The following is a 57,671-nucleotide window of genomic DNA, read 5'->3' as shown; positions in this document are numbered from 1 at the left end:
CTGAAATTACTTGGCAGCTGCGAACAGCTCTGCAGCGTAATCCCAGTTGAAGACGTTCCAGACAGCCTTGACGTAGTCAGCCTTGACGTTCTTGTACTGCAGGTAGAAAGCGTGCTCCCACATATCCAGCAGTAGAACCGGCTTCAGGTTGATGGACAGGTTGCCCTGCTGATCCGTCATCTGCTCAATAACCAGGCGCTCTGCAATGGTGTCGTAACCCAGAACAGCCCAGCCGGAGCCCTGCAGGCCCAGAGCAGCAGCGTTGAAGTGAGCCTGGAACTTCTCGAAAGAGCCGAAGTCGCGCTCGATAGCCTCAGCCAGCTCACCGGTCGGCTGGCCGCCACCGTTCGGGGACAGCAGCTTCCAGAACAGGGAGTGGTTGGTGTAGCCACCCAGGTTAAAGGCCAGGTCCTTAGACAGGCCGGTAACAGCTGCGAAGTCGCCGGACTCGCGAGCAGCAGCGAGCTTCTCCAGAGCAGCGTTGGCGCCGTTGACGTAATTAGCGTGGTGCTTGCTGTGGTGCAGCTCCATAATCTCGCCGGAGATGTGCGGCTCCAGAGCGTCGTAAGCGTAATCCAGCTCAGGAAGTTCGTACTTAGTCATTAGGAAAATTCCTCCTCAACACGTTTTTAGGTTGTGCCGTCGATGGTACTCAAGATGAGTGGATGCGCAACCATTTAAGCAATACAATTAATGCGAAATTCATAAAAAATGCTGTTCAGGGATATCTGTCACAAGTTTATGAACGCGGCGGCTGAGTGCGGCGAATCCACTTACTCACGCGCTTGAAGCGCATTCCGGCTGCGCCACCCAGGTCGTCGTCAAGCGGAATGTCGAGGATGGAAGCCCACGTTGGCAACATTTCTTCCTCGTACCGGTGGCCGTGACCACCGGGGACGGTGACGGAGGCGAGGCCGTCGATAAGCACCTGCCAGAAGGTGACGAACGGATGCCAGCGCATGGAGGGGAGAACATCGCGGCCGACGCGCTCTGCAAGCCAGTCGGGGCGGCGCCAGGCCAGTGGGTAATCCCACCAAACGATGGGGTCAGAGGCATGCTGCAGGAATGCGACGCGCGGGAATTCCCACGGCCCGAACTTGGTGCCATAGAAGGAGTGGTACAGCTCGTCGGGGCGCGTAGCGAAGCGGATGTTTCGCCCCTCGTCGATGACTGGAGCGATTTCCGGAGACCCCTTTGTCCGACGGTGCGTCAGCTCTTTCCACATCGCGGAGAACTGTGGTGCGCCCGTCCAGACAGCACCGTCGACGCGTGCGAGCATGTCAGCGGAATTCTCGAATGCGCCGAGACCGCCAAACCCGCCGAGGGATTCACCGGCGACGTAGACCTTTGGCCGGTCGTTCTCCGGCATCTTGTCGACTTCCTGCAACACCCGATGGATAAGGGTGTGGCCAGCCGCGATTGGGGTTTCGTGGTCCGTTAGCCATGCCACTGGGGAGGGGAGGTCAGAGTACTGCAGAGCGACAGTGGCGCAGTTGCCAAGGGTCAAGAACTCTGCAGCCTGCGCCGACCACGGTGGCACCCAACCGGTGCCGGTGGTGGTGAAGACAACCAGATGATCGCGCCGAAACGCGCCGGTGCGGTGCATCTCGCGGATGATGAGCTCCGCCTGTTCCCGCAGAGAACGACCTGGCACCTTGCCCGCATAAATGCGGATGGGTTCCTGCAGTTCGGAGAGCGGCTTGCCAGTGACCACCGCCAAATCTCGGGCACGGGGGCCTTCGGCGACGAAGACGCGCCCCTCGGCGCCGAGTGCGTACCACGGCTCCAAAGACCATGGACTCCCGGAACGTTCCGGCTCCCAGGGCTGCATGCGGCCTGGAACTACCAGGGTATTCAGGTATCGGGACTTCTTGGCGATGGACTCCAAAGTCCGACGGATAAGCAGTCGATCAATGCTGGCGGCCACGGCACCACCGACGATGGCACCGCTGAGAACCGGGGCGAGACCGCGCGGCAGCCAGGGGCGGAGGTTGTCCCGCAGTAAGTCATAGCCGCGATTGGCCAGCGCGGAGAGCCCCCGAGTGGTCAGGTAGAGACCACTGGCAATCATTGTGGAGGCGAACTGGCTGCGTGCGGATTCCTGCTCATCCTTGCCCACCAGGCGGCCAATTTCGCGCTGCTGGGAAATGGAGCGCAGCCACAGCGCCGCGGTGGTGGCCGTGGTGGCAACATGCCAGGTCACGGCCAGTGCGCGCTCGTGTCGAGGTGCCGGCGCAAAGCGGCTGAGCGGAGTGCTGGCCAGACGCCGCATCGTCGTGTTGTAGCCATAGCCGATAGCCACTCCGGTGACATGGCCCGCCAGCTGTGCCAGGAAGGTCACAGTAACGGTGGCGATCCGAGTACGCGGCATCAGCGAGGGGCTAAAGGCAGCCCATGACGCAATTTCTGCACCAATTAGACCGGGGTTGGAGGGAATGCCCGCTCGCAGTGCGCTGCGGATAGTGCCAGGGCCGGTACCTAGGAGGCGTTCGCGAAAGACTTTGGTCGCCATCAGACTGCCGGTGCCGACTGCGCCCAGCGCTTTGGCCATGCCAGCTGTGCCAGCGACTCCTGTAATTCCCGTTCGCGCTGCTCGTGCAGCTCGCACTGTCCTGGTGGTTTCGATTGGCTGAGCTACAGGTGTGTTGCCCGTAGACGCAATCGAGGGCGCAATCGAAGTAAATGCGCGACGCAGGAATCCCATAACTCCCATCATGGCAAAATTTTTTCCACGGGGTTTATTCATCTCGCGCCAGTTTTCCGCACAAAGCGTAGCCTGTGGGGTGTCGCAACGTTTTCCGAATCGGTTGAGAAGGATCCGAGGGCTATGAAGCTATCCACAGGAAATAAGGTCGTGCTGATCGGCGCTGGCGACGTCGGCGTGGCATATGCGTACTCACTGGTCAACCAAGGCACTGTCGACCATTTGGCAATCATTGACATCGACGAAAAGAAGACGATGGGCAACGTCATGGACTTAAACCATGGCGTCGTGTGGGCGTCGTCGCGCACCAAAGTCACTCAGGGCACGTACGCCGACTGTGACGATGCCGCGCTGGTAGTCATCTGTGCAGGCGCAGCACAAAAGCCCGGCGAGACTCGCCTACAGCTGGTGGACAAGAACATGAAAATTATGAAGTCCATCGTCGATTCCGTCATGGCCAGCGGTTTTGATGGGCTCCTACTGATCGCCTCCAACCCCGTCGACGTACTCACATACGCCGCGTGGAAGTACTCCGGGCTGCCACACAACCGTGTCTTCGGCTCCGGCACCATCCTGGACACCGCACGTTTCCGTTACATGCTGGGTGAATACTACGATGTTTCCCCGATGAGCGTGCACGCATACATCATTGGTGAACACGGCGACTCCGAGCTGCCGGTGTTGTCCAGCGCCAACGTTGCAGGCGTCAGTCTGTCCAAGCGCCTCGCCGCCGACCCCGCGCTTCACGACGAGCTGGAGGACATCTTCATCCGAACCCGTGATGCCGCCTACGAGATTATCGATGCCAAGGGCTCCACTTCCTACGGAATCGGTATGGGGCTGGCCCGCATTACGCGCGCCATTTTCCAGAACCAAGAGGTAGCTCTGCCGGTCTCCGCATACTTGCAAGGTGAATACGGTCATGAGGACGTGTTCATCGGAACACCAGCCATTGTGAACCGTCGAGGAATTCGCCGCGTTATCGAGCTTGAGCTGGACGAATACGAAAAGAAGCAGCTGGACAAGTCCATTCAGACGCTCCGAGATGTGCAGGATCCATTCTGGAAGTAACTGCTGGTAGCGAGAGTAGATGTCTTCTCGACATGCGCTTTCGGCCGTCTCATTTGAGAATGAGAATGCCCACCTTCTATTGGCCCGCGTGGCCGACTCTGGCCAACGCTTCGTCTTCAACACAGGAGTGCCTTCTCTATGGCAGCGCAGAGCCCTCAAGACACAGCAACTGACAACACTGAAAGCGGCGCGGCCGTACCGCGTCTGGATGACCTCATCAGCAAGGTCACTGATCTGATCACAGAGTTGGACGACGTCTCGGTGGAGGCTTCTGCACTGCTCGCAGAGGTGCCGGAAGAGCGCCGTCGGCACGCGGAAAACCTGCTGCACTACGCACACCTGCGCACAATTGACATCCGTGAGCTGCAAAACAGCTTGCACGACCTCGGCGTGACCAGTCTGACCACGGTGGAGACTTTCACCCGGGGGCGCCTTGAGCTCGCTCTCAACGCGCTGTTGGCGCTGGCGGGGCGCACCTCAGACATCGATGTCGCCCGCATTATTGCCGACGATGAGCGCGCGGATATTGCCCTGGATAACAACGCCACCGAGCTGTTCGGTCAGGAGCGCGCGGATGTCACTTCGCACATTATGGTGACCCTGCCCGCCGAGGCCGCCGACGATGCAGAGTTGGTGGAGAGCTTCGCTGCCGCTGGCATGGATCTCGCTCGCATCAACTGCGCCCACGACGGACCTGAGCAGTGGAGCCGCATGATTGACAACGTCAATGCTGCAGCTGAGAAGGCCGGTCGCCGCATCTTCGTGTCCATGGATCTGGCTGGTCCGAAGCTGCGCACGGGCGATATCGAACCGGGGCCGCGTGTGGGGCGCGCCCGTGTTGTGCGTGACGACGCTGGCACGGTCATCTCCAAGTCCAAGATTTGGCTGACTCCGCGACTGGATGAGCACCCCAAGCCAGCTCCGAGCGATTTGCCGGGGCGTCCCGCACTGCCGTTGGAAGCAGATCAGGGGTGGTTGGAACAGCTGCAGCTTGACGATGTCATTACGCTGCATGACTCCCGCTCGGCGAAGCGTCACTTCACTGTTGTGCGCATCGACACCGACTCCGAGGGCGAGGTCGAGGCTGTCCTCGCCGAGGGCGAAAAGAACGCCTGGATTGCCGAGGGAACACACCTGCGCAGCAACTACGAGGTCACGCGCGCTGGTGGCGTGCCACCGACCGTGCAAAAGCTGCGCTTCCACACCGGTGATGAGTTTATTCTCACCAGCCGCGAGGAAATCACCACCATTCCACGCACTGACGATGAAATTCCACGCGTCTCCTGTTCGCTGCCGTCTGCCGTGGCGGCTCTGAAGCCGGGCAATCCGGTGCTTTTCGACGACGGTGCGCTCGGCGCTGAGGTGGTTGAGGTCTCCGAGACGTCGTCAAGCGAAGATAGTCACGTCGATGCCCGGCTGCGTGTCCTGCGTACGAAGCCGAATGGTCAGCCGCTGGCGGCGCATAAGGGCATCAATCTGCCGAACACCGACCTGCCACTCAATTCGCTTACCGACGAAGACATTGAGCACCTGCGCTTTGTGGTGGAGCATGCGGATATTGCTGCGGTGAGCTTTATTCGCACGCAGGGGGATGCTGAGTACGTTTACAAGGTGCTCGATGAGATTGCGGCGGAACATGAGGCTGCGGGCCGCGAGGACCTGGCGTCGAAGGCTCGGAACCTGGGTGTTGTGCTGAAGATTGAGACTATTCCGGCATTCCAGAATCTGCCGGGAATCATCATCGCCAGCATGAAGCGCGCCAAGTCCGGTCTGATGATTGCTCGTGGTGACCTGGCTGTGGAGCTGGGCTTCGACCGTATGGGTGAGGTCCCAGGCCAGATTCTGACGCTGGCGCAGGCAGCCGGTGTGCCGACCATTCTGGGTACTCAGGTGCTGGAGAACATGGCCAAGGCCGGCCTGCCGTCCCGCGCGGAGATTACCGATGCGGCCTTCGCCCTGCGTGCCGAGTGCGTGATGCTGAACAAGGGGCCGCACATTACCGAGGCCATCGCGATTTTGAACAACCTGGCCCGGAAGATGGGACGTTCGCAGCGTAAGAGCCGCATCATGCTGCGGAAGATTCGCAGCTGGTCGGACTAGTGGCTGGGTTAGGGGCCGGGCTAGTTTGGGTAGGTTAGGGGGAGCGCACCTAAAAACACCGTGGGAGAAAAGACTGCGGAAGAAGCCGGCCGCGCGTAAGAGAGGAGCCCTGCGGAAAATGTCTAATGAACAGGCAGAAAACGCGGGGTGGGCTGTGCCGCCGCAGTCTCCAAAACAGCAGCCACAGCAGTCCCCACCTCAGGTGGTGCTGCCACCGCAGCAGAGCTGGCAGCCGACTGTCTCGGATTCGGCCATCACAGGTGTGACGCCGCGCTGGAAGGCCGATGAGATTGTTCGCAAGCGTGCGGACAGCGTCTTTCGATGGGCAATGAGCGGCGCTGGAGTATTCGCCGCATTTACCGTATTCATCTGGATGAGCATTCTGAGTCCAGGTCAGGATCTGGTGGTTTCCCTCCTCGGCGAACTGGGAGCATGGGCTTTCGGTCTCTGCGGAATGGTTTCCCTCATTGGGCTGGGTTTTTCGGTCTACAAGACCCTCCAGGTGCTGCGTGACCGCGCAACGTATGCCCGCCCACTGCTGTCGCGCACGGCAACGGATGTGCGCACGATGCACATGTGGCCAGTGCGCAACATCACGGGACCCGTGGTCGCGTTGGCTGAAACAGGAGTCACTGCCGTAATGGGGCCAGGTCGCTTTATCTGGTATCTGGCCTGCGTTTTGTGGCCACTTGCAACGGGTTGGTTTATCGCTGCCGACGTGTCCAGGACGTACTTCCAGGCCGGAATCATCACTGTTTTAGCTTGTGTGACAACTGCCCTTACGGCTCGGCTACTCCGCTACGTGTTGGCTCCCGAGGAAGTGCATCGCAACATTCCCGTTGGGGCAGGTCGCGAGCGCACCCAGCCCGGTTTTTGGTCCAAGGGCTTCATCCCCAGCGAAGCTACCGATGAACAGGGGGAGGCGGGCGCAATGGCCGTCGACAAGCAGCTTTTCGAAGGAACGGCGAGCGAATTCGTCGACGATTTTTATAAGTAGCCCAGGCAGTCGCGAATTACGGACTGCGAATAGGTATTCTGTGGCCTTGTGGGAAAGAAATCTCGTAAGAAGAATAATCAGGCCCCGGAGGGCATGAGCCGCCGTCAGGCGAAGCTGGCAGCCCGCGCTGCTGAGCGTGCAGCGTTGCTGGGCAATCCGCGTCCGTTCAAGGACTTCGACGAAGAGGCTGACATCGTGGCTGTCCGCGAGTTCGCTCCGGCTGTGGTCATTCCGGTCACGGTCGCTGACGCTGAGCGTGACATCAAGCTCTGCACCGTGCTGCCGGGTGGCGTAGCCGCACTGACGCGTGCCGCTGACCAGGGCAATGAGGCTTTCGTCGCGCTGCAGACGCAGGCTCGCACCAATGACGGCGCTGCGGATCTCTCCCGTGCGCTGGCATGGGCTTGCGATGCAGAGCCGGGTCAGCAGCTCTCCGCCGCTACTGACGGCGAAGCTGCACCGCTTACCGACGTCCTGACCGCCGTGGATCTCGACAACATGGAGGTCCACCAGGACTTCGAGTGGTGGATTCCCAAGGGCATTGAACGCACCCCGATGATCGAGCAGAACCTGGCCGTGGCTAACGACGCGATTCTCCCGTCATACCGCCTGGATGCGAAGGTCGCTGGTGCTGTGTGGTGGATTGATCCGGGCGAGCGCGCCCACATCCGCTGGGTGCGTCGTGAAGATGAGAAGCCGCTGCTGGATGCCTTGGCACGCGTGCACGCTGCGGACAACCTCTCGCTGGGAGAGGGCACGAAGTTCGCCGGTGTCTTCCGTACCGATGGCGTGCTGGTGCCGGTCTGGGACCTGGATAACACCAAGCCGCACGACCACTGGATTGCTGCCGTGGAAGAGGCCGACAAGCGTATCGCTGAGGCGCTGGCCAGCGAAGAGCCGCTGACCGCCGAGGAGCGTAAGTCCCGTGAGACCATCGTGTCCCGTCAGGTGACCATTCGGAACTAGGTACCTAGACAGCCTGGCGGAACTGGTTTAAGAACTAACGCGTGTGGCTCAGCGAAAAACTGAGCCACACGCGTTAGTTGCCTCTAAGTTATCTGAAGCAGTTTTAGCTACTCTCTTGGCTATCTCAGCTCCGCAAAAAGTGTTGGCGCTTCGATTTCGTCCCAGAGCAGCACATTGCCCGCATAACCGGTATCCATGGCGCCTGAGGTGGGCACGGTAAGAGAATCGGAACCGAAGAGCATGCGCAACATCAGCCAGGTCAGATGCCAGACGTGGTCACCATCGCCGACGAGCACGGCCTTAGTGCCAGCATTGGCCAGGCGAATCCAGCGGTAGGGGTTGAGCCATACCGCAGGTGACTTCAGCCGTCCCATCAGCGCACTCATGAATTCACGCTGCCGCTCTACGCGGTCCAAGTCTCCCTGGGCGGTAGCACGCGTGCGCACGTAACCCAGGGCACTCGCGCCATCGAATTTCTGGCAACCGGCCTGAATATTCAGGCCTGCCAGCGGGTCGTCGATGGCTTCTTCAGGGCACATTTCGATGCCACCGACAGCGTCGACGACACCGGCGAAACCGCCAAAGCCAATTTCGGCGTAGTGGTCGATGTGAATTCCAGTGTTTTTCTCTACGGTGTCGATGAGCAACTGGGGGCCACCAAATGCGAATGCCGCATTGATCTTGTTTTTGTCATTGCCCGGGATATCCACGAAGGAGTCACGCGGGATACTGACCAACTTCGGCTTACCGAACACCGGAATGTGGGCAATCATGATGGTGTCTGTGCGCTGGCCGAAATCACCACTGCCCGTCGATAGCTTGGCGGCATCTTCCTCTGACAAGCCCGTACGAGAGTCCGAACCGACGAGCAACCAGTTGGAGGACATCGTATTGGCAGGGCGATTTGCCAGACCTGAGAACGCGTCGACCCTGGTCAGGCGGATGTCAACAAGTGCCATCGTGGCGACAAGGAAGATGACGACAACCAGGATGATGGATTTAAAGCGCAAGCGTGGCAGCCGCATGCGTGGCATGCGGAAGCTCGACCTGGCACCGGCTCCGCCACGACTGCTGCGGCGTCCACCACGGCCAGAACTCGCTGTTTGTGGGGCACTGTAGTAGTCCTGCGACGAACCCTGCGAGGAAGATTGGAAATCCGCATCCGGGTTATAGCCGGGTGGAGGAAACCGCGGATCGCTGCCAGCGCGTCCGCTACCGGTCCGGTTCATCGGTGGACGGGACTCAATGCGCGTTTCGTTCAGTGGCGCCTGCCGACGTTCTGGTTGCGGCCTAGACCTGCGTGGAGGCATAGGCGCTGGGCGGGCTGCCCCTGCCCGAGAAGGGCGGTTCGGGCGGGGAGGGATGGGGCGTCGTGAAGCGCCACGCGAATCGGCCGCACGGGAGCGAGCATGCTTCGGCGACGCCTCGTCCACACGGCGGTAGATGGGGCGACCATAGCGATCTTTGAGCGGCCTGCCGTATCGGTCGCGGGCAATGCGCGAGTCGTCGAAGTTGCCTTCCATACCAATTAAGAATAGGCAACGACAGTGCACTAAGAGAACCGAGACAGCAATACAAGTATTGGTAGCGCTGGCGTTACCCTGCGTGCGACGTGCTGAAAGGGTTTGGGACCGAAGAAGAATATGCTGGAAATATGTCCGCAATGAACCAGAACTACGAACGTGCAGTCAACGAGTCGGATGTTTATGTCAAGAGCCGACATGGTGTTCCTCGAGGGTTCTTCGCCTGTGAGGCGGCGGGGCTGGACTGGCTGCGCGAGGGCGAATCTGACGGTGGTGCGCGCGTCGTGGATGTGCTGGGCGTGAGCGGGCATGCGCTGAAATTGCGTCGAATTGAGTCGATGGCGCCGAATCCACAGGCAGCGTACGAGTTTGGAAAATCGTTGGCTATTACCCACAATCTGGGCGCCGCTGGCTGGGGTGCCGGCCCCGATGAGTGGGAGGGGCACGGCTACTTCGGTCCGCTGGATCAGCCACTACAGATGGACCTGACTCCACGGGAGAGCTTCGGTGAATACTGGGCGAAAGGACGTCTGCTGCCCACGCTTGGAAAGTTGGAAAACTCCTACAATAACCGTCAGCTAGATATCTTTGACCAGCTCATTGACCGACTCTTGGCTGGAGATTTCGACAACGAGCCAGACGCTGCGCGTGTCCACGGTGACCTGTGGTGGGGAAACCTCATGTGGGATGCAGACGGCGCGATTTTGATTGACCCCGCAGCGCACGGCGGAGCCCGCGAGGAAGATCTGGCACTGCTGGCGCTATTCGGGGCAACGCACTTCAACGAGATCTTGCGTGGCTACGAATCCGTACATCCCCTGCCGGATTTCGCCGAGAGCTGCGAACTCCATCAGCTCTACGCCGTGCTCATGCACGCGGTGCTTTTTGGTGGCGGATACGCCGGACAGGCGGCGGCAATGGCGGCGAAGTACGTGCGCTAGTTGGCGTTAGCAGCCTCCAGCACGCTAGCCATCTCCAGTAGCTCTGCCTCGCCGCAGCGCACCGCACCGATATTGACGCTGGTGGCGGGGTGCACTGTGTTGGCGCTGGCACCGCTCGTACCCGGCACAGCAATCGGCACCGACACACTCGCCCACCCAGTCAGATTCCACAGCGACAACCACGGTGTCCACCGGGTTTGCTCGTCAAAGTCCTCCGACGGCGCCAACGCAGAGAAATGCCCAATACGCGGCGGATCAAACGCCAGCGTTGGCGTAATCACCGCATCGACTTCCCAACGCGACCGAATCGCGCCGGGCAGAGCCATCCGCTGCTGATGTGTCGCCGTCGCCTCCGCTGCGGAAATCTCCTGGCCACAGGCTCGAATCCACTGCACAATCTCGGAGTAGTCCGCGCGCGGCAATTTCGTGGCCATTCGCGTGATGGTCCGTCGAAAAATCTCGAACACGTCCGGACCTGCCGGATCGTAGGGGCTGGGCACTTCCACCACGTCGTACCCGGCGTCGGCAAGACGGTCAGCCGCCGCCCACGCACCGTTTGCCCAGCGCTTATCGACGTCCACCTCAGCATGAAAAGGGCTGACAGTGACACCGATGCGAAGGGGACGCTGGGGCCGTCGGAAAGCATGCGAGGTTGCGGAAAAGGGCACTCCGGCCAGTAGCGCTGCGTCATCAACTGTGCGAGTGAGGAAGGCGGGCGTGGAGAGATTTCCACCCGCAATATCGTGTGCTGGCTTCAACCCAACGAGGCCACAGCAGGCGGCGGGCACACGGATAGAACCGCCGCCGTCAGAGCCCAGAGCTGCGGGAACGACACCAGTTGCGACAGCCACCGCGCTGCCGCCCGAGGAACCGCCGGGAGTGCGTGGCGTGGTATCCGGCTGATTGGACAGCTGATTGGGCGTGGCGAAGTAGGGGTTTTCTGGGGCCGGGTAGCCAATCGGCTCGGTGTAGGCCGTCATCCCGACCTCGGAGGTGTGCGTTGTCGCCGTGAGGACCGCGCCGCGAGCCAGCAGTTTCGCCACGGGTTCCGAGGTTTCGGTGGCGGTGAAAGCCAAGTTGGTCGAGCCCATCGTGCATTCGACACCAGCGATGGTGAATAGGTCCTTGATTGCCACTGGCAGACCTAGGAGGTCACGCGGGAGTCCGTGGCTAGCGCGCCGGGCGGGTTCGGATTCGGCAGTGAGGCTGCGCGCGCGGTCGACAGCGTGCTCGGCCAAGGACGTGGCAATACCGAAACGGGCGGGATTGGTCGCGGCGTCGTCGGCAAGCGTGGCGAATTCCGAAACGATCTCCGATACCGAGATTGCGCCACTGCGCACGGCTTCAGTGAGGGCGCGGGCGGGCATCTCGGAAGAAAAGGTCATGCAATAAGTGTAGAAGCCCTCTAATCTGAGCTTATGACGACGGTTACTTATTTGGGTCCTGCGGGCACATTCACCGAGCAGGCGCTGTGGGACATGGCGCGTGCTGGCGAGATTGATCCGGCAGGGGAATCCGCGGTCAATGCGGTGCCGGTGGATAGTCCCGCGGCCGCGCTTGGAGCCGTGCGCCGAGGGGAAGCGGACTTTGCCTGCGTGGCTATCGAAAGCAGCGTGGACGGTCCCGTCACACCAACTTTTGATGCCCTCGCTGCTGGGCCGGAGCTGCAGGTTTTCCGTGAAACCGAGGTCGGGGTGGTCTTCTCTATCCTGGTCCGTCCCGGTACGACGGCGGAACAGGTGCGTACTTTTACGACACATCCTGTGGCGTATCCGCAGGTCAAACAGTGGGTGGATGCCAACCTTCCGGGCGTGGAAGTTCATCAGGCCAGCTCCAATGCGGCGGCGGCTCACCAGGTCGCCGAGGGTACCCACGACGCTTGCGCTGCCCCGGCCCGCGCGGGTGAGCTGCTCGGACTTGAGGCGCTGGCCACTGAGGTCGCCGACGTGCGCGGTGCCCGAACCCGTTTCCTGCTGGTGGGGCGCCCTGGTGTGCCGACGCCGCGCACCGGTGCCGACCGGACCTCGGTCTCCTTCACGCTGCCGAACCAGCCCGGCACACTGATGCGCGCCATGAATGAGTTCGCAGTGCGACAGGTCAACCTCACCCGCATCGAGTCGCGGCCGACACGAGAGCTCTTCGGCCTCTACCGCTTCTACATTGACTGCAACGGCCACGTTGATGATGCACAGGTTGCGGCGGCTCTCGCGGCACTGCACGAATACGCCGAAGACCTGCGGTATCTGGGATCTTGGCCGGTCGCTGAGGGCGGTCGCCGCAGCATTATGACCCCGCCGCCGGATATCTCCCAGTCAATTGAATGGGTCGACGCGCTCAAGGAAGGACGAAGGTAAAACATGACACCCGCCGCGCCCGAAAATCCAGTTGGACAGCTGCCTTTCCTCGATGACCGCCCAGACCGCCCTGAATCTGTCATGCCGGTTGATTCCCAGCGCATCATTTTCATCCGCCACGGGCAGACCACCGGCAACATCAACCGCCGCCTGGATACCGCATTGCCGGGCGCACCGCTCACCGACCTCGGTGTGAGGCAGGCGCGCAGTCTGGGACGTCTTTTGCTTCCCGACGTCCACAGAATCGGTGACATCGTCACATCCCATGCCCTGCGTGCACGCCAAACTGGTGCAGGCGCGGTCGCGAGTCTGCACCGCCTGGGAGAGACTTCCGTTCGCATCCGCCATGAGGGTGGTCTCCACGAGATTCAGGCCGGCGACCTTGAGGGGCGCAATGATCGCGATGCGCACATGGAGTACATGCGCGCCTTCTACCAGTGGCTCAATGGGGAGCTGGAGTATCGTCTTCCCGGCGGTGAATCCGGTGCTGACGTGCTGAACCGATACCTGCCGACGCTACAGCAGCTGCTGGAGCAGGCAGGAGCGACAGGTGGTGAATCCAAGGAGTCCAGGGAGGGCAGCAGCAAGGATGTCGTCATTGTCAGCCACGGCGCGGCTATTCGTCTGATTGGGCAGTATCTGACCGGGGTGGATCCGGAATACGCACTGCGACACCGCATTGCCAATACCGAGCGAATTGAGCTGGTTCCGAACGCAGCGGCCGTCGGCAAGCGTGCTGGCATTGAACCGCGCGCGTGGGATGTGCGTCGCTGGGGCGACAGCGAGTTGCCCTAGAAGGGAGCGAAACGGCGACCGTTACTGCTGACCGTTACTGCTGGCCTTCCTGAATCTCGCGGCGCTTCTGCGCTGCCAGGCGTAGGCGTTCCGTGCGACGCTTGGATTCCTCTTCGTTGATTTCGTTGAGGAGCTCTTCTTCGTCATCATTGATGTTCAAGGCGGCGCGCCCGATAAGGGCAACGGCCGCAGCGACGATGAAGCCGAGCCACGCGTTATCGATATTGGTGAAAAACATCAGAACGATAGTGACACATACGATAACGCCTGCAGCAGAATCAACAATGTTGAGCTGGCGGCCCTTTTTCATCAGGTTTTGCAGCTCTTGATCGACACTTTGATGCTGCGGATTAGCCGGGGTGCCCTGTGAACTCTCGGGGGAGACCTCAGCGGGCAGGTCCGCGAAGAGAGTTTGCAGTTCTGCCCGAGTTTTAGCGGAAGCAGCACTTTCGGCGCGTTTGGAGAACTCATCGACATCCAAGTAGCCATCAGCGAAATGATTGCCGAGACGCTCCATGGCAGCGTTGCGCTCCCTGTCGCCGACCCTGATTTCTGGCTTCTCGCTCGAGTTGTCGCTCATGGTTATTAAGGCTACAGGGAAGAAGAGGGGAGGGGACAGCATCGCGAGAGGGACGAGACCGTGCACGGCGGGACAAACTTATCCGTAGCCGAGTCGGTCCAGATCCTCCTCCTCGAGGCCGAAATAATGCCCGATCTCATGCAGGAGAGTGACCCGAATCTGCTCCACCAGCTCCTCTTCGGTGCGGCTGATGCGGCAGAGCATGTCGCGATACAGGCTGATTTGGTCAGGCGGACCCCAGTGGTTGTTAGAACGCTCGGTCAGAGGTATGCCCTCGTAGAGGCCCAGCAGTGTGGGTTCGTCGAGGTTATACGGGTGGACCTGGATGATGACCTGATCGAGCTGGTCGAGAAACTGCGTGGGGATGCGGTCGATGGCCTCATCGACAAGTGCATCGAACCGCTCCGGGCTAACGTCAACCATTTATGGTGCTGCCTCGCAATGTCCTCTTGTTTTACTGGCCGATTGTTCTATTGTCCGGCGGGAGCGACTGCGTTATCCGCAGCGCCTGCTCCTGCGCCAGTACCGTCGGCACCGACCTCACCGACGTCACCTGTGCCAGCGCCAGCGCCAGCGTCACCCTGCTCCTCCCGCAGCGGATTGCGCGGTGGCGGAGCTACGGGCGGCTGGCCGTCGATAGTGAAGGACTCGTTAGCGTGGCCGTTGAGAGTGGAGAACCCGCCCTGGCCATTGTCCTTAATCAACCAGCAGTTCACACTGCGCGAGCCGGCATTGAGCGACTCCTGCGACAGTGATGTCCAAAATGGCAGCAGCGTGGAGTTATACAGCGGGTCGTCACCGCCGAGGTAATTCTGCGCGAGAGTCACACACTGTTCCGCGAGCACATCATTTTGCTCCTGGTCAGTGGGGACGTTGTCACCGAAATGGTCGCGGAGATTGACAACTCCCGTCGACTCCATCAGATGATCTTCCACGCACGGCACCTGGCGGATGGCGCCGTTTTCGTCCAATGTCACGCAGCGGCCGCCCTCGAACACGCGGGACTGGTCCTGCCCGGCCGCAGGACCGGACATGTGCGCCGTGTTGCCGTCTTCATCGACGACCTGGATACCGCACAGGAAGGTTCGGTCACCCTTTTCCCACTGGCTAGGTGAAGGAATGATCGGCGCCGTGATAAATCGACCGTCTGGATCGTACTGGCCGCCCAGGTATTCAGTCACAGTGTTGCGACACACGCCATTTTGCAGAGCCACCAAATTGTCCGCTGTCGGGTAGTTGGCAGTTTTGGCGTATTGCCCCGGATGTTCCTCGTAATCGGCGAGATTCAGTTTCTTGGCGACCTCATAAGCGTGCGGCTGCTCACAGGGCACGACGCGGAAGTCAGAAACATTCAAATCTTCTGCCAGATTCCAGTCCAGACAGTTGCCCGCGGTTGCGCTGGTGAACGCCGTCGTCTCCTTGTCGACGATGGTCGTCGTTGTCGACGATGACGCGCTTGCCGACGAACCCTTGCCCCCAAGTGGCCCACTCGGTGGCTCGATGACTCCCGCTTGCAGCGCGAATGCCATTCCCGCGGCGCCAACCAGCATTGCCGTCGACAAAGCGCGCATTCCCCAGCTTCCACGGGAGTTATTCGAAGCGTTGGCATCGTTGCCGGCTGCGGAGGATGCACCAGCGCTGGCATCTGCGCCAGTACCTGCACCGGAGTCAGTGTCTGTGGCGGCAGCGTGCTCGCGATCCTGGTTCATATTGTCATCAGCCATAGTGACCCCATTGTGCACCGCCAATGAGCCTGTGGACAAGGTAACGCTCTGTCCGAGTTTGCGGTCCGAGTTTGCTCAATAACTTCAGGCACTACAATAGTCCGGTATTTGTTCGCTACCCGAGGACACGAGTCTTGACCTGGACTGCACTACTCAGCCTGCTGGGCGTCCACATTATTGGTATGGCCTCACCAGGGCCTGACGTCTTCTTAATCCTGCGCCTTGCCACCAAATCCCGAAAGCACGCGATCGCAGCGGTTGCGGGTATCAGTACTGGCGCCACTATCTGGATGACCCTCACAGTTTTTGGGTTCGCAGCTGTCATCACCGCCAATCCTTTGCTGATGGGCGTAATCCAGCTTGTCGGTGGCTGTTATCTCATTTACATGGGTATCAGTATGGCCAAGGCAGGCATCAATACTCTCCGCGAACTGCGCGCCGGTGCCGCACCAGCCCTGGGAAGCGAGGCGCTCCGGTCGCCGAAGGCGACGTTCCGCCAGGGCTTTTTCACCAACATGTCGAACCCGAAGATTGTTCTCTTCCTCGCGGCAGTGCTTTCACAGTTCATTCCCGCAGGCGCATCCGTGGGGACGCTTGTGCTTTGTACGTTGGTGCTAATCGTCTCCCAAATCGCTTTCTTCCTATTTATCGCAATCGTGGTGTCGACGGATGCCGTCGTCAAGCGAATGGTGCTGGCAGGGCCGTGGATTGACACTGTCGCCGGCGTGATCTTCCTCGTCCTCGGCGCGCTGCTGGTCGCCTCAGGAGCGGAAGCGGCACTCTAGCAAGCCTTGTGCCTGCTTGCCGACGTAAACCAGGTACTCTAGGGGACGTGATTGATCTCAAATTTCTTCGCGAAAACCCTGAAGTAGCCCGCGAGTCCCAGCGCACCCGTGGTGAGGACCCGGCATTGGTCGATCAGCTGCTGGAAGCTGACGCTAAGCGCCGTGAGGTTATTGCCTCCACCGACGCGCTGCGTTCAGAGCAGAAGGGCTTCGGCAAGAAGATTGGTCAGGCGTCGAAGGAAGAGCGCCCGGCCATGCTGGAGAAGGCCAAGGAGCTTTCCGACGCCGTGAAGGCAGCCGAAGCGGAGCAGAAGGAAGCCGAGGCTGAGGTCGAGCGCCTGCAGTACCTGATTGGCAACATCGTTACGGGTGCGCCCGCCGGCGGCGAAGATGACTTTGTCGTGCTGGAGGAAATCGGTGAGATTCCACAGTTCGACTTTGAGCCCAAAGATCACCTGGACCTCGGTGAGTCGCTGGGTCTTATTGATATGGAGCGTGGCGTCAAGGTCTCCGGTTCCCGCTTCTACTTCCTGACCGGTTACGGTGCCATGCTGCAGTTGGCCATGATGAACCTGGCTGCTCAGAAGGCAACTCAGAATGGCTTCCAGCTGATGGTGCCGCCGGTGCTGGTTCGTCCGGAGACCATGTCGGGTACTGGCTTCCTCGGTGCGCACTCCGATGAGATCTACTACCTGCAGGAAGATGACCTCTACCTGGTCGGTACCTCGGAAGTCGCGCTGGCCGGCTACCACTCCAACGAGATTATTGACCTGTCGGAGGGGCCGCGTCGCTACGCTGGTTGGTCTTCCTGTTTCCGTCGTGAAGCGGGCTCTTACGGCAAGGACACCCGCGGTATCCTGCGCGTACACCAGTTCGACAAGCTGGAGATGTTCTCCTACTGTCCGCCGGAGCAGGCGGAGGCAGAGCACCAGAAGCTGCTGAACATGGAGCGCGAGATGCTGGCCGCGGTCGATGTTCCGTACCGCATCATCGATGTTGCTGGTGGTGACCTGGGTGCATCGGCTGCCCGCAAGTTCGATACCGAGGCATGGGTGCCGACGCAGAACACCTACCGCGAGTTGACCTCGACTTCGAACTGCACGACTTTCCAGGCTCGTCGTTTGAAGACCCGCTACCGCGATGCCGATGGCAAGTCTCAGTACTGCGCCACCCTAAATGGCACGCTGGCCACGACGCGTTGGCTGGTCGCCATTCTGGAAAACCACCAGCAGGCCGATGGTTCTGTGGTGATTCCGGAGGCGCTGCGCCCGTTCATGATGGGCAAGGAAGTTCTCGAGCCGGTTAAGCGAGCCGGTTAAGCGAGCCGGTTAAGCAGGTGCGGCCCCGCCCCAGTTCATCCGCGACTTCACGACACCTATGTCACCTCATGCCACCTCCACAGCTGGCATGAGGTGACGCCTGTGTCGTGAAGTGGCTTTTTTCAGGCGTGACTTGTTTAGCTGCGCTAAAAAATTAATTGGGGGATTGAGAAGGTAAAAACACCAGGAAGGTTGAGAGTAGAAACACAACCGAAAACACAACTGAACCAGGGGGATAGCCTCACTCGAGGTGGTAGAGGTTGTGTACAACATTCGGGATTACAGCAATTTTGCTGATGTGTCTTTCACCTGCTGATGTATCCTGCACCGTGATTTAAGCTGCTCCAGCTTTCTTCCACGCAGCCTTCAGCCCAGCTCGGAGGGGCAGGACGAGGCAGGCAGACGAAGCCACGGCCGAAGTGAGGGCAACGCCAGCTCGCACAAATGCTGGATTGAGCTTGGAGTTTTCTTCCGTGAGAATGCCGATCAGCTGAGATGGCGCAATTGTGCTTGCGAGCGCGCCTAGGGACGCAACGCGCAGCGCGTCTTCACGGTCATCTGCCTTGAGCAGCGAAGCAGCTGAAAATCCAGCTCCGACCGTAGAAACCACGAAGGGAAGAAGCAGAGTTTCCTTCGGTGCTGTCTTCTGAACTGCCTCGCCGTTTAGCTTCCATTTGGTGTGGACTTCTGCAGGCAACTGCTTCCAGGACATAGCCAGTGCGACTCCGTGCGCAACCGTCACGGCCGCGGGGAGAAGAGCGGTCGCCTGCAGTGTGCGAGCTGGAATTTCAGAGATAACCTCACCGTCAATATCGTCCGGTCGGACAATCCCCAGCTTGGTCGCTACTGCGGCCCAGTTGATAGACCAGCCAAAACCCAACAGGTGAGGTTGGAGGATCCGCGGGTCGTCCATGTTCCACAGGGAAGCGCGACCGCTTTTGGTAAATACCCGAAGCGGTTTGGAGAGGTACCTGCGCAAGGTGTTTGGTTCGCCAACTTGTTCGGCTACGCAATTTGCGTAGTCGGTCGCCGTTCCCAGCTCTTCGGTCAGGTCCGCGTGGACGTCGTTAAGCTCTTGCAGAAGACTCTCCTGCTCGGCGATGATCGCCTTGCGTTGTGCGTGCGATATGCCGATTTCGCGCAGTTTGTGGTCAATGGCAGTGAGGTAGGTGTTCATTGGGGCTCCTCGGAAAATAGTGCGGTCATGTCGGCGGATAGGTCGATGAAGTCCTGATGCAGTTGCGTGAGTGTTTGCTTTCCTTTGGCTGTCAGTGAGTAGTACTTGCGCGGCGGCCCTTTGGGGGATTCCTCCCAGCGATTGCTAATCAAGCCGTTGGTGGTCAGCCGCGAGAGTAGGGGGTAGACGGTTCCCGCGGGCGCGCTGAGGTGGGGGTAGGCGTTGAGCTTTGCGACGAGTGCCGCGCCATAGAGCTCTTCGCGAGAAATCAGCTTGAGAATGGCGAGCTCAAGTACCCCTTTCTTCAGTTGTGTCTGTGGACGTTTGGGCATAGCGTTGTGCTTTCTTTCCGGCGGTATGGAGGAATCTGCCCAGGCAGAATACTTTTCATACCTAGTACCTTGTAATACCAACTATACGCACAGTAGTTTGTATTGCCAAGTACTGCATGCTTTATACGGCGCGGAGAGGGCAGGGCAAAGAAAATGAGGGGCAATTGCCAGAAGGCAATCGCCCCTCATTCCACCGGGTTAGCTCTATGGAGAACTCGTAACTGCTAGGAAGCGGTTCGGTTCCTATTTAGCGTTCAATTAGATACGCGCATCAAGCCAGGCAATAGCCGTCGCAATGGCCTCGTGCTGTGCCGGCTCGTTGAAGGTCTCGTGGAACTGGCCTTCGAACTCGATCAGCTGCTTGTCGGTGGACGAGATGCCGTTGTACCAGTCGCGCGAGAAGAACGGCGGCACAATCTCATCCTGGCCGCCCATCATGACCAGGGTCGGCTCAACAAAGTCGACAGAGTTGGTGCCGTTGTAGGTGGCGGCAAAAGCCATCTGCTGAGCCATGCCGAGCGAGAGCTTGGAGTTGTTGTACGGATCAGTTTCGTACTCATCACGCACTGCCTGCGAAGAAGAGGTCTTCGAACCCAGCGGGTTGCCAAGCTGAATCAAGTCGCTGCCGGGTAGTGATGGCACGCGCATCTCGGTGCGGTTCGGCACTTCCTTGAGCATGCGAGTGTTGAATGTGGTCATGTCCTGGAATGGCAGGCGCTGGTAAATCGTCGGCTGCGCCTCGCGCTGGACATCGGTCATGGCCTCTGGGGTGATGGTCTCGCCCTCGTCTGTGCCACCGTAGGGGTTGAAAAGAGCGCCACCACCGTTGGCGACAATGCCATCGACACTGCCCGGGTACTTGATGCCGTGGAAGTCCACGGCAAGGCCGCCCATGGAGTGGCCGAGCAGGAAGGTCTTCGTGCTCGGGTTCTCCGCCTTGGCCTTTTCGACGAGCATGTGCAGGTCATCGACAAGCGAGTGGAAATCATCAATATGGCCACGGGCAACTGGGGTTCCTTCGACCTGGCCCGAGTGGCCGTGCCCACGGTGGTCAATGCGGTACACGTTGTAGCCGGCGTTCAGCAGCTTGCCGGTTACCCACTCGTAGCGACCCAGGTGTTCTGCAGCGCCATGCACGACGACGACAGTGGCTTTGGCATTCGGGATGGTGTTGGACTTCCAGTAAATCTGGGTGCCCTTGCCATCCTGTGAGGTCATGTAGCCGTCGGTGACCGTCACGTGGCGTCCGTCAACCGTAGTGGTTGGTGCCGGGGTGGTGGGCAGCTCGACCATCGCAGTGGACTGCGGGTCAGGAGTTGGCTCCAGTGGGTTCTTGATGAAGTCCGTTGGGGCTGCTGATGCTGCCGGGGTGGCCAGGGCCAAAGTCAGGGCGGTGGTCACACTCGCAGTGAAAATTGATGCGTGACGCATGATTGCTCTTTTCTGTTTTCAATCGAGGAGTGGATGATAGTTATAATAATTTTATTATAACAAACAAGCCCTGAATTTATAATAAAAATAGCCCGGAAAACCGAATAGGTTTTCCGGGCTATTTTTCGGCTCTTACGAGCACTTACTCAGGCTTCGGTGCCTCCTCAGCATCCGTATCCTCGACCCAACCGTAGGTGCGTTCAACGGCACGGTTCCACTGGTGGAACAGGCGATCGCGCTCTTCGGCCTCCATCTTCGGACGCCACTTCTTGTCAATCGTGATGTGAGCCTTGACCTCATCCAGGTTCGACCAGAAGCCAATGCCAAGGCCCGCAGCGTATGCCGCACCAAGGGCCGTGGTTTCAATGTTGTTCGGGCGTGTGACAGCGACATTCAGGATGTCGGACTGGAACTGCATGAGGAACTCGTTCATGGTCATGCCACCATCAACGCTCAGCGTTGTGATGTCCGTGTCGGATTCTGCGACCATGGCGTCGAGGACCTCGCGGGTCTGGTACGCAGCAGCCTCCAGCACAGCACGGGCAATGTGGTTTCGGTTGACGAAACGGGTCAGACCGACGATGACGCCACGAGCGTCCGGCTGCCAACGAGGAGCAAAAAGACCGGAGAAGGCCGGCACGATGTACACGCCGCCGTTATCCTTGACGCTCTTTGCCTTGTTCTCAATGGATGCCGCATTCGGAATCATCTGCAGCTCGTCGCGCAACCACTGAACAAGTGCACCGCCCATGGAGACGGAGCCCTCGAGCGCGTAGACCGGCTTCTCTCCCTCGACCTGGTAGCAGACGGTGGAGATGAGTCCGTGGTCAGACCACTTCGGCTTCTCACCAGTATTCATTAGCATGAACAGCCCAGTGCCGTAGGTGTTCTTGGTGTCGCCCTCGCCGAAGCAGCCCTGGCCGAACATGGCGGCCTGCTGGTCGCCGAGGATGCCAGTAATCGGTCGCTCCGCAAGAGAACCGCGGGCGCGGATACGGCCGAAGTCGCCTACCGACGGTCGGATGTCAGGCAGCATCGACATCGGAATGCCAATTTCACGGCAAATGTCCTCATCCCACTCGAGGGTCTTGAGGTCCATCAGGAGAGTACGGGAGGCGTTGGTGACGTCGGTTGCGTGAACTGCGTCTTCGCCGTTGTCGCCCTCTGCACCACCGGTGAGATTCCACAGCAGCCAAGTATCGATGGTGCCGAAGAGTAGATCGCCAGCCTCAGCCTTTTCGCGAGCTCCCTCGACGTTGTCGAGAATCCAGCGCACCTTCGGGCCAGCTGGGTAGGAGTTGATACGTAGGCCCGTGGTCTCACGCCAGCGGTCAGCGCCTTCATCCCCCATGAGTTCCTTGCAGATCTCATTCGTGCGGGTGTCCTGCCAGACGATGGCATTGTAGACCGGTTCACCAGTGTTCTTGTCCCAGACGACAGTGGTTTCACGCTGGTTGGTGATACCGATGGCATCAATATCCTGGGAAGCAATGTCGACATCGGCGAGAGCTTCGCTGACTACTCGACGAGTGTTGGTCCAAATCTCCTGAGCGTCGTGCTCGACCCAGCCCTCTTCCGGGAAAATCTGCTTGTGTTCCATCTGTGCAACAGTGACGATTTCTGCGTCATGGTTGAAGATGATGCAGCGGGTGGAAGTAGTTCCCTGGTCAATGGCGAGGACGTATTTGCTGTGCGTCATGGGGGATACTCCTAGCGAAATTGTGTGTAAATGTGAGTGTTCAGGCTTGCGATATTTTATTGTGCGATATCTCTCATATTCCCGTTATCCGATGGCAAAGGCAAGAGCGCCTGCAGCCACGGCTGCCAGCATCGGTGCGACAATCGGAACCCATGCATAGGCCCAGTTCGCATCGCCCTTGCCCTTAATCGGGAGCACGAAAGCGTAGGCCAAACGCGGGCCGAGGTCACGAACAGGGTTGATGGCGTATCCGGTCGGGGAACCAAGGGAAAGACCAATCGACACAATGATGAACGAGACACCGAAGTAGGTCAGCGGGCCAAGTTCGCCGCCGGCTGGGCCGAACAGGATGAATGCGAGCAGAACGAAGGTCGCGATGAACTCGGTGACGGCATTCCAAAAGTTATTTGGGTGAACCGGCGCGGTGAAGAAGTTGCCGCCAGTTTCGGCATTCGCATTGGTTGGGTTGCCGTTTTCGTCGACACCATTGGCGTCGAACAGCTGCTTAAAAGCGGCCCATGCCAGGATTGCACCTACGAATGCGCCCAACAGCTGACCTGCAACATAGTACGGAACCAGGTCCCATCCCAGGCTGCCCTTGATGGCCAGGGCAACGGTTACCGCAGGGTTCAAGTGCCCACCGGATACGTCGGCAATAGATGCACCAGCGAAAACTGCCATACCCCAACCGAAGGCGATGCCCATCCAGCCAGCGTTTGCTGCGCGAGTAGTCCGGAGGTTGATAGAGGCACAGACTCCGTTACCGAGCAGAATTAGAATGGCGGTTCCGAAAAACTCCCAGAGGAATGCCTGGGATCCTGTGATTGTCTCCATGAGATGTGAAACTCTCTGTGCGTCGTGACCGGGAAAGGCCACGAGGAATCGTGCAACGTAAATTCTTTGGGTATAAGAAATGCCGGCGAGAACTGATTCTTTTCGCCGGCACTTTTATTTCGAGCCCATTAGCCCCTTGAAGTGCGAAGCCGTTTTCCCAAGAGGGAAAGCTATTTCGTTGTGGCTACAGCGTTGGTGGCCATCTAAGAACTAGCTCGTACGGCCACCGGGGGGGGGGGGGGGGGAGGGGAGGGGGCAAACTAGCGGTCGAGGCTGACGTCGACGTCCGCGCGAGTCTCCACTGCATGAGCAGCAATCTCGTTAGCGGCCTTGTCAGTCAGCTCACGTTCAGCTGCCAGGGTTGCTTCGACACGCTCGATGAAGACCTTGATCTCCTTCTCCATCGTGTCCTTGTCCCAACCCAGAGCTGGGGCAACCAGTTCAGCGGTGGCCCGGGCGCTGTCGACACCGCGGTGTGCGTACTCCATGGAGACACGCAGGCGGCGCTCCAGGATGTCGTCGAGGTGCATTGCGCCTTCGTGAGTCACTGCGTAGAGAACCTCAGCGCGCATGTACTGCTCAGCAGCCTCCAGTGGCTCGAGCAGGGACTTGTCCTCGGCCGTCGGGGCTAGAACCTCGTAGATGAGGGAGCCGTAACGGTTGAGCAGGTGCTCGACCTGCTTCTCGGTGATACCGAACTGCTTGGCCAGGGCTGGCTTCTGGTTGTTCAGTGCGTGGTAGCCGTCAGCGCCGAGCAGCGGGACATCTGCAGTGACGGACTCCGGTACCTTGCGGGGGACGTCCTGGACTGCAGCGTCGATGGTGTCAGCACCGATGACGCGGTAGGTGGTGTACTTACCGCCTGCGACGGAAACCATGCCCGGGGCAACGTGGGCAACAGCGTGGTTGCGGGAGAGGTTGGTGGTGGAGTCGGAGTCGCCTTCCACCAGTGGACGCAGACCCGAGTAGACACCGACGATGTCGTCGTAAGTAATTGGACGGCGAACCTTGGCGTTGACGTGATCGAGGATGTAGTCGATGTCAGCGCGGGTAGCTGCCGGGTTGGCCAAATTCATGGTCCAGTCGGTGTCGGTGGTACCGATAATCCAGTATTCACCCCACGGGATAACGAACAGGACGGACTTCTCGGTCACGAAGGTCATTGCCACCGAGCCCTCAAGAGCGGACTTCGGAATAACAATGTGGACACCCTTGGAGGTGTGGACGCGGAACTTGCCCGTGACGCCAGCCAGCTTCTCAATCTCATCGGACCAAATACCGGTGGCATTGACGAAAACGCTGCCGCGGATGGTGGTGGTGGCGCCGGTGTCGGTGTCAAGGAGCTTCGCGCCGACGATGCGCTCGCCTTCCTTCACGAAGTCGACAACCTGAGTGGAGGTGCGGACGTCAGCGCCGAAGTGAGCAGCGGTGCGCAGGACAGTCATGGTGTGACGGGCATCGTCAACCAGGGTGTCGTAGTAGCGAACGCCGCCGACCACGGCATCTTCCTTCAGGCCCGGAGCCTGCTTCAGGGTGCCCTTGCGGGAGTAGTGCTTCTGCATCGGAACCTGCTTGGCGCCACCCATGACGTCGTAAAGGAAGAAGCCCGATGCCATGAACGGGCGCTCCCACACGCGGTGGGTCAGCGGGAAGACGAAGCGCAGTGGCTTAACCAGGTGCGGTGCTAGGTGCGACATGGACAGTTCGCGCTCGCGCAGGGATTCAGCTACCAGGCGGAAGTCCAACATCTGCAGGTAGCGCAGACCGCCGTGGAACATCTTGGAGGAGCGGCTGGAGGTGCCGCCTGCGAAGTCACGAGTTTCAATGACCGCAGTCTTCAAACCACGGGTTGCGGCATCGAGCGCAGCGCCAGCGCCTACAGAACCGCCGCCGATAATGACGACGTCGTATTGCTCGGTGCCGAATTTCTCCCAGGTCTTTTCATGCTGTTCCTTATTTAGAACTGCAGATGGGGCGAGAGATGAAGAGGACGACATTTTCCAATCCTTCCCGGTGGGGGCGTTGATTTTTCGTCGAAGAGAATTTCTCGGCTCACGGCTCAGGTTACCAAAAATCGGCTTACTTGTAAGCGGTAACTTACGGTTACGTAGATATAAACAATGGGTCAAAAAGCCAAGAAAACCCGCCCCAAAATGTTGTCTGGTTTTCCGCAGGTAGATAGGTATGTTAATAGAGGTTTACTACTTTTAGAATGAATGCCCACCAGCGGAGCCCACCCCATAACGGGGGTGGTAAGAGCGACTATGGGGTGTACCGGGACTGTATGACAGGTGCGCAGTACGCGCAAGGGGGATGTACCTGGTTTTACACATGGATATGGGCCTGTAACGACATTTATTCATGGGTCTCAGATACCAGTACATATCGCCCCGCTAAGGGGTGCGAAAGATTGTAGAGTAAAGGCCATGTTCAAGGATCCTGTGTACTTAACGATTATCGGATTGGCGCGCACCGTCTTCTTTGCCCAAGGTTTGAAGTTCACCGTTAAGGGCTGGGAAAACGTGCCGAAAGACTCTGGCGCCGTTCTCGTTACTAACCACACCGGATACATGGACTTCACCTATGTCGGTCTTCCATTCCGCAAGCACCGCCGTTTTGTCCGTTTTATGGCGAAGAAGGAAGTCTTCGACCATTCGATCGCAGGACCAATCATGCGTGCTTGTAAGCACATTCCGGTCGACCGCACCGACGGCTCCAAGTCTTTCGAAGAGGCCTGCGCAAAGTTGGAAAACGACGAGTTGGTAGGCATCTTTCCGGAGTCGACTATCTCGCGCAGCTTTGAAGTCAAGAATCTGAAGTCGGGTGCGGTGCGTATGGCGCAGCGCACCGGCAAGCCCATCATCCCAGTGCTGATTGTGGGATCCCAGCGCGTGTGGACGAAGGGGCACCCCAAGCATCTCGGCCGCAGCAATACTCCGATTCATATTACGGTTTTGCCGCCGTGGACCCCGGAGGGCGATCCGGCAGAAGCCACCGAAAAGCTACACGAAATCATGGATCAGGGTGTCCGTCAGCTCTGGGACGAGTACGCAGCTGAAGAAGGTCCCCTGCCGAAGGGCGCCTACTGGGTACCGGCTCGCCTTGGCGGCGGCGCACCGACTTTCGAAGAGGCCCAGGCAGAGGACCTGAAAGTCGAAGAAGAGCGTCAGCGTATCCGTCATTTGCGCGGTGATCTGGCCGCATTCAAGGAAAAGCTAGCTGAGTCGGCACGTGAATTCGGCGATAGCGCTCGTGAGTTCGGCGATCAGACCAGGCAGCAGTTCCTCGATGCCTCGCAAACGATGAGCGCGGAATCTGCTCGCCGAAGGGAACAGACGACCGCCTTGTTGGCGCAGTTCCGTCAGTCTGTGGAACAGATGGCTGATGATGTTGTCGCCGGTGCTAAGGAGAGCAAGGAGTCCGTGCGTACTGCCACGGATTCGATGCGCGTGACCTTCCGCGAAGCGTACGTGCAACTAGAGAAGGCCTCCGCCTCCGGTGTCGAACAGACGCAGCAGACCGTTTACCGTCTTATCGGCCAGTCGATGATGATTCGCGACAAGCTTCCACAGCGCTTGAACAGGCTCATCACCGCTCAGCCGGAGACGTTCATCTTCGATTACCCCGCATCGCTTGCCGACGACGCGGGCAATATCAGCGAAGAAAACATGAAGGCCTTGCAGCAGCTCGGCGATGCCGGAGCCACAATCGTTGTTCTGCACGAACCGGGAGATAAGCCGAATCTATCGGCTTTGGAGTCGGTTGACCTGCAGGTCGTGGAACTCCCGGAGGGCGCCAGCAAACTGGACGTCACAAATGCGGTGGTTAGCACGCTGCGCAAGCAGGCTCGCAAGGAAGAAACCGCGATTCTTTTTGCCGGTGGCTCGAACTTTGAGGAAGCCACACAGCGTGTCGGCATGCCGGTAGTTACGGCCGATGCGGACTGGTCCCTGCTGAAGAACGCGGATTGGGTAATCGACACGGTCGAGCATGGGGGAGTAGCCGCAACGCTGCAGTTGTTGCACGACCGGTTCTGCGATGACGGTGAAGATGACAACAGTGAAGACGGCAAGTAGTTCGAAGTGACCGAGAGACTACATCCACTACTCGTAGCTTCGGATATTGACGGGACGTTCATCGACTCGCGGGAGCGGGTAACTCCCCGCCTGCGACAGGCCGTCACGCGAATGCTACGCCGCGGAACCCCGTTGGTGCTGGCCACGGGAAGGCCGGCTCGGTGGTTGCAACCAGTGCTCGAGCAGCTGCCGGTTCAGCCGTTGTGCGTGTGTGCCAATGGCGCCGTGATTTACGACTCCGGCCGTGATGAAGTGGTTGCCGCCAACACACTGAAGCCGGAGACGCTGCGATACGTCGTCAAGCATGCGCGCGAAGCGGCGCGATCCATCGGTGGAATCGGCATTGCGGCAGAGCGCGCTGGGACGTCGGCGAATGATGCCATCGATGAGCTTTTTGTGGTGGCGCCGTCCTATGACCATGCGTGGGAATCGGATGAGCACGGTGAGCTTGCTGAAGAGGCCGTGTTGTCAGAACCCGCGACGAAACTCTTGCTGCGAAACTCAGATGTGAACAGTGCCCAGCTATATGAGCTGGTCACTCCCGCAATTGACGCGAGCTTGGCGCACGTGACCTACTCCATGCCGGACGGGCTGTTGGAGGTGTCCGCGCCGGGCGTGACTAAGCGCGCCGGGCTGGAATACGTGTCTGAACTGGTCGGAGCGACCGCGAAAGATGTGGTCTGCTTCGGTGACATGCCGAACGATATCGAGATGCTGTCGTGGGCGGGCACGGGTGTGGCCATGGGCAATGCGGCTGACAACGTCAAGGAGATTGCAGACGAAATCACCGCCACCAATGATGATGACGGTGTTGCTCGTGTGCTGGAGCGCTGGTTCTAGCTAGCCTCGAGGGTTTCCTCGCGCCAGCTAGCTCACCCAGCGCTCGACAGCGTTTACTTCAGCTCGGTCTTGACTTCGCCGGTGGTGCGGTCGAAGGTGATTGAACCGTTCTGGAACTCAGCGCGCTCGATGTTTCCATCGACCACCTGGGTCTTCGTCGGAGCGCCCAGCTTGCCGACCTCGAAGCCCTGGCGGGCCCACTCATCAGCAATCTTGCCCCAGATAGCGTGAGCGCCGGTGGTGTCGGAGTCGGTGATTACGCCGTTGGAGAACTTCACGTAGCGCAGGGCATCGGCCTGGCCAGCATTGTTCGCCACGGTAGAACCGCTCTGGATACCGGACATTGCGTAACCGAGAACGGAGCCCATTTCCTCGGAAACTTGGCGCCATTCGGCAGCCAGGTCGTTCTGCTCATTGATAGTGATGATCTGGTCAATCAGGACCGGCAGGTCAGCAATCGATGGGCCGTTTTCGATGGAGCGTCCAACGGCACCCAGAATCGCATCGGCGGTCTGTCCGAGCCCCGGTGCGCCGAGCATGCCCAGCGCCGAGGCCAGCATCGAACGTGCGCCCGAGACTGTCTCCAGAGCCTGTGCCTTCTGCTGCTCGTCGGATGCGCTCGGCGAGGAGGAGTTGCTCTGCTCGCTTGCCGACGGTGCGGAGGAGTCAGCCGTAGCAGTGTCACTGGTGTTCGTGGCGTCGGTTGGCTCCGAGGTATCCGAAGTGCCCGAGGTGGTCGAGTCGGAGCTCGACGTTGTCGACGAAGTGGTGCTCGATGCGCTCGAGGACTTCTCGGAGGACGAGGTCGTGGACGTACCCGTCGATGCCGAGGTGGTCGAAGTGGTCGAGGTAGTAGAGGTCGACGTGCTCGACTGCGAGTCTGTGTCCTCGGCGGTCTTATCGTCCTTTTCATCCTGCGGAACGAGGAGATCAATCAAGCCGTCAGGGCCCTCATTATCAATCTTTCCACTGGTGAGAGAGTTGTACTTCTTCTCGGCAATCGAGCGGATCTTGCTCATCTGGGCGTAGCCAGCATCACCTGGGCAGGTGGTGTTACCAACGTCGCGGTGCGCGAAGATTGTCGGCAGAGTGACCTGCTGGCCGTATCCATACTTGGCGTAGCTGGTGCCACCCGAGGTCATCTGGATCTGGCCGGTCGGCTTAATGCCGGCGACCTTCAGGCGCCAACCAATCATATTGCCCACCGAGTTCAGTGCAGCCTCACTGGGAGCAACCGAAGAGTAGTTACCCATCATGGAGATTCCGAAAGTACCGGTGTTGAAGCCACCTGCGTGTGCGCCCTGGACATTCTTATCCAGCCCACCGTAGCGGCCCTCGTAGATGTTGCCGTACTTGTCGACAAGGGCGTTGTATCCGATGTCGCACCAGCCCAGAGTCTGTGCGTGGTACTGGTAAATGCCGCGGACGATGCCAGCGGACTGGCTCTCGGTGTAGTTGTTTGAACCAGCGGTGTGGTGCACGGTGGCACCGACAAGCTTGCTGTCGTAGTCCGCGCCCTTACAGCGGTTATTCTCGTTGGCGCCCCAGCCGGCACGGGTAATGACCTTCGGCATGCCCGTGACATTCTTGGCATCCACAATTGGGTCGATGCCGGATGCAGCAGCCTGGCCGTCGATTAGCACTGCGTCGACCTGGTCGATCGGCAGTTCATCGGCGACCGGTTCGATGTCCGTCCACTTCACCGGGAGATTCGGCGAGTCCAGATCTGCAGCGTCGTTAGCGCTCGGAGCAGTCGGGTCATCGAGTGCGTCCCCAGGAGCTGCATCCGGAGTCAGCTGGTAGTCGGAAGCGGCCTCGGCGACATCCTTGGCCGCATCCGTAGCGGAATCCTTTGCATCCTCCACGGCCTTCTTGGCGCCCTCGGCATTAATCTCGTCGAGGTTGAGCTTGGACAAATCCAGCTTCTCAGCGCCCTTGATGTCCTTCAGATCCACGCCGGAACCCGGACCGAAGATGTTAAGTCCGTGGGTGGAAACCTGAACGCGCTTGGTTGGCTCGATGTAGATGAGCTCCGTTCCGTTCAGGCCGTTGCCATTGCCTTCAGCGGGGTAGTCCGGGTCAACGCTGAACCAGTCGGACCAGGAGCCGTCTGCTCGCTCGGCGCGGACGAAGCTGGCGATATCAGGGTCACCGGCCCACGTCAGCGCAAACTGGGAAAACTCAGTATCGGAGGTAATTTCCTTGACGACACCGCGGTTGGGATGAGCTTCGTCGGCAAGCGACTGCGTTGCGATTGCTGCATCTTCGACGAGAACGGAGACGCTGTCTGCAAGCGACTTGCTCTGGACAACCGGGTCGATGGGGCCGGCGCCGTTTTCCTCGATGAGGTCATAAGCGGCACCTGCGCCGACAACGGCAACGGGTGTCAGGGCAAGGGTCGCCACGGCAGCGAGTACCAAGGATTGCTTGGCACCTGCGCGGCGATTGATGCGGCGGCGACTAAACACGGTAATAACTCCTGGGTGATTACGAAAATCTGGTGTTACACCACAAATGTGATGTGGTTATGCCTGGATTAGATAAGCGGGAGACTTAGTTCTGAGGTGCGAACCAGGCCTGCGTAGCTTCGGCAGGGTTGGCTGGCAGGGAATCAGTTAGAAACTCACCGAGAACCTCGCCTGGTGTGGGCGTTTCCACGTTTCCGAGGGAACCGCCGTTGTCGCCCGACTCGCCGGTGCCCGGAATCGACGGAATGCTGGCGGCCTCTCCGTCCTGGTTGTTCGGATCCGTCGAGCGGCCGGCGATACCCGCTCCGCCGGCGCCATCAAACTTGGCTTTGGCTGCAGCGCGGATGGCATCCATCTGCTGGTAGCCGAAGGTGCCTGGGCAGGAGGTGTAGCCGGTGTCGCGGTGACCGAAGATGGCCGGGAGGTTCACGGTCTGGCCGGAGCTGTAGCGTGCCTTCGAGTAGCCGGCGCTGGTCAGTGCGGCGGTGGACATCGGATCGACGCCACCGACCTTCATGCGCCAGCCGACCATCTCGCCGAGTGCGGTGACGGCCGCATCCGGAATCTCCAGCTGGTCGTGATTGCCCATCACCGAGATACCGAAGGTGCCGTTGTTGAAGCCACCTGCGTGTGCGCCCTCGATGTTCTTGTCCAGGCCACCGTAGCGGCCCTCGTAGATGTTGCCGTACTTATCGACCAGCGCGTTGTAGCCAATATCGCCCCAGCCCAGCGTATTTGCGTGGTAGGCATAAATGCCACGGACAATGGCTGGTCCCTGGGACTCTGAGTAGTTATTGGAACCCGCGGTGTGGTGGATGCACGCGCCCTTGAAAGTGCTGTAGGAGCTCGAACCACTGCGGATGGACTCATCTGCGCCCCACGCTGCACGGCTGATTACATTTGGCGCACCGGAAATCGACGACTCGTATGCAACTGGCTGAATAACCTCGCCGACCTGCTCTACGCCGTCGATGAAAACTGCCTGGACGGCGTTGAGGGACAACGCGGCCGTAGCGCTGACGAGGTCCTGCAGGGAACCGCCGATAGTGGCGGGGTCAAGGTTGTCGATACCAATGATGTTGCGGGGATCCAGACCTTCGAGGAGGTTCAGGCCGACAGTCGACACCTGCACGCGACGGGTGGGCTCAACGAACAGCAGCTCGGTGCCGGACTGCCCGGAGTTATTCATCGGACCGTGTGAATCAGCGTGGAACCACGGGCCAAAGCTGCCGTCTTCGCGCTCGGCGCGAACGTAAAGCTGCAGATTGTCATCGCCCGGCCAGGTGAGTGCGAACTGGGAGAACGGTTCGTCGCGGGTGATGTCCTTTACGAATCCGCGAAGCGGGTGCAGGGCATCGGTAATGGCATGCGTGCCGACGGCTGCGTCGTCAATCATCATCGTGACAGCGTCAACCAGCGGCGATGTCGAGATCTTGGCTGCGATGGGGCCTACGCCTGGGCTTTCAACCAGGGTAGGGGCCTGGCGAATACCCCATGTTGCTAGCGGAGCTGCGGCAGTAGTTGCTGCCAGTCCATAGAGGAAGGTGCGACGGCCCATCGACGGGGCATTGATGCGACGGCGAGTTGGCACGGTAAAAGCTCCAAAAAATGGGGTACAGGGTTATCGACCCGAGGTCTACCCGGGGTCGAAGGGAAGGAAAGTTGCAAAGCAACAGAAAATTCTGAGGAGGATGTTACCAGTGTGACTAAAAAAATCTAGTGAGACATCTGTGTTTCCTCGTTAATTTTGGGAAAATTATCAAATAATGTGACCAAACGAACGTTGGGCTGGGCTCACGTGGACGTCGTAAAGCCCGCGTGTACACCCGCAAACCGGATGGAAATGCAATAGGTTTTAAGGCGTGAGTAGCGAAAAGAACACCACTGCCAATGAATTTGCTCCGAAGTCCCTACAGGACATCAAGGACAACACCTACGACCTCATCGTGGTCGGTTCGGGTTTCTTCGGTTTGACCGTTGCTGAGCGGACCGCCACTGAGCTGGGTAAGCGCGTGCTCGTTGTCGAACGCCGCAACCACATCGGCGGCAACGCCTACTCGGAGGCAGAGCCGGAGACTGGCATCGAGGTGCACAAGTACGGTGCGCACCTCTTCCATACCTCTAATAAGAGGGTGTGGGACTACGTCAACCAGTTCACGGACTTCACCGACTACCAGCACCGCGTGTTCGCTATGTACAAGGGCACCGCATACCAGTTCCCGATGGGGCTGGGGCTGATCAACCAGTTCTTCGGCAAGTACTACAGCCCGGACGAGGCGCGCCAGCTGATTAAGGACCAGACCGATGGTCTGGATCCGCGTGACGCGAAGAATCTTGAGGAAAAGGCCATCTCCCTGATCGGCCGTCCGCTGTACGAGGCCTTTGTCAAGCACTACACCGCCAAGCAGTGGCAGACCGACCCGAAGAACCTGCCGGCCGGCAACATCACCCGCCTGCCAGTTCGCTACACCTTTAATAACCGCTACTTCAACGACACCTACGAAGGTCTGCCTGTCGACGGCTACACCGCCTGGCTGGAAAACATGGTGACCTCCGACAAGATTGATGTCGTTGTTGACGCCGACTGGTTCGAGGTGCGTGACGAGCTGCGCGCTGTCTCACCGGACGCCCCGGTCGTCTACACCGGCCCGCTGGACCGCTACTTCGATTACGCAGAGGGCAAGCTGGGTTGGCGCACGCTGGACTTCGAGATGGAGGTTGTCAACACCGGCGATTTCCAGGGCACTCCAGTGATGAACTACAACGACGCGGATGTGCCGTACACCCGTATCCACGAGTTCCGCCACTTCCACCCGGAGCGCGATTACGTCAAGGACAAGACGGTAATTGTTAAGGAATACTCCCGCTTCGCCGACGATGGCGACGAGGTCTACTACCCGATCAACACCCCGGAAGACCGCGAGATGCTGGAGGCATACCGCAAGCTCGCCGCAGCAGAAGCGCAGGAGAACAAGGTTCTCTTCGGTGGTCGTCTGGGCACCTACCAGTACCTGGACATGCACATGGCCATCGGTTCCGCACTGTCGATGTTCGACAACAAGATTGCGCCGTTCTTCAACGATGGCGAAGCAATCGAGCAGGAGCGCGGGCACTAATTCACTTTGGAGGCGAGGCTCCGGAAGTGCAGGTTAGTGGTTTCCTAATTGGCGCAGAGGCCAAGAATCGATGCTTGAAAAGTAGTGATGACGGAGCTTTTGCTTCCTAGAAGGGTGGTAGACCCAGGGCCTCTTTAAGCAGTCTTAACTCCCGGGCTTCTTCACTGCTTCGGTGGTTAATCTGCTGCGTGAACGCAGCATTTATCTCGGTGAAGGTGACTGTGTCATGCCAGAATTGGTTGAAGCGTGAGGCTGCCGAGTCCGAACATTGCTCTGTTACACGCTTCACCAATGCTTTAACATTGGGAACTGGGTCGATGACACGGAGGCTCGTAAGAATTGAGGTAGGAGTCGCATGAATTCTTCCAGTCTTATCCGTGAATAGGCCTTGGAAAAGCCCTTCTCGGTAACCGACTGGCCATTCCTCGATTGAGTCGGATTCTGCGCAATCTTTCACCCCATCACCCCAAACTACAAAAGTGCCTTGCATTCCACGTTGTGCTACTGCAGTGCCGATTTCTATTTGCTGTGCGGGTGTGAGTTTGGCAAGGTTTGCATCGTTCAGTCGGTCAATAAGCCGACCGCGAGTGAATGTCTTATTTACTTCGATAAGATCCCTGATTAAGAGATCTGGACGCCCTTCGGCGAACTTATCAATCCGAGGTAAAGCCCAGAGAATCCACGAAAAAGTGATTGAGCAAAGAAGCTCAACCGTATCTTCCTTCAGATTAGGCACAAAGGTTCGCCCGTGCCCTGATCCAGATTGATTACGTATTTCATCCAGCGAGTTAATCATCTTTCGCGCTTGCTCAACGATATTCCTTGATGGGCCTTCAACAGTTTTCCCCTCAATCGATTGGTCAAGCAGTTCAGAATGGGCAGACTGAAAAACGTTAGGAAATTTAGCACTTCCTTTCTGCGGTTTTCCTCCTAGTTCTAGAACCGTTTTAGAAATGCTTTCAATCATAGTTTTCAAGGAGCCGACTGCGTCACCCAAATCATTGGCTTTAATCGCTCTCTGAAACCGCTTTTGCTCTAGTAGGAGCCCGTTCCAGTTGCTTTCGTCGAAATGCTGTGGACGTTGTAAAACAATCTCACAAAACTGGAGGAGGAGTGGAGTCATTAAGCGGCCTCCGCCCAGCGAGGCGCAAAGCGCTCCATCTGCTCTAACACGAGAACCACAGCTTCGCTTCGCTTTTCCGCCGGGTATTTGCTCTTACGCAGAAGGGTCTTAATTGAACGGCGTAGCTTGGCGCGCACGTCGTCGCGGACAGTCCAGTCGGTCTTAGCATCGCGGCGGAGAGTCTCGACGAGATCGCGCGCGATCTGAGCCAGCACGTCGTCCTCGAGGACCTCATCGGTGAAGTTGGTATCCGCAATGACGTCGTAGAACGCGAGCTCATCGTTGCTGAGCGCAGGGTTGAAGGATTCCCCGCGCTTGCTTTCCGCAACAATCTCCTTCGAAAGCTCGATGAGTTCGGCGATGACCTCGGCGGAGGTGAGCTGCTGGTTGGTATAGCGGTTCATCAGCTCGCGGATGCGCTCGGAGAACTGTTTCGCCCGGACCTCGTTGTTGCCGGTGGCTACCCGGGATTCTTGGAGGAGGGAGCGCCGCAGCGCGTCGATTAGCAGCGCGGTCTCTGAGGCGGTCTTGTCCTTGACCTTTAAGGCATCGATGTTCAGGTCCTGCAGGTTGGGCAGATCGCGGCCGATTTCCTCGTAGACGTCGATGACGGTGGATGAGGCGCTTGAGTCGACGACGAGCTGGCTGAGCAGCGTGAGGACCTCGTCGCTCAGTGGCTCACCGTTGGCCCGACGGTCGGCGGCGTCCATTTTCGCCAGCTGGTTGCGCACGTCGGAGTAGAAGCGGACGTCCTCGCGGCACTCAGAAGCGTTGGGGCTGCCGGATGCAAGCGCCCACGCTCGGGCCAGCTTACCGGCGGTTTCGGTGAACTGTTTGGCGAGCGGGTAACGGCCCTCCCCATCGGCGGTCTGTGGGTCGCGAAGCTTGGCCAGGACCTGCAGGCGGGCCTTGCGTTGCTCGTCATTGGCCTCTAACTCGCGCCAGTCTTCGCCCACGAGGGTGTGGAGCTTGCCAAGGAAGCCGCGGACGATGCCGAGGGCTTCCTCGATGTTTTGACCAATCACCTTCTCATCGTCATCGGAGGCGCTCTTGGTGAACTCGGCGATGGCCTTCTGCAGGTTGTCGATGAGCGGGGCGTAGGCCACCAGCAGGCCGCTTTCCTTGTGTCGGAACTTGCGGTTTACGCGGGCCAGTGTCTGCATGAGCAGAGCGCTCTTCAGTGGCCGGTCGAGGTAGAGGGTGTGCAGCGGAGGAGCGTCGAAACCGGTGAGCATCATGCCCTGCACGATTGCGATTTCGAGCTCGTCGTCCGCGTCCTTCATGCGGTCCTTGATTGCATCCATCCGAGCTTGGTTGCGGATGTGTTTCTGTAGGTGCGCAGGGTCGGAGGCCGCACCGGAGTAAATCACCTTGACCTTGCCGGCGAGGTCATCGTCGCTGTGCCAGTCGGGGCGCAGCTTGACGATTTTCTCGTACAGGTTGGCTGCGATGTCGCGGGTCTGAACCACGATCATCGCCTTACCCGGCCCGCCGATGAACTGCCGCATGTTCTCCCGGCGGTCCTCCCAGTGACGGATGAAGTCCTGCGCGAGGGTGCTGAGGCGCTGATTGGAGCCGTACACGGTGTTCAGCACGGCGACGGAGCGCTGCGCCTTCTCTCGGTCTTCGCCCTCGATGTCGGCGAGAATCTCCGCTGCCGCGTCGTCGATGTCCTCGTCGGTGATTCCCTGGATGCGCTCCAGCGGGATGAGTCGTGGCTCGAAATACACGGGGACCACCGCGCCGTCGGCCACCGCGCGGTTCATGTCGTAGACGTCGATCTCCCCGCCGAAGACCTCGCGGGTGTTGCGGTCCCACTCGTCGATCGGGGTGCCGGTGAAGGCGATCATCGTGGCGTTGGGCAGCGCGGTGCGGAGGTGGTGCGCGTAGCCGTCGGCGTTCGTGTCGCCGAAGCCGTAGTGGGAGCGGTGCGCCTCGTCGGAGATCACGATGATGTTGTCGCGCTCTGAGAGCACGGGGTGCTCCAGCTCCCGGTCGTCCTTCGTGCCCTGTAGGCCGAATTTCTGCAGGGTGGCGAAGTAGATCCCGCCTGATTGCCGTTGGCTAAGCTGTTCGCGCAGGTCCTCCCGGCTGGAAATGTGGGTCGGTGGTTCGGGCAGGAGGGTGGAGACGGCGAAGGTGTCGTGGAGCTGTTTATCCAGCTCGGTGCGGTCGTTCAGGACGACCACGGTGGGGGAGTCTAGCCGCGCGTCGCGCATTATCTTCGCGGTGTACATCTCCATTTCCATGGACTTGCCGGAGCCAGTGGTGTGCCACACCACGCCAGCCTTCTTGTCGCTGCGGGCGGCCTGGATAGTCTTGCCCGCGGCTTTGGAGACGGCGAAGTATTGGTGCGGCTTAGCCACGCGCATACGCAGTCCGCCATCGAGTGAGTCAAATGCGGTGAAGTCGATGAAGATTTGGCCGAAGCGTTCGATGTTGAACAGACCCCACATGAGCATGTCGAACTCGGTCATCTGCTCGCCGCCCACGACGACGAGTGGGCCCTGCACGTAGGGTTCGCCGTCGTCATCGACACGCCAGCTGCTCATGTGTTCCCGCGGGGTGAACGGGGTGCCGTAGATCGCTTCGAGCCCGTCGGAGGCGACGATGACGTTGGCGAAGCGGAACGCCATCGGGAATTCTTCGACGTAGGTGCGCAGCTGGTTGTAGCCGTCTTCCACCGTTGCGGTGGACCCGGATTGTTTCAGTTCCATGATGGCCAGGGGCATGCCGTTGACGTAGAGCACTACATCGAAGCGGCGTTCCTTGTCCAAGTTCCGGATGGTGATCTGGTTCGCCGCGATGTAGTCGTTTTTGTTCGGGTCGCGGGAGAAGAACGTGATGGTGGGGTTCTGGTGCTTGCCCTCGGCGTCGGTGTATTCGATGCCGCGGTAGCCTTCCACGAGAATCTCGTGGAGGCGGTGGTTCTCCGCGATCGCGCTTTGGGATTGCGGGGTGAGGACCTCTGCCATTGCTTGACGGAGGTACTCGTCTGGAACACCGGGGTTGAGGTTGCGCAGGGCGTTGAGGAGGCGACCTCGAAGCACGATGTCGCGCCAATTCTCCCGCTCACCGCTACCGGGAGCGATTTGCCTACCTTCGGTCGGCTTCCAATCGAGTTCGCCGAGCAGCTCGAGCGCGTCGACTTCGAGCATCGCCTCGCTGTACGCCATGGTTATACCTCGTTCTCCTCACTCGGGATTTCTGCGCCGACAGCTGCTGCTTCCTGGCTTGCTTCCCTCACCGTAATCTTCCCACTCATGAGTAGGGGAAGCAGCTCATCTCGGGTTTTGGTGAGGGTTTCCGCTTCCCGGATTGCTTGAGTCTCAACTTGAACAAGCGTTTCTAGGAGCTCGATTTGTTCATCGGTCAAGGTACGAACATCTGGGACAACGCAACCCAACATCTCTTCTGGCTTTACCCGTTGGTGACTTTTCGAAGTTCCGCCCACTAATGAAGCGAGTTGATGATGAAAATTTGAGTGCAATGTCGCTGCGTAGAGTTGTGATTGGTTGATGCCTGACGGCTCCAAGACAATGAACTCCGTAGATGCCAGGGAGAAAGGCTCCTCGGATGGAGCTGGAATGCTCCAAACACGTGGCGTCTCAGGGTTCAATTTGGAGACGAGGACGCTTGCTCGCTCGATGTGCATTTTGTTGCTTTTAATCGAGTCAGCAGGTTCTAGTGCCGGAGAGCCGGAATCAAACCTTGGAATGCTGTAGTGCATCACAAGGTTGCTGCCCAGTTTGGCTGGGTTGATGGTCCGTTTGTTGCGAACTGCAAGTTCGTCGAGACTTACGTAGTTGTTCGTGGTCTCCGCAATCGACTCGACCATCTGCCTACTGAAAGAAGCAGCTCTTTGGTTCGCGGCAATCTTGTCGTCGAGGGAACCGAGGATGCCGACGATACGGTCCTGCTCCGGCCGACCTGGTGCTGTTACCTTGAATCCGCTTATGTAGTTCCGATTCAAGGATGCTTGAGCGGTCCCAGAATTGAACCCGGTCAGATCTAGCGTCTGGAAAAGATAGAAGAGCCATCGGGGATTGTTCCCCTTGAAGTCTTTGGCGAACAGTGTCGTGTTCAAAGGCCAGAAGTCTTCATCACTCCAGCGCGGGACTCCAAGGTTTGAGCTCCTGCCGATAACGAATCCGGGGCCAGACACCTTCGCTTCGTTATGGCTAGACAGTTTCTCCCCTGCGGACAAAACAGGAACTTTACCGAGAACACGGTCCTTGGTGGGCAGATCGAATCCCCTCTGGAGGGTGACTAAGTCGCCCAGCGTGGTTTCAACCCAAACCATTAGCCCAACCTCTCCAGCTGCTCGCGGACCACGGCGTCGAGGCGTGCGGACTCGTCCAGGGCTGCGGTGAGCTCCGCGGTGAGGCGTGCAATCTTCTCGGCGATCGGCTCGTCGTCCTCTTCTTCCTCCGCGAAACCGACATAGCGGCCCGGAGTGAGCGCGTAATCAGCCTCGCGGATCTCGTCAAGCGAAACGGACTTGCAGTAACCAGGGACGTCCTCGTACTCGCCCTCAGCGGACGAGCGGCCACGCCAGGTGCGGAAGGTGTTCGCGATCTTCTGGATGTCTTCGTCCGAGAAGGTGCGCTCGGTGCGGTCGACCATGTGGCCGAGCTCGCGGGCGTCAATCAGCAGGAACTCTCCGCGGCGGTCCACGGAGCCCTTGGAACCAGCGCCCTTATCCTTAGCGAAGAACCAGACACACACCGGAATTTGCGTGCCACGGAACAGCTGGGAAGGCAGCGTCACCACGCAGGAGACGATGTCGTCCTCAAGCATGTTCTCGCGGATTGCACCTTCGCCGGAAGTTGTCGAGGTCATGGTGCCATTAGCCATCACCACACCAGCCTCACCCTGGGAGCTGAGTTTGGAGATGATGTGCTGCATCCAGCCGAAGTTCGCATTCTTCTCCGGCGGCACACCGTAAATCCAACGCTTGTCATCGGTGCTGCGCGCCCAGTCTTTGATGTTGAACGGCGGGTTGGCCAGCACGTAGTCCATCTCCACGCCCGGGTGGATGTCGCGGGCGAAGGTGTCTCCCCAACGCTCACCGAGGCCCTTCGAACTAAGTGCATGGATGGCCAAGTTCATGCGTGCCATGCGCCACGTGCGCTCGTTGAGCTCCTGGCCGTAGATAGCGATCGCGGACGGGTCCTTATCGTGGGCATCCAGGAACTTCTCCGCCTGGACGAACATGCCACCGGAACCACAGCACGGGTCGTAGACGCGGCCCTCGGTCGGCTCGAGAATCTCCACCAGCGTGCGCACTACTGAGCGAGGAGTGTAAAACTCTCCGCCACGCTTTCCTTCAGCAGCAGCGAAGCGCGCGAGGAAGTACTCGTACACCTCACCCAACAGATCACGTGCCCGCTCCGGGCCTTCCGCGGTAAAGCGAGTGGTGCTGAACATGTCCACGAGCTCACCCAGACGGCGCTGATCCACACTCTCACTGTTGTAATTGTGCGGCAGTGTTCCCTCCAAGGAAGGGTTATCGGCCATAAGGGATTCAGATGCCTCGTCGATAAGCTTGCCGATGCTCTTAAACTCTTCGCCGGCGTTCGCGGTCTTGCCCTTGGAGTGGCGCTGCAGATAATCCCATCGGGCTTCCTTTGCTACCCAGAAGACGTTCTTTTCCAGGTAAGCGTCACGGTCTTCGAGGTCTTCGAGAATATCCTCTTCACTTGCGCCATCTTCTTCAAGCTCCGCAAGGAGTTCCTCGCGGCGTGCGTCAAAGGCATCGGTCACATACTTCAGAAACACCAGTCCGAGGACGATGTCCTTGTACTGAGAGGCATCCATGGAACCGCGCAGTTTATCTGCGGCCTTCCATAGAGTGTCCTGGAATTCCTTGGTGGGAGTGGGAGTCATATCTGTGAGCTTACTTTCCGGAAAGGACAAGGTTGAACAGAGCATCGCTGGTTTGTTCGACTTCGTGGGTGAGCCGGCGGGCAATAGAGTGAGCAGTGCTGAGCGAGCGTGTGGTGTCGGCGATGACCGCACGTTCAGCGCGGTTGAGCTCTGGGATGGCAATCCGAGACAGCGGGCGACGGCGCGTCACAGTACCCGTCCCTCGAGTGTCGATATTCGCAGGCGCATTGAGGCAAGCAACGATGAAATATGGGTCATATTCATCCGATCGGGGGCGGAGCACGGTGAGCATGTTCGACGGCACCCAAGTCTTGCCGTCGTCCTTGTAGACCCAGGCGGGGAGCCCGGCGCGAGGCATGAGGATGTCGCCGGGGAGAAGAACATCGGCGCTGTCGTAGTCATCAACGAACGCAGGAGTTGCATTTCGATTGGGGATCGCGAGGTAGGCGGTGCCCGTCTCGAGGTCTTTGTCGCGGTTGTAAGCGCCGTTGATGCGTTTGAAGTGGCCGTCTTGGATGAGCTCACCGAGGGTGGTGAACATGGCGGACGCGGGAATCACGTCTGCGGTGACGCGTGGAGTGCGGATATGCATGAGTTCCTTGGTGGTTTCTTCAAGGGATTGAATAGCGGTGTCAAAAGTGGACCTTGCCTCAGCGGGGTTGGTGGGCTCCGCGAGGTAGATCGATGGGCGCAACGAGCCATCGTTGGTGACAACTTCTGCCAGCGTCACCCGCCTGTACGGCACATCGGTGTCTTCATGGTTTCGGGCGGCAGACAACCACTCCGCGATTCGGTTGGGGACAGACTGCGGCGGTTGAGCAGAGGCGTCGATCAGCAGCGGTTCCTTCACTTCCTCTGAGCTTAGGATCCACAACACCGCAGGTATGCGGGTAGCTGAGAACAGTCCAGCTGGTAGCTCTACGATGGCTTCGATACGGCCCTCGGCTGTGAGGCGTTGCCGCTGTTCCTTGAATGGAATTCGGAAAGTAGGGGCCATGTTAGTGAGGATGTACGCATGACCGCCGGCAGCCAGATGTTGAGCCGCATAAAGAAGGAACAGCTCCTCACTGGGCAGGCTCCGTAATGGGTGACCGAGGCTACTGCGCTGCAGCTGCTCTAAGCTTTCTCGTGGGATGCGCATGCCTAGCGGAGGCTCGCAAACTACGAGATCGGCCTGTACATCCGCAAACGGATCGTTCGTCAGCGAATCACCAGTCACGATGGTCGCATCATTGTTAGTGAGGTGTACAAGCAAGCGCGCCAGAGTGGCAGTATGTCGGTGCAGTTCGACACCGAATAGCTGAGCCTCTGGGGCGTAATGTCCGACTCCGAGAAGTGTCCCGGCAATGCCGCAGGCTGGATCTAAAACAGTGCCAGCGTCTTTGGCGGAGGTGCCGGCTGCCGCTACGACCGTAGCGCTGGAAAGCGATGTGGCAGTGCCGTACTGACTGCGGTCGCCACGCGATCCGACACCAAGGAAGCGGTCGACCACTGAGCGGGCGGCTTCGCCGTGATCATCTACATTAAGTTTGGCGATGCCCTGTTCGACATCTTCTAGCGTGTCGGCGCTTATTCGTGACCGAAGCTCGTTGAATTCCTCTGAGGTCTCAAAGGATGGGTCTTTGTCGAGAGCCAATAATGTGAGGATTATTAACGGAATGTCATCAACGGCGATTTCATTGCGGAGTAGGTTCGCTACAGCCCACAGGCCCGTGAGTTGTAGCTCCCTTTCAGCATCTTTAGGGAAGAGGTCGTTGTCCTTAAGCCAAGCGACAACGGCTGCTGCGTCAAAGAGTGGCTTACGCGGAGTGGATTCCTCCACAGGCATGGGGAAGTCACCGTGACGCCTTCTCCAGTTGCTGACAGCTGGTCGGCTGACTTCGGCGAGTTCTGCGATGTCCTTGAGGGTGAGATGTCCGGTTTTGGCAACCATTTATGCGGTCTCCTTGGAGTTTGGGTAGAGCTGAATAATGTCGGCGTTCGTAGTTGTGGATGTGGCTGTCTTAGTAGTTTTTCGGCCGTAGCCATCCTCGGCTAGGTAAACCTCTGCTGCTGCAAGCTGGAGTTGCTTGGAAAGCTGGAACCCGTGGGAATAAACCTTGGTCGGTACCCCGAGTCCTGCTGCGTGAGCAACAGAATTGGCGAAGATTCCGTCTCCAGAGACGAGTGCAATCTCGTCAAACTGGCCGTAGTTCATGTATTCAATCTCCCCGATTAGTTGATTATCCGCGCCGTCAGCCCCAACTCCCATAAGTAGGCGGGGACCTTTCCAACCTGTGTTCACATCCAGAAGGCCGCTCTTGTCCGTCGCGATGACAATAATCTCTCCATCTTCAATATCCAGCCAGCGGGTAAGCATGGTCTTGCACCATTCGACCTGGCTGGAGTCCTGGATTGGGCCGCCATTGAAGTTTTCAATGTCGATGAGAATTAGTCGACGGGGGCGAGTATTGGAATGAAGGGAACTGGTGGACCGGAGTGTGTTCATTGCTTGTATCTCTTTCAGTGTGTTGCTCTTGCTTGCGATGAATACATTAGACCTACGTTCACAGTAATGTCAAGCGTATGTACGTTAACAACTTAGAAGTGCTGGTCAATTACGGTTTTTGAAGGAAGTTGTGTGTGACTAGATGTGGTCTAGCTATGTTCACAGCATGATGTGAACGTGCCTTGGGGTGTACTTCCGGCTTAGATGTCGGGGTGTCTGGCTGTGATTAGATACGAACCTGGCTATGGGGCCGCTTAATCGCTTTTCAGGAATAAGCTTTGTGCCGGTATTACCTGCGATGGATCTATTTGTTAGCCACATGGGCACTGGTTTGCCGCTTGCGGCTCCCGCGCTAGTATTGCGCGAGTGTCGCGTGAGAAAAGCCAAACCGAAGTTCCCCAGCAGGGGCCATTGCTGCAGCGTGTGAACAAGTTTCTCACCCTGCCAGTGGCACCTGTCATTCTGGTTCTTATCGGTTCTCTTGGTACCCAGGCTGCAGCCGTGCTGGTCACTGGCATGCTTTCCACGGTCGGCGCGCCGGGCATATCGGGCTTGCGCATGACCGCCGCCGCCATCATCATGGTGGTTCTGTTCCGGCCAAAACTGTCCGGAATGACCCGCGCCCGCGCCATCAACATCGTGGTCTACGGCATCGCCATGGGCATGATGAGCATGATGGTGTACGCAGCCATCGCGCGCCTCCCGCAGGGCGTCGCCGTCACCATCGACTTCCTCGGCCCTTGCGTCGTGTCGTTCCTGGGACTGAAAATGTGGCGATCCCGCCTGTGGGCCATCGTCGCTTTCATTGGCGTCGCCCTAATCGCCCAGCCCTCCAATGACCTGGACCTTATCGGCATTGGTTGCGCCGCAATCGGCGCAATCTTCTTCGGCGCTTACACGCTCTTCTCTGCCCGAATGGGCAGTTCCGAGGGCGGCGGCATGCCGGATCTGGCGCTGTCAGTGGTCGTCGCAGCAATTGTGCTCGCGCCGTTTTCCGTTTCCGCCGCACCGCTTGTCGACGGTTCGATGTGGTCCACCATCGTTATTTCTGGGTTCATTGGTGCTGTTATTCCCTACGTGATGGACACCATCGCTGCGGGGATTGTCTCAGCTGCGGTCGTCGGCACGCTCTTTGCACTGGATCCCGTTATCGGCGCAATCCTGGGCTGGGCGTTTTCCGGTGACCGAGTGACCTGGTCGATGGCGCTGGGTATCGTGCTGATCGCGGCGGCTGGCGCAATTATTACCTGGCGCGGGGCGCGGGAGTCGCGTGTTGGGTAATTACTTACGCGCACAGAACTGAGTAATAAACAACTTCGCATCGCGTGATTGCGAGAAGTTGTTCGGGCAGCAATTGCGGAAACATTTGAGCGTCAGTTCGTTTTCCAGAATCACTTGTTTCGAATTCGGCCAGCAGATACTTCCTCAATCGTACTAAGCGCTTTGTTGGAGTCCACCTTTGTTCGGTCTCAGTTACTGTGTGTTGTAAAAACTAAGTCTGGACTTAACACGATGACGATTAACCAGGCGCGCAGTCTTAAAGTGCCACAGTGTGATCCTGCGAAGAACCAGCTTTTTGAATTGCAGTTAGAGTCCCTATCCTGTCAAACAAGGAGGGTGTAGGAGAAGCGAGATCTCCTTTATGACTCCACAACTCGCTTGCTACTCGTGCCTTCGCTTGGAGACTCTGAGTTCAGTGGTTGCCTGGCTTACCGCAAGGCTGAGCAGGCTTGTAGGAAGTCGAAATATTAGCGTCGGAAGCCAACCGGTCTATTGGTAGGACAGGAAATCGAAAGAACCCAAAGTTAGACCCATATTTTCAAAAATCGACGTAACACTAAATTTGTCCACCGCCCCGTGTCGAGTGAGAAATTAGTTGTTAAGCTCGCGAGCAGTAGAATTGCAAGTGGGACTAAGGACTCGTTTTGGTTAGGTTGTGTGATGGAGTTAGAACGGATAGCAGAGTGAACTCGGACATTCCAAGAAAACTGTGGCACTTTACATCTGAGTCTGGCTTTGAGGGGATTATCAAATCCCAACGACTTTTTGTGTCTTCGGCTATTTCTTTGAATAGTCAGGAGGAAATTGAGCCTGGTATGAGGGCGCTGAGAATCGCCCGAGATAAGATTCTACGCTCTCAACAAATGGCGCATCCGATTCTGGACTATGCATGGGCTGAGGAGCAGCTCTATGAGGGGTTGAAGAACTTATTTATTCTGTCGACAACGAAAGTTGTAGATTCGTCTTTCCATTGGGAACATTATGCTGATAGCCATAGGGGGATTGCCATAGCACTAGACACCCGTGCGCAATTCATTGAATCATCTGGCTCGAATGAAATTAAACTGCATGCTATTCCTCCCGTTAAAAATGGTTGGGTAAAGGTCGAGTACAACAGCAAAAGGCAGGTCGAGCTCGCCGAGGCTGCATTAATTGAAGGCGTAAAAGAGCATTTACAAGCCCCGTGGGGAGAATACATGGGAGAGAGTTTCCGAAGAGTTTTGGGAACATTTATTGCGCGTGCAAAGTTCGCCTCGTATCAGTTTGAACAAGAATATCGGTATATAATAGGGGCCTACAGTACCTACAAGCCGAAAATTAACGAGTTGAACGGCCAGGAATATATGCCATTGGCGTGCTTTGATTCTGAGAATACTTGGATTCGACCTTTGCCATTGGTAGCTGTACGTCTAGGTAGACACTGTCTTCTCGAAATTAAGGATGTCCAAGCGATGCTGAACGCTGCTGGTATTGAGGAGTGTGACGTGTCCAGAGTGAAATAAACAGGTAGTCACGTCTTGCGTTAGGAACGAAGTTACATAGTGCAGTTTTCGAGGATGTATTGGGAATCTCTGCTGGCGTAAGTGCTGATTTGGACCGACATTTAGAGTTCGGGAAATGGATGGTCTCTCTTTCCTGCTTCTAGCCATACCTGGTACGTATCGATTTATGGTGCCGACAAAACTCGGAGAGTCTCTGAAAGCTACTTCATAGTGGAGGCTTCATTTTGTGGCTGATGCAGGTATGTGAGTATGAGTCTGAAGATTCTTTATCTCTGACAACGGAGCTGCTTCTTCACAGCATTAGAATGCTTTAGTAGAGAACTGTAATTGGTTTGACGCAAGAATTAGATTTAGTCTTTTGCAACACCAAGTTCGTCTGGTGAGCGAAGTAACCGTCGTATAACCTGTTCAAACGACCATATAAGGGTGATAACTAGGACGGGGTTGGCTGTAAGCCCCAGGGTGGCAAGCGTAACGATTGATTGAGCAATCAGTGAAGCGGCATCGTGCGAAATAGCCTTCTTTCGGGTGAATTCCATGATTTGGTCTAGTAGCGCAGTAAGGGCGTCAGCAGTGCGGTAAGTAGCTGATAGGGCGATCGACTTGGTTGTTGCAGATTCCTTAGAGTCTTCTTCTGGGAGCGAGGGAATCTGATCTTTTGGAGCTTCGTCCGAGACTGCTAACTTGTCAACAGTATCCTGAAGCGCAAATTCAAAATTTTGAAAGCTAATAGCAATCGAAGGTGTGGAGAGAAGCTCCTCAAGTGCCTGACTGATAGCCCCCGTATTGTTAAAAAGTGCGGAGTAATCGACTTCTGGTCCGAAAAACTGCTGGTCAAGGGCTTTAACCATTTTATTCATCGGTGATGACTGAATCTGGTGTATAAGACTGGGGATGGCAGCAGATATGCATTGCGAGAACTGTGCGGCTGGGTCTATTTTTAGTTTGGCTCCACTCCTGTCAAGTGCTAAATTCGTATTTTTCGCAAAAGTATTTAATTGTTTTGCTAGTTCTTTCGCATTGGTCTCGTGCACCTGTTGCACGAAGTTGCTTAGGTCGGGGGTAACACCATGCAACGTTGGGTTTATCGCCTGCAAGCGCAAAGGCTTAGTGGGGTCCATCGGGGTGGCATCATTGTTCATAGTATGCATTTTAGGTTAGTGGGGGTGTCTGGTTCCCGCTGGAAGAACTAGTGTTTTGAACTACTGAGTGGCCGATTCTCCGGCAATGGTCCCGTCTACTAGATATGGGCTGAAACACTTTCAGTTTTTGGATTGGGAAACTCGGCTATGACGTGCTTCTCTTTCTTTTGACATAGAAGTCCATATTTGGCTGGTTGATTCAGAATCTAAGACTTTCATTAAAAGGTTAGGTGCCATTAAATCGAGTTGCATCTACCCCCAAAGGAAGATTCTGAATGCCCCATTCAGCTTGTTCTCGTCGTCAATGCTGGGCTGCTGCGCGCTGTACATGTCGTAGCGCGTAATGCTCACTTGAGTCTAGTTTTGTCTTCTTCTTTCTTAATCTGAGGTGATTTTCCAGAATCAGACTGCTATCGAGGAGTACGGAAGCTGGGGTGAATAGTTACGCTATGCGTGCAATCGCTTAACCGTGAACACCTTTCCCTCTTATTCCATTTCCGGTCATGAAACCGACAGGGCTGACATAGAAGTCAGTGGTACCCAGGTTCTATGCGCCGGCACGCTCTTCGCGCTGGACCCGGTCATCGGTGCAATCTTGGGTTGGGCGTTTTCCGGTGACCGAGTGACCTGGTCCATGGCGCTGGGCATCGTGCTAATCGCGGTGGCCGGTGCGATTATTACCTGGCGCGGGGCGCGGGAGTCGCGTGAGCTGCGGGGGCTTGCGCAGTAGAAATGCGGTACCAGAACCCGCCGAAAAGTGGAGTTTCGACGTGTTCTGCTGGAAAACAACAGTGAATGCGGGTAAGTTTGTCGAAGATTTACTGTTTTCTTAAGGTAATTCCCTGAAGAGGAAACACGCCTGATAGTTCCCACCGGCCGTGGGGAATCGCACATTGTGAGGAGAATGCACACGTGAAAATCACCTCTACTTTCCGTGGTTGGCGCCGAAAGGTTGCAGCCGTTGCATCCGCAGTAGCTGTGGCTGCGTCTGCATTGACCATGGCGCCGGCCGCGAGCGCGGCAGGTGACCGAGGCTCGCTGCGCCCGGGTTGTGAGTGGGATTCGTACCAGTACTTCACCCAGAAGTGCCAGGTTTATTCGCCGGCCATGGATCGTAATATTCCGGTTCAGATTGTGGCCTCTGCCAATGGTGGTAACAAGGCTCTCTACCTGCTAGATGGCCTGCGTAGCCCGGCTGATGCCTCTGACTGGGTGGAGCACGGTAACGCCCCACGTACTTTTGAGGGATCCAACGTCAACCTGGTTATTCCAGGTGGTGGCGGCGGTAGCTTCTACACCGACTGGAAGCGTCCGTCGGTTAGTGTGCACGGTCCGTTTGTAAACATGTGGGAGACCTTCTTAACTCAGGAACTGCCGGTTTACCTTGAGCGTGAGTTCGGCATTTCTCGCACTGGTAACTCCATTGCAGGTCTGTCCATGGGTGCATCTGCTGCACTATCGTTGGCATACAACCACCGAGACCAGTTCGGTCAGGCTCTTGCCTTCTCCGGTTACCTGCACACCACTGCGCCGGGTATGACCACTGCAATTGAGGCCGCTCAGCTGTCGGCTGGCTACAGCTCCTTCGACATGTGGGGTGCGCCTATGTCAGCGGAGCGTGTCCGCAATGATCCGTACCTGAACGTCGAGGAGATGAAGGGGCTGGATCTGGTTATTACCTCGGCAAATGGTGTTCCGGATGAGGTTCGTGACCCGAAGAACCTCTACCGGGTCGTCCCGAAGGCCGGTGGCGTTGCGCTGGAGTCGCTGTCCCGCTTGTCCACCCGCGAGTTTGAGTTGCGTGCTCGTACCTCCGGTCTGGATGCGACGTTTGAATACGAGCAGACCGGTATCCACGATTGGCCGACCTGGGATCGCAACCTCCAGAACTCCAAGGCCCGCATCGAAGGTTTCCTCGGAGCTTAAAACTAGAACCTGAACGAAAAGCCCCTATGCGCAGCAGATAGTTCGCAGCGCGTAGGGGCTTTCACATTCTGGGCCGTCGCTAGCGTGGCAACAAGAGGCAATCCGCCACGGGCACTAGGATGCTATGAGATAGAAACGTCGGTAACTTATCGGCGGCAACACCCCCGGTAGACCTTTCGGAAAGTGGTTGATACGTCTCATGGCATCACAGCCTGAACAAAAGCGGACACATACCCCGACAACGTCGTCAAGCCTTGCCGTTGAACGCCTGCAGCGGATTTTGCTGCCAAAGTTGGGTGAGCCCCGTGATGTCCGCTCGCTCTACTTGGTTGAGCCGGAGACTAATGCCGGTCGTGTGCAAGCACATTCTCGCACCTCAGCCACCATTCCGGCGGGTGATGAAGTTAGTTTTGAAACCTACTTCAATGCTTTTCCGGCCAGCTACTGGCGCCGGTGGACGAATCTGGACAATGTTGTCCTGCGCCTGGAACTGTCCGGTACTGCGCGCGTGGACATTTACCGTTCGAAGATTGACGGTGCGCGTATCGCCGTGACCGGCGAAGTTGTCGGTGATCTGGGTGCGGCGGCTGAAGGTGCAGAAGCCAAGGTGGACGGCAAGGATGTGCACGTCTGCGAAATCCCAGTACCGCTGACGCAATTTGAAGACGGCGGCTGGATTTGGTTTGACCTCACCTGTGAGACGGACGTGGTAATCCACTCCGCAGGTTGGTACTCCGATATCGAGGCGCCGAGCCAGACGTACCCGGACGGCACGGAGCATCCGGCGCCGGAGGGGTGCGTCACTATCGGTATCCCGACGTTCAATCGCCCGACCGACGCAGTTGCTGCTCTTGAGGCGCTGTCCTCGGATTCTGAGGTCGATGCCATCATCGATGCTGTTTTGATGCCTGATCAGGGCACCAAGCACCCGGCAGACGAGCCGGGCTTCGATGCTGTCGCCGAGCACTTTGGTGACCGCCTGCGTATTTTCCCGCAGGGAAATCTCGGTGGTTCCGGCGGGTACTCCCGCATTATGTATGAGGCCCTGGGCGGTCCGGATTCGGATTCGAAGCGTGCGACCGATAGTCCGTTCATTCTCTACATGGATGACGACATCGCCATCGAACCGGATTCCATTCTGCGTGCGGTTGCTGTCGGCCGGTTCGCGAAGTCCCCGATGCTGGTCGGCGGTCAGATGCTGAACCTGCAGGAGCGCAGCCACTTGCACTCGATGGGTGAAGTCATCGGCCGCCATGACTTCATGTGGACTTCCGCTCCGCACGTCCACTATGACCACGACTTTTATGCGCACCCACTGCGCGATCGCGGGGAGCACGGCACTAACGCAACCGGTGAGGTTGTCGATTCGAAGGATCTTCACCGTCGCATCGATGTTGAGTTCAACGGCTGGTGGATGTGCCTGATTCCACGCGTCGCCGCTGAGACAATCGGTCAGCCGCTGCCACTGTTTATTAAGTGGGACGATGCCGAATACGGTTTGCGCGCAGGCACGGCAGGCTTTCCGACGGCCACGTGGCCGGGCGTAGCAATTTGGCATATGGCCTGGTCGGACAAAGACGATGCGATTGATTGGCAGGCGTACTTCCACCTGCGCAACCGCTTGATTGTCGCGGCTCTTCAGCACGAGGGCGATGCTGCCGGTATCGTGCGTTCCATGCGCAAGGCCACTTTCAAGCACCTTCTGTGCCTGGAGTACTCCACTGTTGCCATCCAGAACGAAGCCATGAAGGACTTCCTGGCAGGTCCGGAGCACCTGTTCGATATTCTCGAGTCCTCGCTGCCGCGCATCAATGCCCTGCGTAAGAGCTTCCCCGACGCGGTTGTGCTGCCGAGCGCAGGCGATCTGCCAAAGCCCTCCGGTATTCCGGGGGTTCCGACAAAGGATGTCGGTGGTCGTCTGGGCAAGCTGAAGAAGGTCGGTTGGCTGGCCAAGGGTCTGCTGCACAGCGTGCGCCCGGAAAACTCCGAGCACCATGCGGTGCCGCAGGCAAACCTGGCGCCGCTGGAGGCTCGTTGGTTCTCCCTGTCGCGTCTGGATGGCGCAACGGTCACCACCGCTGATGGCCGTGGCGTGGTGTATCGCCAGCGTGACCGCGACAAGGCCAAGGCTCTGCTGGAAGAATCCTGGGAGCTGCAAAAGCAGGTTGAGGAGCGGTTCGAGCAAATGCAGGCACGCTACCGCGCAGCCTATGACGATCTGACCAGTAGGAAGGCCTGGGCGAATGTCTTCGAAAATTAAAGGCGATCCGTTCGGCGAGTCCGACGTTCTCGTTAATATTCAGCACACGCTTAACGACGTCCCGGGTGTGCTGCCCACCGCGCGTGCCATGAGCTATTTCGGTGAGCACGCCCTTGGGTGGATGGGGCTCGCTGCCCTCGGGGCGGCGGTGGATAAGGAGCGACGCATTAGCTGGGCAAAGGTCGGTGTGGCCGCCTTTACCTCGCATGCGGCATCGGTGGTGCTTAAGCGCATTGTCCGTCGCCCGCGTCCCCATGACCGTCGTATAGCAATCGGCGTTGGTACGCCAAGCAAGCTGAGTTTCCCGTCCTCGCACGCGACGTCGACGACGGCGGCGCTGGTGGGGATTGCAAAGTTGGGTTACCCGGCAGCACCGGCCGTGGGCGTGCCGGCGATTATGCTCTCCCGCCTGGTGCTGGGAGTTCATTACCCAACCGATGTCGCTCTCGGAGCAGCGCTGGGTACAGCCACTGCTCTTGCGGTGGACAAGATAGGTGATAAGGTCATCGAGCCGAAAAAGGCGCAGCATAACCAGGGTGGACAGCCCTCCATTGCGGAAAGGAATGCACAGTGACACAGGCGGAGAACGACAACTTGGCCAATGTGTCGGCCAACCAGCGGCAAGCTTCTCAATCAAGGATTGGGTCCGAGCCGCACACTTCCGGTATCGATGAGCCTGCGCACCCGCAGGGGCATCCGCCGAAGAATCTGTTGGACGGCATGATCAAGGCGCTTCGCCCGAAGCAGTGGGTGAAGAATGTCCTGGTCATTGCGGCTCCACTGGCAGCCGGCAACGAGATCATGGACTCGGGACGTTCGATCGGTACGCTGACCGTCGACATCCTGGTGGCGTTTGTGGCCTTCTGTTTGGCCGCATCGTCGATTTACCTGATTAATGATGCCCGCGATGTCGAAGCTGACCGCGCGCACCCAACCAAGCGCTTCCGCCCAATTGCCGCTGGCGTACTGCCGGTGAGCATGGCGTACATTATGGCGGTCGCACTGATTATTGGTTCGATTGCGGTGTCCTGGTTCGCCTCTGAGGGGCCAGGGCTAGCAATTGTTGTGGCTGTATACATTGCGCTGCAGCTCGGTTACTGCTTTGGCCTGAAGCATCAGCCGGTGATTGATATTGCGCTGGTGTCCTCGGGTTTCATGCTGCGTGCAATGGCCGGCGGTGTTGCTGCCAACATCAACCTGTCCCAGTGGTTCTTGCTGGTTGCCGCCTTTGGTTCGCTGTTCATGGCAGCCGGTAAGCGTTACGCTGAGCTGCTGTTGGCAGAGCGCACGGGTAAGAAGATTCGAAAGTCGTTGCAGGGTTACACCGCGACTTACCTGCGCTTTGTGTGGACCCTCGCTGCGACCGCCGTGGTGCTGAGCTACGCGCTGTGGGGCTTTGAGATGGGCCGCGCGCCGGGCACTTCATCGACTTCGGCTATTTGGTACGAGATCTCGATGGTTCCATTCACTGTGGCCATCCTGCGCTTCGCCGCCGACGTTGACCGTGGTGATGCGGGAAGCCCGGATGAGATTGCGCTCAAGGACCGACCGCTGCAGGCACTGGCCGTCCTGTGGCTGCTGTCCATTGCCATCGCTGTCTACGCTGTCCCGACTCTGGGGTAGTTCCCAGTTCTTATCCCTTTAAGCGAACTGCGATTTCCGTCGGGTTCTCGTCGGGTTCTAGTCGGGTTCGGTTGGTAGCTGAAAGCCCATGCACCGAGGGGTGCATGGGCTTTTTTGTGCCTAGCTAATACTTACGTTGTGTTTGGGGTTCTTGTAGGCGTGTTTTAGGTTTCTCAGTCAGTCCTACGGATTAGTCGGGGCAGAATTACAATTTTGTAATTCCATGCTGGTAAACATTGTTTCTCCTTGTGGTGGATAGTTTTGGGGAGAAATGTGAGAAATATTACGGAATGATTACGATTTAAACTTGGATGTAGGGAAACGATTGAGTATCGTTACATACTCGAGATTCTTTTGTGGGGTCTCCAGTTGTCGCGTCACAACTGGAAGCAGAAAAGCGAAAGCTCGCGTAAGCGACTGCCTCCGAAAAGTCTGGCGCGGAGGTAAGTCCGAAAGTAAAGAGGAGAACGATGAGCTTTACTGCAGTGAGTCGTAACTTCACGGTGAAGGTCGTAGCTGCCCTTGTGGCTGTTGCAATGGTGTTTGGTGGCATCATGCTCGCATCCGCGAAGGATGCGAGTGCTGATCCAAACCGTGATCGACTGCGTCCAGGCTGTGAGTGGGATCCATACAACTGGTGGGTTCAGTACTGCCAGGTCTTCTCGCCGGCTATGAACCGCAATATTCCGGTTCAGATTAAGGCGGCTACTGGTGGCGGCGATGCGTCCCTGTACATGCTCGACGGTCTGTGGGGCTTTAATAAGGGCGCGTCCGGTTGGATTTGGTCGGGTCACATTGCTCAGACCTTCGCCAATGACAACATCACTCTGGTTGCGCCGGCTGCTGGCGACGGCTCCTTCTATGCCGACTGGAGCGATCCGGCCGTGACTTCCGAAGGGGTCAAGACTCAGAAGTGGGAAACCTTCCTGACTCAGGAGCTGCCGGTCTATCTGCAGCGTGAGTTTGGTGTCAACCCGAACCGCAACGCAATCGCTGGTCTGTCCATGGGTGCGGCTGCGGCGGTTTCTCTGGCGGCCCGCCACCGTGATCAGTTCAAGCAGGTTACTTCGCTGTCCGGTTACTACCAGATGTCCAACCCAGTTGTTGCTACGGGTACCACTGCAATGGTGGCTAGCACTGGTGTAGTGAATCCGACTGGCATGTGGGGTCTTCCGGTTCCGGCCTCGGCGGAACGCCAGGCCCATGACCCTTCGATGCTGCTCGACCAGCTCAAGGGGCTGCCGATGTATGTTTCCTCCGCCCAGGGTGTTCAGAGCCTGTGGAGTGATCCGGAGGTTTTGAACCGTCCGGTGCCACAGCTCCCTGACACCGTCTGGCGTGCCGTGATGGAGTCCGTCTCCCGCGCTTCGACGCAGCGCTTTGAGCAGGATGCTCGCGCTGCCGGCCTCAATGCGCAGTTTGTCTACAGCCCCAACGGTATCCACTCGTGGGAGCTGTGGGGCCGTGATGCCGCGCTTGCTCGCCCGCACATTCTTCGGGCGCTGGGGCTTTAAGCCGGTAATTATTTCAGGGCACTCTGGCGCTCTGGCGCGCTGGCCTAGTTCTGGTGCTGGATGACTTCTTAAAGGGACTAGCTTCTTAAGACGTCTCAATTTTGAAAAAGACCAATCCTTTTGTTGGGGTTGGTCTTTTTCTGTGTTGAGTCCGGTTTGGATGCTGAGCGGAAGGTGTGGGTAACGGCTTAAAGAGGGGCACAAAGAGTTGCGCTGTCAAAGCTTGAATTCAGTTCCGTTTGCGTGTGTCTCCACGGTTTTTACCCGTAAGAGGGTAAACATGAGAGTCGAACCTTAAAGTAAAGGGTGAAGCTATTCAGGTAGCTATACCGTTTGTTTCGCAGAACGTGTGTGAGATTCTTCGTGCAGCGGCATGCCGGAGGAGGGGAACCTTCGGATACGTTGCTGGTCACCACGTAATTCCGCGAAGTCGAACGGTAAACGCATAGCTCTAGCGCCGCGTGATGCTATCTGCAGGTGCCTAATCGGCGCCGGTGCAACACTCAACGTCTCAAATAATTTCAACCAGCGACTTTGTAAAGGGAAGCCCTCTTATGCGCGTAACCGCTAGATTCCCCCGTGGTGGCCTCGGCAACAGCCGGAAGTCATCGCGGGCGTTGACCGCACTTTTGGCACTACCGTTGACTCTCGCTCTCGGTGCCCCTGCTGCAGTGGCGGAACCGGAGCCAGCTCAGCCAGGTCTGCCTAGCTACGAGGAGCTTCAGGCCGTTCAGGGGCAGTTGGCTCAATCTGGAGACCTGGGAGACCTTGCTAAGGCCGCTGAAGCAGCGCAAGCTGCTGGTGCGCAGCTACCTGGCCTGGGTATGCCGAAGCCGATGCCAGGGCCGGAGCGTACGCCATTTAAAGTCGATACTCCCGCAGTGGCGAACCTCCCCAGCGGAGTCAGCGTAGACAAGGTCGAGTGGTACACAGATCACCACGTCATTGCGCACATTCGCTCGGCTGCCATGCCGGAGAAGCCAATCCAGGTTGAGATTTTGCTGCCGCGCGATTGGTACCGCGACAAGGAGCGCACATTCCCGAGCGTCTACCACCTTGACGGTATGGCATCGTTTGATGACTACTCCGGTTGGATTCGCGCTACTAATATCGAGCGCTTCTACGAGGACAAGAATGTCCTGGTGGTTATGCCTGCCGGCGGTACATCGTCCTTCTACTCTGACTGGGATCAGCCGGATAACGGTCAGAACTACAAGTGGGAGAGCTTCATCACTAAGGAGCTCGTGCCGGTTATCACCAACGGCTTCCGCGGCAACGATGAACGCGGCATTATCGGTATCTCCATGGGAGCTACCGGTGCTTACAACGTTGCAGCACACTCTCCGGAGCTGTGGAAGTTTGCCGGTAGCCTCTCTGGTTACCTGGATATGACTTCGCCGGGCATGCCGCAGGCAATCTCTCTGGCGATGAAGAACACCGGTGGCTATGACGCGACGAAGATGTGGGGCCCGCTCGGTTCGCAGCGTTGGAAGGACAATGATCCGAAGCTGAACATCGACAAGCTCAAGGGCATGTCGCTGTACATCTCGGCGGGTAACGGCAACACCGGTGAGTGGGACGTGCCGTCGCAGATCGATCCGACGAAGCCGGACAATCCGACCGGTTACGCATTGGAAGTGCTTTCCCGCATGACCAGTGAGACCTTCATCCGAAATGCTCGCGAAAAGGGCGTCGAGCCGGTTGTGAACTTCCGGAGCTCGGGTACTCACACCTGGCCGTACTGGCAATTCGAGGTCAGTCAGGCCTGGCCAACGCTGGCCGATGCACTGCAGTTGCCGGAGTCCGATCGTGGCGCTGTCTGCCGCGTAGGTGGCGAGATTGAAAAGGCCGTCGCATCGCTGCCGGGAATCGGCACCTGCCTGTCGGATGAGTATGGTGTCGCCAAGAATGGCGTGGCTCAGGACTTCACCGGCGGTACCGCCTACTGGCACCCGGATTCCGGGGCACATGTGGTCTGGGGACGCATCGGTTCGCGTTACAACGAGCTCGGTGGTCCGTCCTCGCCGCTCGGCTACCCAGTGACCAACGAACTGGCTACGCCGGATGGCTCGGGACGCTTCGTTCACTTCGAAAAGGGCTCGATTTACTGGACTCCGGAAGGCGGAGCCCACGAAGTCACCGGCGACATTATGAACGTCTGGGGCAAGGCCGGCTTCGAGACCGGTCCGCTGGGCTACCCAGTCGCCAACCACCGCGATATTCCGGGCGGTGTCGCCCAGGACTTCCAGGGTGGCACCATCGTCAAGATCGGCGGCGAAGAACCTCGCATCGTGCGTGGTGAAATCGGCCGTGTCTACAAGGAGCTCGGTGGCGCTGAGTCCGATCTGGGTCTGCCTGTCGACGGCGACGAGGTCAAGCTCGCCCGCGGCGCTTTCCAGCGCTTCGAACACGGTGCCATTTACTGGACTCCGGAAACTGGTGCACAGCCGGTGCGCTCCAACGACATCACTGACCACTGGGGCAGCACTGGCTACGAAAATGGCCCGTTCGGCTACCCGGTCGGCCCACTGCAGCCAGTCAAGGCCGGCGGTCTTGAGCAGCAGTTCGAGGGTGGCTGGATTCGTCAGCTCAACGGCAAGATTGTCGAAGAGCGCAATAAGCCAGAAGCGCCGGCCCCAGCCGCCGACAACGGTGATGACAAGTAAGCCAACCAAAGCAGGGCACTGAATAAGGGATAGACAAATGTCCATGAACAAGTCCTTCCGGACACTGGCTACAACCACAGCTGTTGCGCTGCTGACCTTCGGAGTGGCCGCCTGTGGCAGTTCCACAGTGGAATCTTCGGAGGTCACCTCGTCGACGACTACGAAGACCTCCACGACGTCGTCAAGCACGAAGACTTCTGCGCCGAAGTCGAGCGAAAAGTCTGCGCCGGAGATCACAGATCCCCAAGCTAAGCGCGTGGACGAAGCGCCCGATGGGCAGATGAAGCTCAGCGAGGCGGACGATTCATACCTCGGAGCGCTGGAAAAAGCGGGAATCGATGTTGATGGGGTGGAGGATCAGCTCATCGGCACAGGTCGCGCGGCATGCGCGGACGCACCGGAGGAGGAGCGTGAAGTCATCGCGC

The 57,671-nt window shown here is 58.2% G+C and carries 44 protein-coding genes (1 of these 44 running past the window's edge); 22 read left to right on the top strand and 22 right to left on the bottom strand.

The features are described 5' to 3' along the window. Window positions 1-6 precede the first annotated feature (6 nt). Window positions 7-603 carry a superoxide dismutase gene (locus QP982_RS01180; RefSeq protein ID WP_070429926.1) on the bottom strand — a complete coding sequence of 199 codons (597 nt, stop codon included), beginning with the start codon at window positions 601-603 and terminating at the stop codon, window positions 7-9. Between the two features lie 136 nt (window positions 604-739). Next, complete coding sequence (locus QP982_RS01175; RefSeq protein WP_240593264.1) at window positions 740-2,746, bottom strand: alpha/beta-hydrolase family protein; 2,007 nt, start codon at window positions 2,744-2,746, stop codon at window positions 740-742. An 81-nt stretch (window positions 2,747-2,827) separates the two neighbouring features. On the opposite strand from QP982_RS01175, the gene QP982_RS01170 reads away from it, so the two are divergent. From QP982_RS01170 to QP982_RS01155, 4 genes are all read left to right on the top strand, one after another. Then, entirely contained in the window at window positions 2,828-3,775 is a 948-nt protein-coding gene (locus QP982_RS01170) for an L-lactate dehydrogenase (protein ID WP_016421677.1), read from the top strand. A 138-nt stretch (window positions 3,776-3,913) separates the two neighbouring features. Next, entirely contained in the window at window positions 3,914-5,875 is a 1,962-nt protein-coding gene (locus tag QP982_RS01165) for a pyruvate kinase (RefSeq protein WP_049171694.1), read from the top strand. Window positions 5,876-5,993: 118 nt separating this feature from the next. Beyond that, window positions 5,994-6,872, top strand: coding sequence for a hypothetical protein (locus QP982_RS01160; RefSeq protein WP_070429925.1), 879 nt, complete (start codon window positions 5,994-5,996; stop codon window positions 6,870-6,872). A 48-nt stretch (window positions 6,873-6,920) separates the two neighbouring features. Beyond that, window positions 6,921-7,838, top strand: coding sequence for a DUF5926 family protein (locus tag QP982_RS01155; RefSeq protein WP_070429924.1), 918 nt, complete (start codon window positions 6,921-6,923; stop codon window positions 7,836-7,838). A gap of 119 nt (window positions 7,839-7,957) precedes the next feature. Here the strand turns inward: QP982_RS01155 and QP982_RS01150 are convergent, their stop codons facing one another. Beyond that, window positions 7,958-9,361: an LCP family protein gene (locus QP982_RS01150; RefSeq protein WP_246815149.1), complete on the bottom strand. Its 1,404-nt coding sequence runs from the start codon at window positions 9,359-9,361 to the stop codon at window positions 7,958-7,960. Window positions 9,362-9,492: 131 nt separating this feature from the next. Between QP982_RS01150 and QP982_RS01145 the strand changes: the two genes are divergently transcribed. Then, on the top strand, window positions 9,493-10,302 hold the full coding sequence (locus QP982_RS01145; RefSeq protein WP_284870097.1) for a fructosamine kinase family protein: 810 nt from the start codon (window positions 9,493-9,495) through the stop codon (window positions 10,300-10,302). On the opposite strand, the gene QP982_RS01140 is transcribed toward QP982_RS01145, so the two are convergent. Next, window positions 10,299-11,687 carry an amidase gene (locus QP982_RS01140; protein ID WP_070549935.1) on the bottom strand — a complete coding sequence of 463 codons (1,389 nt, stop codon included), beginning with the start codon at window positions 11,685-11,687 and terminating at the stop codon, window positions 10,299-10,301. The genes QP982_RS01145 and QP982_RS01140 overlap by 4 nt on opposite strands. Before the next feature lie 33 nt (window positions 11,688-11,720). Between QP982_RS01140 and pheA the strand changes: the two genes are divergently transcribed. Together pheA and QP982_RS01130 are read left to right on the top strand one after the other, a co-directional pair. After that, a complete protein-coding gene (gene pheA / locus QP982_RS01135) occupies window positions 11,721-12,656 on the top strand; it encodes a prephenate dehydratase (protein ID WP_005510446.1) in 936 nt (311 codons plus the stop codon). Between the two features lie 3 nt (window positions 12,657-12,659). Continuing rightward, window positions 12,660-13,451 (top strand): histidine phosphatase family protein, encoded by a 792-nt coding sequence (locus QP982_RS01130; protein WP_070549937.1) that lies wholly within the window; start codon window positions 12,660-12,662, stop codon window positions 13,449-13,451. 34 nt (window positions 13,452-13,485) lie between these two features. Here QP982_RS01130 and QP982_RS01125 read toward each other — a convergent pair whose 3' ends face one another. The 3 genes from QP982_RS01125 to QP982_RS01115 all read right to left on the bottom strand — a co-directional run bounded on the left by QP982_RS01125 (window position 13,486) and on the right by QP982_RS01115 (window position 15,755). Continuing rightward, complete coding sequence (locus tag QP982_RS01125; RefSeq protein WP_038627001.1) at window positions 13,486-14,031, bottom strand: DUF1707 SHOCT-like domain-containing protein; 546 nt, start codon at window positions 14,029-14,031, stop codon at window positions 13,486-13,488. Window positions 14,032-14,109: 78 nt separating this feature from the next. Further along, window positions 14,110-14,454 carry a metallopeptidase family protein gene (locus tag QP982_RS01120; protein ID WP_038626990.1) on the bottom strand — a complete coding sequence of 115 codons (345 nt, stop codon included), beginning with the start codon at window positions 14,452-14,454 and terminating at the stop codon, window positions 14,110-14,112. Window positions 14,455-14,501: 47 nt separating this feature from the next. Continuing rightward, the gene (locus QP982_RS01115) at window positions 14,502-15,755 is read right to left on the bottom strand and encodes a septum formation family protein (protein ID WP_240593260.1); all 1,254 of its coding nucleotides are present in this window, start codon (window positions 15,753-15,755) and stop codon (window positions 14,502-14,504) included. A gap of 134 nt (window positions 15,756-15,889) precedes the next feature. Here QP982_RS01115 and QP982_RS01110 point away from each other — a divergent pair, with 134 nt between their 5' ends. Both QP982_RS01110 and serS read left to right on the top strand, forming a co-directional pair. Further along, window positions 15,890-16,540: a LysE family translocator gene (locus QP982_RS01110; protein WP_016421665.1), complete on the top strand. Its 651-nt coding sequence runs from the start codon at window positions 15,890-15,892 to the stop codon at window positions 16,538-16,540. A 47-nt stretch (window positions 16,541-16,587) separates the two neighbouring features. Then, window positions 16,588-17,859 (top strand): serine--tRNA ligase, encoded by a 1,272-nt coding sequence (gene serS, locus QP982_RS01105; RefSeq protein ID WP_048731242.1) that lies wholly within the window; start codon window positions 16,588-16,590, stop codon window positions 17,857-17,859. A gap of 334 nt (window positions 17,860-18,193) precedes the next feature. Here serS and QP982_RS01100 read toward each other — a convergent pair whose 3' ends face one another. The 6 genes from QP982_RS01100 to QP982_RS01075 form a co-directional block, all read right to left on the bottom strand. Then, on the bottom strand, window positions 18,194-19,036 hold the full coding sequence (locus QP982_RS01100) for a DUF5808 domain-containing protein (protein ID WP_070549939.1): 843 nt from the start codon (window positions 19,034-19,036) through the stop codon (window positions 18,194-18,196). Then, window positions 19,033-19,368, bottom strand: coding sequence for a PadR family transcriptional regulator (locus QP982_RS01095; RefSeq protein ID WP_049190945.1), 336 nt, complete (start codon window positions 19,366-19,368; stop codon window positions 19,033-19,035). The genes QP982_RS01100 and QP982_RS01095 overlap by 4 nt, the downstream gene beginning before the upstream one ends. A gap of 258 nt (window positions 19,369-19,626) precedes the next feature. Next, window positions 19,627-20,799, bottom strand: a complete 1,173-nt coding sequence (locus tag QP982_RS01090) for an alpha/beta hydrolase (protein ID WP_150960703.1) — start codon at window positions 20,797-20,799, stop codon at window positions 19,627-19,629. 142 nt (window positions 20,800-20,941) lie between these two features. Then, window positions 20,942-22,498, bottom strand: a complete 1,557-nt coding sequence (gene glpK, locus QP982_RS01085) for a glycerol kinase GlpK (RefSeq protein ID WP_048732791.1) — start codon at window positions 22,496-22,498, stop codon at window positions 20,942-20,944. A gap of 84 nt (window positions 22,499-22,582) precedes the next feature. Next, window positions 22,583-23,332, bottom strand: coding sequence for an MIP/aquaporin family protein (locus QP982_RS01080; RefSeq protein ID WP_187271216.1), 750 nt, complete (start codon window positions 23,330-23,332; stop codon window positions 22,583-22,585). Between the two features lie 260 nt (window positions 23,333-23,592). Further along, window positions 23,593-25,329, bottom strand: a complete 1,737-nt coding sequence (locus tag QP982_RS01075; RefSeq protein WP_016421655.1) for a glycerol-3-phosphate dehydrogenase/oxidase — start codon at window positions 25,327-25,329, stop codon at window positions 23,593-23,595. Between the two features lie 429 nt (window positions 25,330-25,758). Here QP982_RS01075 and QP982_RS01070 point away from each other — a divergent pair, with 429 nt between their 5' ends. Then, a complete protein-coding gene (locus QP982_RS01070; protein WP_049193146.1) occupies window positions 25,759-27,408 on the top strand; it encodes a 1-acyl-sn-glycerol-3-phosphate acyltransferase in 1,650 nt (549 codons plus the stop codon). Window positions 27,409-27,414: 6 nt separating this feature from the next. Next, entirely contained in the window at window positions 27,415-28,248 is an 834-nt protein-coding gene (locus tag QP982_RS01065) for a Cof-type HAD-IIB family hydrolase (protein ID WP_016421653.1), read from the top strand. A 53-nt stretch (window positions 28,249-28,301) separates the two neighbouring features. Here the strand turns inward: QP982_RS01065 and QP982_RS01060 are convergent, their stop codons facing one another. Both QP982_RS01060 and QP982_RS01055 read right to left on the bottom strand, forming a co-directional pair. Beyond that, window positions 28,302-30,716, bottom strand: coding sequence for an N-acetylmuramoyl-L-alanine amidase (locus QP982_RS01060; RefSeq protein ID WP_284870096.1), 2,415 nt, complete (start codon window positions 30,714-30,716; stop codon window positions 28,302-28,304). A gap of 85 nt (window positions 30,717-30,801) precedes the next feature. Next, window positions 30,802-32,307, bottom strand: coding sequence for an N-acetylmuramoyl-L-alanine amidase (locus tag QP982_RS01055; protein WP_284870095.1), 1,506 nt, complete (start codon window positions 32,305-32,307; stop codon window positions 30,802-30,804). Window positions 32,308-32,635: 328 nt separating this feature from the next. Between QP982_RS01055 and glf the strand changes: the two genes are divergently transcribed. Continuing rightward, on the top strand, window positions 32,636-33,832 hold the full coding sequence (gene glf, locus QP982_RS01050; protein ID WP_042388989.1) for a UDP-galactopyranose mutase: 1,197 nt from the start codon (window positions 32,636-32,638) through the stop codon (window positions 33,830-33,832). A 106-nt stretch (window positions 33,833-33,938) separates the two neighbouring features. On the opposite strand, the gene QP982_RS01045 is transcribed toward glf, so the two are convergent. From QP982_RS01045 to QP982_RS01020, 6 genes are read right to left on the bottom strand one after another with little or no spacing between them, the layout of a single operon-like run. Continuing rightward, complete coding sequence (locus tag QP982_RS01045; protein WP_076772799.1) at window positions 33,939-34,955, bottom strand: abortive infection family protein; 1,017 nt, start codon at window positions 34,953-34,955, stop codon at window positions 33,939-33,941. Next, window positions 34,955-38,131: a type I restriction endonuclease subunit R gene (locus tag QP982_RS01040; RefSeq protein ID WP_076772801.1), complete on the bottom strand. Its 3,177-nt coding sequence runs from the start codon at window positions 38,129-38,131 to the stop codon at window positions 34,955-34,957. Before QP982_RS01040 ends, QP982_RS01045 begins: the two co-directional genes overlap by 1 nt. 2 nt (window positions 38,132-38,133) lie before the next feature. Then, window positions 38,134-39,258, bottom strand: a complete 1,125-nt coding sequence (locus QP982_RS01035) for a restriction endonuclease subunit S (protein WP_076772804.1) — start codon at window positions 39,256-39,258, stop codon at window positions 38,134-38,136. Beyond that, entirely contained in the window at window positions 39,258-40,844 is a 1,587-nt protein-coding gene (locus QP982_RS01030) for a class I SAM-dependent DNA methyltransferase (RefSeq protein ID WP_076772806.1), read from the bottom strand. The genes QP982_RS01035 and QP982_RS01030 overlap by 1 nt, the downstream gene beginning before the upstream one ends. 10 nt (window positions 40,845-40,854) lie before the next feature. Further along, a complete protein-coding gene (locus QP982_RS01025; protein ID WP_076772808.1) occupies window positions 40,855-42,777 on the bottom strand; it encodes an N-6 DNA methylase in 1,923 nt (640 codons plus the stop codon). After that, window positions 42,778-43,332, bottom strand: coding sequence for a PIN domain-containing protein (locus QP982_RS01020; RefSeq protein WP_076772810.1), 555 nt, complete (start codon window positions 43,330-43,332; stop codon window positions 42,778-42,780). Window positions 43,333-43,698: 366 nt separating this feature from the next. On the opposite strand from QP982_RS01020, the gene QP982_RS01015 reads away from it, so the two are divergent. Together QP982_RS01015 and QP982_RS01010 are read left to right on the top strand one after the other, a co-directional pair. Next, entirely contained in the window at window positions 43,699-44,613 is a 915-nt protein-coding gene (locus tag QP982_RS01015; RefSeq protein ID WP_256700344.1) for an EamA family transporter, read from the top strand. 683 nt (window positions 44,614-45,296) lie between these two features. After that, window positions 45,297-46,115 (top strand): DUF2971 domain-containing protein, encoded by an 819-nt coding sequence (locus QP982_RS01010; RefSeq protein ID WP_143323232.1) that lies wholly within the window; start codon window positions 45,297-45,299, stop codon window positions 46,113-46,115. Between the two features lie 350 nt (window positions 46,116-46,465). Here QP982_RS01010 and QP982_RS01005 read toward each other — a convergent pair whose 3' ends face one another. Further along, entirely contained in the window at window positions 46,466-47,257 is a 792-nt protein-coding gene (locus tag QP982_RS01005) for a hypothetical protein (RefSeq protein WP_284870094.1), read from the bottom strand. Between the two features lie 469 nt (window positions 47,258-47,726). On the opposite strand from QP982_RS01005, the gene QP982_RS01000 reads away from it, so the two are divergent. The 8 genes from QP982_RS01000 to QP982_RS00965 all read left to right on the top strand — a co-directional run. Beyond that, entirely contained in the window at window positions 47,727-47,987 is a 261-nt protein-coding gene (locus QP982_RS01000) for a hypothetical protein (RefSeq protein WP_076772817.1), read from the top strand. 182 nt (window positions 47,988-48,169) lie between these two features. Then, complete coding sequence (locus tag QP982_RS00995) at window positions 48,170-49,183, top strand: alpha/beta hydrolase (protein WP_076772821.1); 1,014 nt, start codon at window positions 48,170-48,172, stop codon at window positions 49,181-49,183. Between the two features lie 199 nt (window positions 49,184-49,382). Then, window positions 49,383-51,443: a glycosyltransferase gene (locus QP982_RS00990; protein ID WP_284870092.1), complete on the top strand. Its 2,061-nt coding sequence runs from the start codon at window positions 49,383-49,385 to the stop codon at window positions 51,441-51,443. Next, the gene (locus tag QP982_RS00985) at window positions 51,427-52,017 is read left to right on the top strand and encodes a phosphatase PAP2 family protein (protein WP_049190962.1); all 591 of its coding nucleotides are present in this window, start codon (window positions 51,427-51,429) and stop codon (window positions 52,015-52,017) included. The genes QP982_RS00990 and QP982_RS00985 overlap by 17 nt, the downstream gene beginning before the upstream one ends. 29 nt (window positions 52,018-52,046) lie before the next feature. Continuing rightward, window positions 52,047-53,066 carry a decaprenyl-phosphate phosphoribosyltransferase gene (locus tag QP982_RS00980; protein ID WP_049193199.1) on the top strand — a complete coding sequence of 340 codons (1,020 nt, stop codon included), beginning with the start codon at window positions 52,047-52,049 and terminating at the stop codon, window positions 53,064-53,066. Between the two features lie 470 nt (window positions 53,067-53,536). After that, the gene (locus tag QP982_RS00975) at window positions 53,537-54,580 is read left to right on the top strand and encodes an alpha/beta hydrolase (RefSeq protein WP_070437281.1); all 1,044 of its coding nucleotides are present in this window, start codon (window positions 53,537-53,539) and stop codon (window positions 54,578-54,580) included. A 554-nt stretch (window positions 54,581-55,134) separates the two neighbouring features. After that, window positions 55,135-57,246 carry an alpha/beta hydrolase-fold protein gene (locus QP982_RS00970; protein ID WP_070437279.1) on the top strand — a complete coding sequence of 704 codons (2,112 nt, stop codon included), beginning with the start codon at window positions 55,135-55,137 and terminating at the stop codon, window positions 57,244-57,246. A gap of 37 nt (window positions 57,247-57,283) precedes the next feature. Continuing rightward, window positions 57,284-57,671, top strand: the 5' portion of a protein-coding gene (locus QP982_RS00965) for a DUF732 domain-containing protein (RefSeq protein WP_016421642.1). It continues 101 nt past the right edge of the window; only the first 388 of its 489 coding nucleotides appear in the window; its start codon is at window positions 57,284-57,286; the stop codon falls past the right edge of the window.

It is taken from the genome of Corynebacterium sp. MSK019, from assembly GCF_030232425.1.
In the GTDB taxonomy this organism is placed as follows: Bacteria; Actinomycetota; Actinomycetes; order Mycobacteriales; family Mycobacteriaceae; genus Corynebacterium; species Corynebacterium jeikeium_D.
This window is presented reverse-complemented; position numbering and strand designations above follow the sequence as displayed.

Excerpts from the sequence above, each read along its gene's own strand:
- QP982_RS01005 (WP_284870094.1), bottom strand. The coding sequence starts at position 47,257 with ATGAACAATGATGCCACCCCGATGGACCCCACTAAGCCTTTGCGCTTG.
- QP982_RS00975 (WP_070437281.1), top strand. The coding sequence starts at position 53,537 with ATGAGCTTTACTGCAGTGAGTCGTAACTTCACGGTGAAGGTCGTAGCT.
- QP982_RS01130 (WP_070549937.1), top strand. The coding sequence starts at position 12,660 with ATGACACCCGCCGCGCCCGAAAATCCAGTTGGACAGCTGCCTTTCCTC.
- QP982_RS01030 (WP_076772806.1), bottom strand. The coding sequence starts at position 40,844 with ATGACTCCCACTCCCACCAAGGAATTCCAGGACACTCTATGGAAGGCC.
- QP982_RS01070 (WP_049193146.1), top strand. The coding sequence starts at position 25,759 with ATGTTCAAGGATCCTGTGTACTTAACGATTATCGGATTGGCGCGCACC.
- QP982_RS01150 (WP_246815149.1), bottom strand. The coding sequence starts at position 9,361 with ATGGAAGGCAACTTCGACGACTCGCGCATTGCCCGCGACCGATACGGC.
- QP982_RS01100 (WP_070549939.1), bottom strand. The coding sequence starts at position 19,036 with ATGAACACCTACCTCACTGCCATTGACCACAAACTGCGCGAAATCGGC.
- QP982_RS01120 (WP_038626990.1), bottom strand. The coding sequence starts at position 14,454 with ATGGTTGACGTTAGCCCGGAGCGGTTCGATGCACTTGTCGATGAGGCC.
- QP982_RS00970 (WP_070437279.1), top strand. The coding sequence starts at position 55,135 with ATGCGCGTAACCGCTAGATTCCCCCGTGGTGGCCTCGGCAACAGCCGG.
- QP982_RS01180 (WP_070429926.1), bottom strand. The coding sequence starts at position 603 with ATGACTAAGTACGAACTTCCTGAGCTGGATTACGCTTACGACGCTCTG.
- glpK (WP_048732791.1), bottom strand. The coding sequence starts at position 22,498 with ATGACGCACAGCAAATACGTCCTCGCCATTGACCAGGGAACTACTTCC.
- QP982_RS01165 (WP_049171694.1), top strand. The coding sequence starts at position 3,914 with ATGGCAGCGCAGAGCCCTCAAGACACAGCAACTGACAACACTGAAAGC.
- QP982_RS01045 (WP_076772799.1), bottom strand. The coding sequence starts at position 34,955 with ATGACTCCACTCCTCCTCCAGTTTTGTGAGATTGTTTTACAACGTCCA.
- QP982_RS01160 (WP_070429925.1), top strand. The coding sequence starts at position 5,994 with ATGTCTAATGAACAGGCAGAAAACGCGGGGTGGGCTGTGCCGCCGCAG.
- QP982_RS01020 (WP_076772810.1), bottom strand. The coding sequence starts at position 43,332 with ATGAACACACTCCGGTCCACCAGTTCCCTTCATTCCAATACTCGCCCC.
- QP982_RS01140 (WP_070549935.1), bottom strand. The coding sequence starts at position 11,687 with ATGACCTTTTCTTCCGAGATGCCCGCCCGCGCCCTCACTGAAGCCGTG.
- QP982_RS01080 (WP_187271216.1), bottom strand. The coding sequence starts at position 23,332 with ATGGAGACAATCACAGGATCCCAGGCATTCCTCTGGGAGTTTTTCGGA.
- QP982_RS01115 (WP_240593260.1), bottom strand. The coding sequence starts at position 15,755 with ATGGCTGATGACAATATGAACCAGGATCGCGAGCACGCTGCCGCCACA.
- QP982_RS01145 (WP_284870097.1), top strand. The coding sequence starts at position 9,493 with ATGTCCGCAATGAACCAGAACTACGAACGTGCAGTCAACGAGTCGGAT.
- QP982_RS00990 (WP_284870092.1), top strand. The coding sequence starts at position 49,383 with ATGGCATCACAGCCTGAACAAAAGCGGACACATACCCCGACAACGTCG.
- QP982_RS01170 (WP_016421677.1), top strand. The coding sequence starts at position 2,828 with ATGAAGCTATCCACAGGAAATAAGGTCGTGCTGATCGGCGCTGGCGAC.
- QP982_RS01035 (WP_076772804.1), bottom strand. The coding sequence starts at position 39,258 with ATGGTTTGGGTTGAAACCACGCTGGGCGACTTAGTCACCCTCCAGAGG.
- QP982_RS01075 (WP_016421655.1), bottom strand. The coding sequence starts at position 25,329 with ATGTCGTCCTCTTCATCTCTCGCCCCATCTGCAGTTCTAAATAAGGAA.
- QP982_RS01175 (WP_240593264.1), bottom strand. The coding sequence starts at position 2,746 with ATGAATAAACCCCGTGGAAAAAATTTTGCCATGATGGGAGTTATGGGA.
- QP982_RS01095 (WP_049190945.1), bottom strand. The coding sequence starts at position 19,368 with ATGCCCAAACGTCCACAGACACAACTGAAGAAAGGGGTACTTGAGCTC.
- QP982_RS01090 (WP_150960703.1), bottom strand. The coding sequence starts at position 20,799 with ATGCGTCACGCATCAATTTTCACTGCGAGTGTGACCACCGCCCTGACT.
- QP982_RS00985 (WP_049190962.1), top strand. The coding sequence starts at position 51,427 with ATGTCTTCGAAAATTAAAGGCGATCCGTTCGGCGAGTCCGACGTTCTC.
- QP982_RS01125 (WP_038627001.1), bottom strand. The coding sequence starts at position 14,031 with ATGAGCGACAACTCGAGCGAGAAGCCAGAAATCAGGGTCGGCGACAGG.
- QP982_RS01040 (WP_076772801.1), bottom strand. The coding sequence starts at position 38,131 with ATGGCGTACAGCGAGGCGATGCTCGAAGTCGACGCGCTCGAGCTGCTC.
- pheA (WP_005510446.1), top strand. The coding sequence starts at position 11,721 with ATGACGACGGTTACTTATTTGGGTCCTGCGGGCACATTCACCGAGCAG.
- QP982_RS01025 (WP_076772808.1), bottom strand. The coding sequence starts at position 42,777 with ATGGTTGCCAAAACCGGACATCTCACCCTCAAGGACATCGCAGAACTC.